55 protein-coding genes and 1 pseudogene (2 of these 56 running past the window's edge) are annotated in these 56,026 nt (G+C 70.9%); 29 read left to right on the forward strand and 27 right to left on the reverse strand.

Annotation, left to right across the window (positions count from 1 at the left end; translation table 11 throughout):
* The 5 genes in view from pcaH to ABZS66_RS05890 are tightly spaced (each overlapping or abutting the next) and all read left to right on the forward strand, a layout consistent with a single transcriptional unit that may run on beyond the window.
* Nucleotides 1–378: the 3' portion of a protocatechuate 3,4-dioxygenase subunit beta gene (gene pcaH, locus ABZS66_RS05870; RefSeq protein ID WP_354755555.1), read on the forward strand. It extends 285 nt beyond the left edge of the window; only the last 378 of its 663 coding nucleotides appear in the window; its start codon lies beyond the left edge, outside the window; the stop codon is at nucleotides 376–378.
* The gene (locus ABZS66_RS05875) at nucleotides 375–845 is read left to right on the forward strand and encodes a protocatechuate 3,4-dioxygenase subunit alpha (RefSeq protein WP_354755556.1); all 471 of its coding nucleotides are present in this window, start codon (nucleotides 375–377) and stop codon (nucleotides 843–845) included. The genes pcaH and ABZS66_RS05875 overlap by 4 nt, the downstream gene beginning before the upstream one ends.
* Entirely contained in the window at nucleotides 838–1,977 is a 1,140-nt protein-coding gene (gene pcaB / locus ABZS66_RS05880; protein WP_354755558.1) for a 3-carboxy-cis,cis-muconate cycloisomerase, read from the forward strand. Before ABZS66_RS05875 ends, pcaB begins: the two co-directional genes overlap by 8 nt.
* Nucleotides 1,974–2,351 (forward strand): carboxymuconolactone decarboxylase family protein, encoded by a 378-nt coding sequence (locus ABZS66_RS05885; protein WP_354755560.1) that lies wholly within the window; start codon nucleotides 1,974–1,976, stop codon nucleotides 2,349–2,351. Before pcaB ends, ABZS66_RS05885 begins: the two co-directional genes overlap by 4 nt.
* Nucleotides 2,348–3,136 carry an IclR family transcriptional regulator gene (locus ABZS66_RS05890; protein ID WP_354755562.1) on the forward strand — a complete coding sequence of 263 codons (789 nt, stop codon included), beginning with the start codon at nucleotides 2,348–2,350 and terminating at the stop codon, nucleotides 3,134–3,136. The genes ABZS66_RS05885 and ABZS66_RS05890 overlap by 4 nt, the downstream gene beginning before the upstream one ends.
* Before the next feature lie 158 nt (nucleotides 3,137–3,294).
* Here the strand turns inward: ABZS66_RS05890 and ABZS66_RS05895 are convergent, their stop codons facing one another.
* From ABZS66_RS05895 to ABZS66_RS05915, 5 genes are all read right to left on the reverse strand, one after another.
* Nucleotides 3,295–3,981: a TIGR03089 family protein gene (locus tag ABZS66_RS05895; protein WP_354755564.1), complete on the reverse strand. Its 687-nt coding sequence runs from the start codon at nucleotides 3,979–3,981 to the stop codon at nucleotides 3,295–3,297.
* Nucleotides 3,982–4,091: 110 nt separating this feature from the next.
* A complete protein-coding gene (locus ABZS66_RS05900; protein ID WP_354755566.1) occupies nucleotides 4,092–4,925 on the reverse strand; it encodes an undecaprenyl-diphosphate phosphatase in 834 nt (277 codons plus the stop codon).
* Complete coding sequence (locus ABZS66_RS05905) at nucleotides 4,922–5,815, reverse strand: hypothetical protein (protein ID WP_354755567.1); 894 nt, start codon at nucleotides 5,813–5,815, stop codon at nucleotides 4,922–4,924. Before ABZS66_RS05905 ends, ABZS66_RS05900 begins: the two co-directional genes overlap by 4 nt.
* An 18-nt stretch (nucleotides 5,816–5,833) precedes the next feature.
* Nucleotides 5,834–6,157: a hypothetical protein gene (locus tag ABZS66_RS05910; RefSeq protein ID WP_354755569.1), complete on the reverse strand. Its 324-nt coding sequence runs from the start codon at nucleotides 6,155–6,157 to the stop codon at nucleotides 5,834–5,836.
* Between the two features lie 255 nt (nucleotides 6,158–6,412).
* Nucleotides 6,413–7,327: a heme o synthase gene (locus ABZS66_RS05915; RefSeq protein ID WP_354755659.1), complete on the reverse strand. Its 915-nt coding sequence runs from the start codon at nucleotides 7,325–7,327 to the stop codon at nucleotides 6,413–6,415.
* A 436-nt stretch (nucleotides 7,328–7,763) separates the two neighbouring features.
* Between ABZS66_RS05915 and tkt the strand changes: the two genes are divergently transcribed.
* The 6 genes from tkt (at nucleotide 7,764) to pgl (ending at nucleotide 15,937) form a co-directional block, all read left to right on the forward strand.
* The gene (gene tkt, locus ABZS66_RS05920; protein WP_354755571.1) at nucleotides 7,764–9,905 is read left to right on the forward strand and encodes a transketolase; all 2,142 of its coding nucleotides are present in this window, start codon (nucleotides 7,764–7,766) and stop codon (nucleotides 9,903–9,905) included.
* Between the two features lie 17 nt (nucleotides 9,906–9,922).
* Nucleotides 9,923–11,035 (forward strand): transaldolase, encoded by a 1,113-nt coding sequence (tal, locus tag ABZS66_RS05925; protein WP_354755572.1) that lies wholly within the window; start codon nucleotides 9,923–9,925, stop codon nucleotides 11,033–11,035.
* Between the two features lie 84 nt (nucleotides 11,036–11,119).
* Nucleotides 11,120–12,607: a glucose-6-phosphate isomerase gene (locus ABZS66_RS05930; RefSeq protein ID WP_354755574.1), complete on the forward strand. Its 1,488-nt coding sequence runs from the start codon at nucleotides 11,120–11,122 to the stop codon at nucleotides 12,605–12,607.
* Between the two features lie 5 nt (nucleotides 12,608–12,612).
* Nucleotides 12,613–14,130: a glucose-6-phosphate dehydrogenase gene (gene zwf, locus ABZS66_RS05935; protein ID WP_354755576.1), complete on the forward strand. Its 1,518-nt coding sequence runs from the start codon at nucleotides 12,613–12,615 to the stop codon at nucleotides 14,128–14,130.
* A 17-nt stretch (nucleotides 14,131–14,147) separates the two neighbouring features.
* On the forward strand, nucleotides 14,148–15,170 hold the full coding sequence (locus tag ABZS66_RS05940; RefSeq protein WP_354755578.1) for a glucose-6-phosphate dehydrogenase assembly protein OpcA: 1,023 nt from the start codon (nucleotides 14,148–14,150) through the stop codon (nucleotides 15,168–15,170).
* Entirely contained in the window at nucleotides 15,167–15,937 is a 771-nt protein-coding gene (pgl, locus tag ABZS66_RS05945; protein ID WP_354755579.1) for a 6-phosphogluconolactonase, read from the forward strand. Before ABZS66_RS05940 ends, pgl begins: the two co-directional genes overlap by 4 nt.
* A 603-nt stretch (nucleotides 15,938–16,540) precedes the next feature.
* On the opposite strand, the gene ABZS66_RS05950 is transcribed toward pgl, so the two are convergent.
* From ABZS66_RS05950 to rsgA, 14 genes and pseudogenes are all read right to left on the reverse strand, one after another.
* The gene (locus ABZS66_RS05950; RefSeq protein WP_354755581.1) at nucleotides 16,541–16,879 is read right to left on the reverse strand and encodes an RNA polymerase-binding protein RbpA; all 339 of its coding nucleotides are present in this window, start codon (nucleotides 16,877–16,879) and stop codon (nucleotides 16,541–16,543) included.
* Nucleotides 16,880–17,002: 123 nt separating this feature from the next.
* Entirely contained in the window at nucleotides 17,003–17,260 is a 258-nt protein-coding gene (gene secG, locus ABZS66_RS05955) for a preprotein translocase subunit SecG (RefSeq protein ID WP_354755582.1), read from the reverse strand.
* A 49-nt stretch (nucleotides 17,261–17,309) separates the two neighbouring features.
* Entirely contained in the window at nucleotides 17,310–18,992 is a 1,683-nt protein-coding gene (locus ABZS66_RS05960) for an ABC transporter substrate-binding protein (protein ID WP_354755584.1), read from the reverse strand.
* A gap of 212 nt (nucleotides 18,993–19,204) precedes the next feature.
* Nucleotides 19,205–19,993, reverse strand: a complete 789-nt coding sequence (gene tpiA, locus ABZS66_RS05965) for a triose-phosphate isomerase (protein ID WP_354755586.1) — start codon at nucleotides 19,991–19,993, stop codon at nucleotides 19,205–19,207.
* 3 nt (nucleotides 19,994–19,996) lie between these two features.
* Complete coding sequence (locus tag ABZS66_RS05970; RefSeq protein ID WP_354755587.1) at nucleotides 19,997–21,184, reverse strand: phosphoglycerate kinase; 1,188 nt, start codon at nucleotides 21,182–21,184, stop codon at nucleotides 19,997–19,999.
* Nucleotides 21,181–22,185: a type I glyceraldehyde-3-phosphate dehydrogenase gene (gene gap / locus ABZS66_RS05975; RefSeq protein ID WP_354755588.1), complete on the reverse strand. Its 1,005-nt coding sequence runs from the start codon at nucleotides 22,183–22,185 to the stop codon at nucleotides 21,181–21,183. Before gap ends, ABZS66_RS05970 begins: the two co-directional genes overlap by 4 nt.
* A gap of 315 nt (nucleotides 22,186–22,500) precedes the next feature.
* Nucleotides 22,501–23,481 (reverse strand): DNA-binding protein WhiA, encoded by a 981-nt coding sequence (gene whiA, locus ABZS66_RS05980; RefSeq protein ID WP_354755589.1) that lies wholly within the window; start codon nucleotides 23,479–23,481, stop codon nucleotides 22,501–22,503.
* Entirely contained in the window at nucleotides 23,472–24,593 is a 1,122-nt protein-coding gene (gene yvcK, locus ABZS66_RS05985) for a uridine diphosphate-N-acetylglucosamine-binding protein YvcK (RefSeq protein WP_354755590.1), read from the reverse strand. Before yvcK ends, whiA begins: the two co-directional genes overlap by 10 nt.
* A gap of 79 nt (nucleotides 24,594–24,672) precedes the next feature.
* The gene (rapZ, locus tag ABZS66_RS05990) at nucleotides 24,673–25,572 is read right to left on the reverse strand and encodes an RNase adapter RapZ (protein ID WP_354755592.1); all 900 of its coding nucleotides are present in this window, start codon (nucleotides 25,570–25,572) and stop codon (nucleotides 24,673–24,675) included.
* A 10-nt stretch (nucleotides 25,573–25,582) separates the two neighbouring features.
* Entirely contained in the window at nucleotides 25,583–27,568 is a 1,986-nt protein-coding gene (gene uvrC, locus ABZS66_RS05995) for an excinuclease ABC subunit UvrC (protein WP_354755594.1), read from the reverse strand.
* A gap of 84 nt (nucleotides 27,569–27,652) precedes the next feature.
* A complete protein-coding gene (locus ABZS66_RS06000) occupies nucleotides 27,653–28,087 on the reverse strand; it encodes a Rieske (2Fe-2S) protein (protein ID WP_354755595.1) in 435 nt (144 codons plus the stop codon).
* A 116-nt stretch (nucleotides 28,088–28,203) separates the two neighbouring features.
* Entirely contained in the window at nucleotides 28,204–28,719 is a 516-nt protein-coding gene (locus tag ABZS66_RS06005; RefSeq protein WP_354755597.1) for a Rieske (2Fe-2S) protein, read from the reverse strand.
* A gap of 346 nt (nucleotides 28,720–29,065) precedes the next feature.
* A pseudogene (gene uvrA / locus ABZS66_RS06010) lies at nucleotides 29,066–32,017 on the reverse strand (excinuclease ABC subunit UvrA); the annotation flags it as partial.
* Between the two features lie 126 nt (nucleotides 32,018–32,143).
* A complete protein-coding gene (gene rsgA / locus ABZS66_RS06015) occupies nucleotides 32,144–33,181 on the reverse strand; it encodes a ribosome small subunit-dependent GTPase A (protein ID WP_354755599.1) in 1,038 nt (345 codons plus the stop codon).
* 90 nt (nucleotides 33,182–33,271) lie between these two features.
* Here rsgA and ABZS66_RS06020 point away from each other — a divergent pair, with 90 nt between their 5' ends.
* The 4 genes from ABZS66_RS06020 (at nucleotide 33,272) to ABZS66_RS06035 (ending at nucleotide 36,332) form a co-directional block, all read left to right on the forward strand.
* Nucleotides 33,272–33,706 (forward strand): hypothetical protein, encoded by a 435-nt coding sequence (locus ABZS66_RS06020; protein ID WP_354755600.1) that lies wholly within the window; start codon nucleotides 33,272–33,274, stop codon nucleotides 33,704–33,706.
* An 11-nt stretch (nucleotides 33,707–33,717) separates the two neighbouring features.
* The gene (locus ABZS66_RS06025) at nucleotides 33,718–34,395 is read left to right on the forward strand and encodes a maleylpyruvate isomerase family mycothiol-dependent enzyme (RefSeq protein WP_354755602.1); all 678 of its coding nucleotides are present in this window, start codon (nucleotides 33,718–33,720) and stop codon (nucleotides 34,393–34,395) included.
* Nucleotides 34,392–34,985, forward strand: a complete 594-nt coding sequence (locus tag ABZS66_RS06030; protein WP_354755604.1) for an MBL fold metallo-hydrolase — start codon at nucleotides 34,392–34,394, stop codon at nucleotides 34,983–34,985. Before ABZS66_RS06025 ends, ABZS66_RS06030 begins: the two co-directional genes overlap by 4 nt.
* 102 nt (nucleotides 34,986–35,087) lie before the next feature.
* Entirely contained in the window at nucleotides 35,088–36,332 is a 1,245-nt protein-coding gene (locus tag ABZS66_RS06035) for an ATP-binding protein (RefSeq protein WP_354755606.1), read from the forward strand.
* Nucleotides 36,333–36,365: 33 nt separating this feature from the next.
* Here the strand turns inward: ABZS66_RS06035 and ABZS66_RS06040 are convergent, their stop codons facing one another.
* Complete coding sequence (locus ABZS66_RS06040) at nucleotides 36,366–36,746, reverse strand: hypothetical protein (RefSeq protein WP_354755607.1); 381 nt, start codon at nucleotides 36,744–36,746, stop codon at nucleotides 36,366–36,368.
* A gap of 95 nt (nucleotides 36,747–36,841) precedes the next feature.
* Here ABZS66_RS06040 and ABZS66_RS06045 point away from each other — a divergent pair, with 95 nt between their 5' ends.
* The 3 genes from ABZS66_RS06045 to ABZS66_RS06055 all read left to right on the forward strand — a co-directional run bounded on the left by ABZS66_RS06045 (nucleotide 36,842) and on the right by ABZS66_RS06055 (nucleotide 39,581).
* Nucleotides 36,842–37,051: a type II toxin-antitoxin system VapB family antitoxin gene (locus ABZS66_RS06045; protein WP_354755608.1), complete on the forward strand. Its 210-nt coding sequence runs from the start codon at nucleotides 36,842–36,844 to the stop codon at nucleotides 37,049–37,051.
* Nucleotides 37,048–37,473, forward strand: a complete 426-nt coding sequence (locus ABZS66_RS06050; protein WP_354755609.1) for a PIN domain nuclease — start codon at nucleotides 37,048–37,050, stop codon at nucleotides 37,471–37,473. The genes ABZS66_RS06045 and ABZS66_RS06050 overlap by 4 nt, the downstream gene beginning before the upstream one ends.
* Nucleotides 37,474–37,715: 242 nt before the next feature.
* Nucleotides 37,716–39,581 (forward strand): hypothetical protein, encoded by a 1,866-nt coding sequence (locus ABZS66_RS06055; RefSeq protein WP_354755613.1) that lies wholly within the window; start codon nucleotides 37,716–37,718, stop codon nucleotides 39,579–39,581.
* Nucleotides 39,582–39,583: 2 nt separating this feature from the next.
* On the opposite strand, the gene ABZS66_RS06060 is transcribed toward ABZS66_RS06055, so the two are convergent.
* Complete coding sequence (locus tag ABZS66_RS06060; protein ID WP_354755616.1) at nucleotides 39,584–40,324, reverse strand: DUF4143 domain-containing protein; 741 nt, start codon at nucleotides 40,322–40,324, stop codon at nucleotides 39,584–39,586.
* A gap of 193 nt (nucleotides 40,325–40,517) precedes the next feature.
* On the opposite strand from ABZS66_RS06060, the gene ABZS66_RS06065 reads away from it, so the two are divergent.
* The 3 genes from ABZS66_RS06065 to ABZS66_RS06075 are packed head-to-tail and all read left to right on the forward strand — an operon-like array spanning nucleotide 40,518 to nucleotide 42,267.
* Entirely contained in the window at nucleotides 40,518–41,159 is a 642-nt protein-coding gene (locus ABZS66_RS06065) for a hypothetical protein (RefSeq protein ID WP_354755618.1), read from the forward strand.
* 20 nt (nucleotides 41,160–41,179) lie between these two features.
* Complete coding sequence (locus tag ABZS66_RS06070; RefSeq protein ID WP_354755620.1) at nucleotides 41,180–41,887, forward strand: uracil-DNA glycosylase; 708 nt, start codon at nucleotides 41,180–41,182, stop codon at nucleotides 41,885–41,887.
* A gap of 59 nt (nucleotides 41,888–41,946) precedes the next feature.
* On the forward strand, nucleotides 41,947–42,267 hold the full coding sequence (locus ABZS66_RS06075; RefSeq protein WP_354755622.1) for a GYD domain-containing protein: 321 nt from the start codon (nucleotides 41,947–41,949) through the stop codon (nucleotides 42,265–42,267).
* A gap of 2 nt (nucleotides 42,268–42,269) precedes the next feature.
* Here the strand turns inward: ABZS66_RS06075 and ABZS66_RS06080 are convergent, their stop codons facing one another.
* Nucleotides 42,270–42,788: a hypothetical protein gene (locus ABZS66_RS06080; protein ID WP_354755623.1), complete on the reverse strand. Its 519-nt coding sequence runs from the start codon at nucleotides 42,786–42,788 to the stop codon at nucleotides 42,270–42,272.
* 206 nt (nucleotides 42,789–42,994) lie between these two features.
* Between ABZS66_RS06080 and ABZS66_RS06085 the strand changes: the two genes are divergently transcribed.
* Complete coding sequence (locus ABZS66_RS06085; protein WP_354755625.1) at nucleotides 42,995–44,782, forward strand: glycosyltransferase; 1,788 nt, start codon at nucleotides 42,995–42,997, stop codon at nucleotides 44,780–44,782.
* Between the two features lie 12 nt (nucleotides 44,783–44,794).
* On the opposite strand, the gene ABZS66_RS06090 is transcribed toward ABZS66_RS06085, so the two are convergent.
* Both ABZS66_RS06090 and ABZS66_RS06095 read right to left on the reverse strand, forming a co-directional pair.
* Nucleotides 44,795–45,217, reverse strand: a complete 423-nt coding sequence (locus tag ABZS66_RS06090) for an NUDIX hydrolase (protein WP_354755627.1) — start codon at nucleotides 45,215–45,217, stop codon at nucleotides 44,795–44,797.
* 309 nt (nucleotides 45,218–45,526) lie between these two features.
* On the reverse strand, nucleotides 45,527–46,132 hold the full coding sequence (locus ABZS66_RS06095; RefSeq protein ID WP_354755629.1) for a DUF5317 family protein: 606 nt from the start codon (nucleotides 46,130–46,132) through the stop codon (nucleotides 45,527–45,529).
* 180 nt (nucleotides 46,133–46,312) lie between these two features.
* Here ABZS66_RS06095 and ABZS66_RS06100 point away from each other — a divergent pair, with 180 nt between their 5' ends.
* Complete coding sequence (locus ABZS66_RS06100) at nucleotides 46,313–46,435, forward strand: hypothetical protein (protein WP_354755630.1); 123 nt, start codon at nucleotides 46,313–46,315, stop codon at nucleotides 46,433–46,435.
* 52 nt (nucleotides 46,436–46,487) lie between these two features.
* On the opposite strand, the gene ABZS66_RS06105 is transcribed toward ABZS66_RS06100, so the two are convergent.
* Nucleotides 46,488–47,339, reverse strand: coding sequence for a hypothetical protein (locus ABZS66_RS06105; RefSeq protein WP_354755632.1), 852 nt, complete (start codon nucleotides 47,337–47,339; stop codon nucleotides 46,488–46,490).
* A 125-nt stretch (nucleotides 47,340–47,464) separates the two neighbouring features.
* Here ABZS66_RS06105 and ABZS66_RS06110 point away from each other — a divergent pair, with 125 nt between their 5' ends.
* Complete coding sequence (locus ABZS66_RS06110) at nucleotides 47,465–48,448, forward strand: NAD-dependent epimerase/dehydratase family protein (RefSeq protein WP_354755634.1); 984 nt, start codon at nucleotides 47,465–47,467, stop codon at nucleotides 48,446–48,448.
* Between the two features lie 4 nt (nucleotides 48,449–48,452).
* Here the strand turns inward: ABZS66_RS06110 and ABZS66_RS06115 are convergent, their stop codons facing one another.
* Entirely contained in the window at nucleotides 48,453–48,773 is a 321-nt protein-coding gene (locus ABZS66_RS06115) for a nuclear transport factor 2 family protein (protein ID WP_354755636.1), read from the reverse strand.
* A 444-nt stretch (nucleotides 48,774–49,217) separates the two neighbouring features.
* Between ABZS66_RS06115 and ABZS66_RS06120 the strand changes: the two genes are divergently transcribed.
* The 3 genes from ABZS66_RS06120 (at nucleotide 49,218) to ABZS66_RS06130 (ending at nucleotide 52,918) form a co-directional block, all read left to right on the forward strand.
* Complete coding sequence (locus ABZS66_RS06120) at nucleotides 49,218–50,972, forward strand: alpha-amylase family glycosyl hydrolase (protein ID WP_354755638.1); 1,755 nt, start codon at nucleotides 49,218–49,220, stop codon at nucleotides 50,970–50,972.
* Between the two features lie 57 nt (nucleotides 50,973–51,029).
* Entirely contained in the window at nucleotides 51,030–51,938 is a 909-nt protein-coding gene (locus tag ABZS66_RS06125; protein ID WP_354755640.1) for a superoxide dismutase, read from the forward strand.
* Between the two features lie 65 nt (nucleotides 51,939–52,003).
* Nucleotides 52,004–52,918 carry a hypothetical protein gene (locus ABZS66_RS06130; protein WP_354755642.1) on the forward strand — a complete coding sequence of 305 codons (915 nt, stop codon included), beginning with the start codon at nucleotides 52,004–52,006 and terminating at the stop codon, nucleotides 52,916–52,918.
* Here the strand turns inward: ABZS66_RS06130 and ABZS66_RS06135 are convergent, their stop codons facing one another.
* Nucleotides 52,919–54,811: a S8 family serine peptidase gene (locus ABZS66_RS06135; protein ID WP_354755644.1), complete on the reverse strand. Its 1,893-nt coding sequence runs from the start codon at nucleotides 54,809–54,811 to the stop codon at nucleotides 52,919–52,921.
* A 169-nt stretch (nucleotides 54,812–54,980) separates the two neighbouring features.
* On the opposite strand from ABZS66_RS06135, the gene ABZS66_RS06140 reads away from it, so the two are divergent.
* Nucleotides 54,981–55,859: an LLM class flavin-dependent oxidoreductase gene (locus ABZS66_RS06140; protein ID WP_354755646.1), complete on the forward strand. Its 879-nt coding sequence runs from the start codon at nucleotides 54,981–54,983 to the stop codon at nucleotides 55,857–55,859.
* Nucleotides 55,860–55,866: 7 nt separating this feature from the next.
* Nucleotides 55,867–56,026, forward strand: partial view of a PASTA domain-containing protein gene (locus ABZS66_RS06145; RefSeq protein ID WP_354755661.1) — the 5' portion only. It continues 119 nt past the right edge of the window; 160 of the gene's 279 nt are visible here — the first part of the coding sequence; it begins with the start codon at nucleotides 55,867–55,869; its stop codon lies beyond the right edge, outside the window.

Genomic DNA, 56,026 nt, shown 5'->3' on the forward strand with positions numbered 1-56,026 from the left:
GTCGACCGGCACCCCGCCCCGCTCGACCCGAACTTCTCCGGCGCCGGGCGCTTCCTCACCGACGCGGACGGCGCGTACCGGTTCGTCACGATCAAGCCGGGCGCCTACCCCTGGCGCAACCACGACAACGCGTGGCGGCCGGCCCACATCCACTTCTCCGTCTTCGGCCGGTCGTTCACCCAGCGCCTGGTGACGCAGATGTACTTCCCGGGCGACCCGCTGTTCGGCCAGGACCCCATCTTCAACGCCGTCCGCGACCCGGCCGCGCGGGCCCGGATGATCGCGGCCTTCGACCTGGAGTCGACCGAGCCGGAGTGGGCCCTGGCGTACCGCTTCGACGTCGTGCTCCAGGCGACCCCCTTCGAGGAGGCACCGTGAACCCGACCCCGAGCCAGACCGTCGGGCCGTACTTCGCGGTGATGCTGCCCTGGGACCGCTCCGAGGAGCTCGGCACCGAGCTGTGGCTGCGCGGCACCCTCTACGACGGCCGCTCCGAGCCGGTCGCCGACGGGGTCCTGGAGGTCTGGGACGCCTCCAGCGGCGGCTTCGGCCGCTGCCGCACCACGGTCGACGGCGAGTACGCGTTCCGCTTCGACCGGCCGGGCCCGATCGGCGCACAGGCCCCGCATCTCGCGGTGTCGGTCTTCGCGCGGGGCCTGCTCGATAGAGTCGTCACCAGGGTGTACTTCCCGGACGAGCCCGGCAACACCACCGATCCGGTCCTGTCCGCGATCCCCGACACGGCAGTCCGGGAGACGCTCGTCGCCCGCGAGGACGACGACGGCTACCGGTTCGACATCCACCTCCAGGGTCCGCATGAAACCGCATTCTTCGAGCTTGTTTGACGGCGTCCTGGCCCGCGGTGAGGTCGCCGCGGCCGTCGCCGACGACGCCTGGCTGCACGCGATGCTCCAGGTCGAGGCCGCGCTCGCCCAGGTGCAGGCGGTCAGCGGCCTGATCGACCAGGCCGCCGCCGACGCCGTCGGGGCCGCCGCGCGGCCCGAGCGGTTCTCCGCGGCCGACCTCGGCGCCCGGGCGGCCGCGAGCGGCAACCCGGTCGTGCCCCTCGTGGAGGCGCTGCGGGCGGCCGTGCCGCCCGCCGCGGCGGCGGCCGTGCACCGGGGCGCCACCAGCCAGGACATCCTCGACACGGCCGGCATGCTGGTCGCGTCCCGGGCGGTGCGGGTGGTGCTGGCCGACCTCGCGGCCTGCGCCGACCGGGCCGCCCGGCTGGCCCGCGAGCACCGCGAGACCCCGATGATCGGCCGCACGCTGCTCCAGCAGGCGGTGCCCACCACGTTCGGCCTGAAGGCGGCCGGCTGGCTCGGCGGGCTCGACGCCGCCCGGCGCCGGCTGGAGCAGGTCCAGCGGGACCGGCTCGCGGTACAGTTCGGCGGCGCGGCCGGCACGCTCGAAGCGTTCGGTGCGGACGCCCCCGACATCCTGGAGGGCCTCGCGACGCTGCTGGGGCTGAACGAGCCGGCGGTACCGTGGCACACCGAGCGCACCCGCATCGCCGAGCTCGCGGGCGCGCTCGGCTCGGTCGCCGGCACCGTCGCGAAGGTCGCGCGGGATCTCACGCTGCTCGCCCAGAACGAGGTCGGCGAGGTCGCCGACGCGTCCCCCGGCGGCTCCTCGGCGATGGCCCACAAGCGCAACCCGGTCGCCGCGATCTGTGCCCTCGGCTGCGCCGGGTCCGCGCCCGGCCTGGTCGCCAACCTGCTGGCCGCGATGGCCCACGAGCACGAGCGGGCGGCGGGCGCCTGGCACGCCGAGTGGCGCCCGATGCGCGAGCTGCTCGTCGCGACCGGCTCCGCGGTGTCGTGGCTGCGCGCGGCGTTCGAACGGCTGCTCGTCCGCCCCGACGTGATGCGGGAGAATCTGGCCCGCAGCGGCCTCACCGGCGACCTGACCGCCGCGGGGCTACTCGTCGACCGGGCACTCCATGCCCACACTGCCTACGCGAAGGGATCATGATGAGCAACGCGGCGGAGCGTGGCGCGGCGGTGCGGCGGGAGGTCCTCGGGCCGGAGCGGGCCGACCGGCCGCCGGAGCCCTTCGCGGTGCCCTTCCGCGAGTGGGTCCTCGACGCGGCCTGGGGGCAGGTCTGGGACCGCCCCGGCCTCGACCGGCGCACCCGCAGCTGCGTCACGCTGGCCGTGCTGACCGCGCTGCGGTGCGACGACGAGCTGGAGATGCACGTCGAGGCGGCGCTGCGCAACGGTGTCACGCCCGACGAGATCGCCGAGGTGCTGCTGCACACGACCGTGTACGCTGGCGCGCCGGCCGGCAACGCGGCGTTCGCCATCGCGTCCCGGGTGTTATCGGCTCAGGAGGGGCGACCGGAATGACCGAGCCGCGCGGTCCCGACTTCGTGCAGTCGTTGGAGCGCGGGCTGGCCGTGATCCGGTGCTTCGACGCCGACCGCCCGGAGCTGACCCTGAGCGAGGTCGCCGCGCTCACCGGCGTCACGCGGGCGGCCGCGCGGCGGTTCCTGCTGACGCTGGCCGAGCTGGGGTACGTCCGCAGCGACGGCCGCCAGTTCTCGCTGACCCCGCGGGTGCTGGAGCTCGGCTACGCCTACCTGTCGGGCCTGTCCCTGCCGGCGGTGGCCGAGCCGCACCTGGAGGCGCTCGTCGCCGAGGTCAACGAGTCGTCGTCGATGTCGGTCCTGGACGGCGACGACGTGGTGTACATCGCCCGCGTCCCCACCTCCCGCATCATGACCGTGATGATCAGCGTGGGCACCCGCTTCCCGGCCTACGCGACGTCGATGGGCCGCGTCCTGCTGGCCGGGCTGCCGGAGGACGAGCTGGAGGCGTACCTCGCGAAGGTCCGCCTCGACCGCCTGACCACCCGCACCGTGCCCACCCCGGCCGCCCTGCTGTCGGAGATCAACCGGGTCCGCGCCCAGGGCTGGGCCCTGGTCGATCAGGAGCTGGAGGAGGGCTTACGGTCGGTGGCCGCCCCGATCCGCGACCGCACGGGCCGCACGGTCGCGGCCCTGAACATCTCGGCCGCCGCCTCCCGCACGTCGATCGACTCGATCCGCCGCACGCTGATCCCGCCCCTGGTCGCCACCGCCGCCCGCATCGAGGCCGACCTCCCCTCGCGGTTGAGCTCCGGTCGCCGCTGATCGACTCGGGTCCGGGCAAGGCACGACCGTCGCTCCCGCCAGACACCGCTCTTCTCGGCGCGACATCCGTCCCGCCGAGAAGACGCTGCCAGCGCCGTCGTCCCAAGAACCCGCGGCCGGGCCCCTTTCCCATGCGGCGGCGCCCGTCCCGGGCGGGGTCAGATGACGCGGGTCACGCCCTCCGCGGCCACGCGGGCGTCCAGGACAGCGCGGTCCAGGTTGGCGCAGACGACGACCGAGGCGCCGGCCTGCAGCGGGGTCAGCAGCCACTTCATCGGGTGCTCGTGCTCGGCGGCATCCACCAGCAGGCGGTCGCCGCGGTGCAGGTCCATCTCCTGGGCCAGGCCCTCGGCCACCCGGCCCCACTCGCCGTAGGTCGTGCCGTCGGTGCTCGCGGCGTCGGTCGGGCGGACCCGGCCCAGGTTGGGCAGCGCGGCCGAGTGGGCGCGCAGCGCCGGCTCCAGCGAGCGATAGCCCTCGGCCGCTCCCAGCACGAACCGGTGCGGAGCGTCCGGGATGTTCTCCAGCCACGACCCGGCGCGGCGCTGCTCCACGAACACCGCGTCGAAGCGGTCCGCGGGCGCCAGGCCGGCCGTGGCGTACAGCTGGAACGACACCTCGGCACCGAGCGACCAGGCGCCCAGCAGGGTCGCGGCGGTGAGCCAGTGCGGCGGGAGCAGGCTGGCCACGCGCGAGCCGGCGCCGATCCCGCACTCGTGCAGCAGCAGGCCGGCGGCGCGGGCCGACCACTCGCCGAGGGCCTGGGCCGACAGCTCGGTGCGTTCGCCGGTGGCGTCGTCGTAGAAGGTCAGCAGCGGCTGGTCGACCGTCGTGGGGAGCGCCATCACAGCATCATGACAGCCCGCAGGGCGGCATCCCGCAGCCGGTCACGCCGGCCGCCCGCGCCGTGCCGATGCGTCTCCGCACATCGGCACGGCGCCGGCGGTTCTGAGCGTCAGGTCGCCTCGATGGTGCCCGTGCCGACGAGGAGCAGGACGACGGTGCCGAGGATCACGCGGTACCAGATGAAGATGGTGTAGTTGTGCTTCGCGATGAACTTCAGCAGCCAGGCGACGGCGAGGTAGCCGACGATGCCGCTCACGACCGTCGCGGTGATGGTCGCGGCCCACCCGACGCCGGTGGAGATGTTGTCGTACTCGCTGGCGACCTGGAGCGCGGTGGCCGCCAGCAGGGCCGGGATGGACAGGAAGAACGACAGCCGGGTCACCGTCACGCGGTCGAAGTCGCGCAGCAGGCCGGCCGACATCGTGGCGCCGGACCGGGACACGCCGGGGATCAGGGCGAGCGCCTGCGCGCAGCCGATGATGAGCGTGTCCTTCCAGGTCACGTCCTCCTCGTGGCGCTGCTGGGTGGCGGCGCGGTCGGCGAACCACATCACGCCGGACCAGCCGATGAGCGCGAACCCGACGAACCACAGGCTGCGCAGCGTGGTCTCGACCTGGTCCTTGAACAGCAGGCCGATGACCGCGATCGGGATCGAGCCGATGATGACCATCCAGCCGAACCGGTAGTCGCGGTCCCGGCGCTGCTTCGAGAACAGGCCGCGCAGGAACGCGGGGACGATCCGGGCGATGTCGCGGCGCAGGTAGAACGTGGTCGCGAGGACGGCGCCGCTCTGGATGATCGCGGTGAACGCGGTCACGTCGGGGTCGTCGATGGAGTACCCGAGCAGCTTCTCCAGGATCGTCAGGTGGCCCGTGCTGGAGATCGGCAGGAACTCGGTGAGCCCCTCGACGGCGCCGAGGAGGATCGCCTCGAAGATGTTCACGCGAGCCGCCGCACGATCGCGTCGGCGAACCGGTCGTGCGCGCCGTCCGCGGTGCCGAGGAACAGCGACGGCTCGGTGAGCTCGACCTCGATGAGCACCGGGCCGTCCGCCGCCGGCAGCAGGTCCACCCGGACGTACAGCAGCTCGCCGGCCGGCACCGGCAGCGCCGCGAGGACCCGCTCGCCGAGCGCGAGCTCGTCCGCCGAGGGGGTCCGCGGCGTGATGTCCTCCTCCACGTACAGCCCGGTGACGCCCTCGTCGGGCCCGGTGAGCAGGGCGCCCTTGCGGATCGCGTGGCTGTACCGCCCGTCGATGTAGAGCAGCGCGGTCTCCCCCGCGGTGTCGACGGCGGCGAGGTAGGGCTGGATCATGACGGTCCGGCCGGCCCGCTGGAGCCGCTCCACGTGGGCCTCGGCCAGGCCGGCCTGGGTCGCCAGGTCGTAGCGGCCGGTGTCGACGCTGCCGGCACTGACGGCCGGCTTGACCACGATCTCGCCCTCGCCGGCGGGCTTCCACTCGTCGCCGGGCTCGACCCAGGTCGTCGGCACGATGGGCACGCCCTGGCCGGCGAGCTCGCGGAGGTACCGCTTGTCGGTGTTCCAGGCGATGACCGCGCCGGGGTTGGCCAGCCGCGGCACGGCGGTGGCCCAGGCGACGAACTCGTCGTGGCGCTTGGCGTAGTCCCACGTGCTGCGCACGACGGCCAGCCCGTAGGCGGACCAGTCGGTGTCGGCGTCCCACGCGACCGGTTCGGCGGTGACGCCGCGGGCGGCGAGGGCCGGGATCAGGGGCTGGTCGTCGGGGTCGAGGTCGGGCAGTTCCCCGCAGGTAACGAAAGCGACCCGGGCGGCGGCCCGGGTCGCAGAGGACTGGGAATGGTCGGCACTCACCGAGCGAGGATACGCACCCTAGCGGGAGAGGGTTCGCCGCCCCATGGAGCGCCAGAGGTCATTGCTCGGCCGCATCTGCTCGAGGAGCTCCCGCTCCCACGCGTTCTCGATCGTGACCCCGGCCTGTGCGCAGGCGGAACGCGCGATGTCCGTGCCCTCGGCGAACTGGTCGCCCCAGACTCCGTCTTCCCCGACGAGCACGATGCGGGCACCGCGCCGGCCGACGTACTCGATGACCGCCTTGGCCCCGCCGTGGTCCTCCGCGAAGGACTTGAGGCCGGAGATCAGGCTGCCCGGCACAGGCCGGTTCAGGGTCATCGTCGTATCGGAACCATCTGCCATGACGGCCACACTAGATGGGCCGAAGACCACCTGTCGGTGAACTGCGGGCAGGTTGTGATCGTGGTTACTGCGAGGTTTAGCCCGGCCCCTCGGCAATTTGCCCGGTCATGTACCGCCAAATCGGGATATTCAGGGCGGCGATTCTTCAGCGGAAACGAGATGTGCATCACGCCGCGACAACCGGAACGAATGTGCCAAAAAATTCGGGCGTTTCTAGCTTAAGTTTCGCTTAGGCGCGCATTTCTGCGGCCCTTACTACTGGATCAGCGCGTCGATCGCGATGCCGACGAACAGCAGCGTGAGGTACGTGACGGACCAGTGGAACAACCGCATCGGCTTGAGCGGCTCGCCCCGCCGGGCGCGGTTGTCGAGCTTGTGGGCCTCGATCAGCAGCAGCGCGCCGGTGACGACGGCCACGACACCGTAGAGCGGGGTCATCCCGAACGGCCAGAGCGCGACCGAGGCGAGCACGGTGAGCCAGCTGTAGACGACCGTCTCCAGGCCCACGCGGCGCATGCTCGCCACGACGGGCAGCATCGGGATGCCGGCCCGGGCGTAGTCGTCCTTGAACTTGATGGCGAGCGCGTAGAAGTGCGGCGGCTGCCAGAGGAACACGACCGCGAACAGCACCCAGGCCTGCCACGACAGGCCGCCGGTGACCGCGGCCCAGCCGATGAGCACCGGCGCGGCGCCGCAGGCACCGCCCCACACCGTGTTGGACGGCGTGGTCCGCTTGAGCCACAGCGTGTAGACGAGGTCGTAGTAGGCGATCGCGCCGACCGTCAGCAGCGTGGCGAGCGGGTTGGTGAAGACCGCCATGAGCACGGTCGACAGCGCGGCGAGCGTGAGCCCGAACACCAGGGCCGCCCGCGGCGACACGGTGTGCGTGGCCAGCGGGCGCCGCGACGTGCGCTTCATCACCTGGTCGATGTCGCGGTCGATGTAGCAGTTCAGCGCGTTGGCCGCGCCGGCCGCGAGCGTGCCGCCGACCAGGACGACCAGGACCAGCCACAGCGACGGCAGGCCGTGGTCGGCCAGGAACATCGCCGGGACGGTCGTGACGAGCAGCAGCTCGATGATGCGGGGCTTGGTCAGCGAGACGTAGGCCTTGACGACCGCGCCGAAACTCGCGCGCCGGACGGCCGCCTGCGCCTGCTGGGCCCTGGCCAGGGCACCGGCCGACGTGGGACGGACCGCCTCGGACGCGCTCTGGGGAACCGCTGCACGGTCGACGAGCTGCGTCACGCTGGATAGCCACCTTCCGGCGTCGGACCACGGAGTCTCCTGGCGAATCCGGGTCGAGATCGCCAGGCCCTCGCATCCTAGAACAGCAACTGCGCAGGCCAGACGCGGACCCCGGGTTCCGGGTGCACCACCGACCTCGGTGCGATTTCGCGCACAGCAGAACGGATCGACGTTTGGTCCGTCCCGAGCCGTCCGGCCACTCCGGCGACGTGTGGCCATCGACTACCGTTGCCGCAGGCAGTGTCGCCGATGTCCGAAACATGGTCGACTGCGCGTGCCGCCACCCGATCGTGGGTAGGGTCGACCTGATAGCCCTCCGAGGAAATACGCAACCTCGCCGTTCGACAGGAGCAGCACCGCCGTGAGCGTTGAAGAGGTCAAGGGTCCCGAGCTTTCCTGGTCCGAGGTCGACCGGCGGGCGGTCGACACGGTCCGGGTGCTCGCGATGGACGCCGTCGAGAAGTCGGGCAACGGCCACCCGGGCACAGCGATGAGCCTCGCCCCCGCCGCGTACCTGTTGTTCCAGAAGGTCATGCAGCACGACCCGACCGACCCCAACTGGATCGGCCGGGACCGGTTCGTCCTCTCCTGCGGACACTCCAGCCTGACGCTCTACATCCAGCTGTATCTCGCGGGCTACGGCCTGAGCCTCGACGACCTCAGGTCGCTGCGGCAGTGGGGCTCGCTCACGCCGGGCCACCCGGAGCACGGGCACACGGCCGGCGTCGAGACCACCACCGGCCCGCTCGGCCAGGGCATCGGCAACGCGGTCGGCATGGCGATGGCGGCCCGCCGCGAGCGCGGCCTGTTCGACCCGGAGCCGGCGGTCGGTGAGAGCATCTTCGACCACCACGTCTTCGTGCTGTGCTCCGACGGCGACATCGAAGAGGGCATCAGCCACGAGGTGAGCGCGCTCGCCGGCCACCAGCGGCTCGGCAACCTGGTCGTCATCTACGACGACAACGAGATCTCGATCGAGGACGACACCAAGGTCGCCAAGAGCGAGGACGTCGCCGCCCGCTACGCGGCCTACGGCTTCCACGTGCAGACCGTCGACTGGCGCAAGGGCCACGACGCCGGCGACGGCGTCTACGCCGAGGACGTCGAGGCGCTGCACGAGGCGATCCGCGCGGCGAAGGCGGAGACCTCCCGCCCGTCGTTCATCGCGCTGCGCACGATCATCGGCTGGCCGGCCCCCAAGAAGCAGAACACGGGCAAGATCCACGGCTCGGCGCTCGGCGCCGACGAGGTCGCCGCGACCAAGCAGGTGCTGGGCTTCGACCCGGCACTGTCGTTCGAGGTGACCGACGAGGTCCTGGCCCACACCCGCGGCGTCATCGAGCGCGGCCGCAGCCACCACGCCCAGTGGGACAAGCGGTTCGCCGAGTGGCGCGAGGCCAACGGCGAGCGGGCCGCCCTGCTCGACCGGCTCTACTCCGGCGCGCTGCCCGACGGCTGGGAGAAGGCGCTGCCCGAGTTCGAGGCCAGCGCGAAGGGCGTCGCGACCCGCAAGGCGTCCGGCGACACCCTGGGCGCGCTCGCGCCGGTGCTGCCCGAGCTGTGGGGCGGCTCGGCCGACCTGGCCGAGAGCAACAACACGACGATGGAGGGCGAGCCCTCGTTCCTGCCGTCGGAGTTCGCGACGAAGGTGTTCCCCGGCCATGAGTACGGTCGGACGCTGCACTTCGGCATCCGCGAGCACGGCATGGGCGCCATCCTCAACGGCATCAAACTGCACGGCCCGACCCGCCCCTACGGCGGCACGTTCCTGGTCTTCTCCGACTACATGCGCCCGGCGGTGCGGCTCGCCGCGCTGATGAAGCTGCCGGTCATCTACGTCTGGACGCACGACTCGATCGGCCTCGGCGAGGACGGCCCGACCCACCAGCCGATCGAGCACCTATCGGCGCTGCGCGCGATCCCCGGCCTCGCCGTGGTCCGCCCGGGCGACGCCAACGAGACCGCGCAGGCCTGGAAGGCCGCGCTGGAGCGCCGCGACCAGCCGGTCGCGCTGGCCCTCACCCGGCAGAACCTGCCGGTCCTCGACCGCACCGAGTACGCGCCGGCCGACAACGTCGCCAAGGGCGGCTACGTGCTGAAGGACGCGTCCAACGGCCAGCCGCAGGTCATCATCGTGGCCACCGGCTCCGAGGTGCAGCTCGCCGTCGAGGCGCAGAAGCGGCTGGAGGAGGCGGGCACCCCGACGCGGGTGGTCTCGATGCCGTGCCAGGAGTGGTTCCAGGAGCAGGACCTGGCGTACCGGCAGCAGGTCTTCCCCACCGGCGTGAAGGCGCGCGTCAGCGTCGAGGCCGGAATCGCGATGTCGTGGCAGGGCCTGCTCGGCGACTGCGGCGTGGCGGTCAGCATCGAGCACTACGGCGCCAGCGCGCCGTACACGGTGCTGTTCGAGCAGTTCGGGTTCACGGTCGACAAGGTGGTCGCGGCGGCGCACGCTTCGCTCGCCAAGGTCGGCGAGATCACCGGCAGCACCACCGGCAACTAGTACTCAAGGAGACAGCGATGACTTCCGATCGGCTGGCCGAGCTCGCCGCCGCGGGCGTGGCGATCTGGCTCGACGACCTGTCCCGCCAGCGGCTGACCAGTGGCGGCCTCGACAAGCTGCGCCGTGAGCAGCACGTCGTGGGCGTCACCAGCAACCCGACCATCTTCGCCAAGGCCCTGTCGCAGGCCGAGGACTACGCGGACGCCGTCAAGGACCTCGCGCTGCGCAAGTGCGCGGTGAGTGAGGCGTCCCGCGCGCTCATGACCGCCGACGTCCGCTGGGCCTGCGACGTCATGCGCCCGGCCTACGACGCCAGCAACGCGCAGGACGGCCGGGTCTCCATCGAGGTCGACCCGACCCTCGCCAACGACACCGAGCGCACCATCGCCGAGGCGAAGGCGCTGTGGTGGCTGGTCGACCGCGAGAACCTGTTCATCAAGATCCCGGCGACCAAGGAGGGCCTGCCGGCGATCACCGCCACGCTCGCCGAGGGCATCAGCGTCAACGTCACGCTGATCTTCTCGCTGGAGCGGTACGAGGCGGTCATCAACGCCTTCTTCGCGGGCCTGGAGCAGGCCAGGGCCAACGGCCACGACCTGTCGAAGATGGCCTCGGTGGCGTCGTTCTTCGTGTCGCGCGTCGACACCGAGTACGACAAGCGCCTCGAGAAGCTCGGCAGCGACGAGGCGAAGGCCCTGCTGGGCAAGGCCGCCGTCGCCAACGCCCGCCTGGCGTACAAGCTCTACGAGGGCCTGTTCGGAAGCGAGCGCTGGCAGGCGCTGGCCGACGCGGGCGCCCGCCCGCAGCGGCCGCTGTGGGCGTCGACCTCGACCAAGAACCCGGAGTACCGCGACGTCATCTACGTCGAGGAGCTCGTGGCGCCCGGCACGGTCAACACCATGCCGGAGTCGGTCGTCCACGCCTTCGCCGACCACGGCGAGGTGCGCCTGGACGCGATCACCGCGAACTACGACGACGCCCAGCGGGTCATGGACGGGCTCGCGGCGCTCGGCATCAGCTACGACGACGTCGTCGAGGTGCTGGAGCGCGAGGGCGTCGAGAAGTTCACGGCCAGCGGTAGCGAGATGATCGAGACGGTCCGGGTGGCCCTCGAAGCGGCTGCGAAGTGACCCTGCACCGCTGACAATGAAGCTGACTTCGGTCGGGGCCTGTCGGCTTCGGACCCGGTCCAGCTGGTAACCAAAGGGGAACGGGTGTCTGATCTACTCGACGACGTGGTCGCCGCGGCCGGGCTGACGGTCTTCGGCACCGCGTCCGTCCCGGGCTCGATCGACGCCCGTTCCCTTGCGGAGCCGCCTCCCGCGGGCCCGCCGGTGCCGGCGGACCTCCTGCCGCGCATCGCCGAGCTGCGGACCGAGCTGCGCTCGCGCGGCCTCGACCACGTGGTGCTGTGCGGCACGGGCCCCGCGGTGCTGGCCGCCGCGGCGATCGCCCGCACGCTCGGCGTCGACCTCACGGTCCTCGACGCCACCGATCCACATCAGGTCCGGGCGGCGCTCGGCGACCGCCTCGGGCGGACCGTGGTCGTCCTGGCCTCACCGGAGACCGACAGCCACCGCCGGGCCTATCAGCAGGCCTTCGAAGACGCCGGTCACGAGGATGTGGGCCGGCGTTTCGTCATCGTGACCTCCCCCGGCTCGCCGCCGGCCACGCTGGCCGCGGAGACCGGTGCGCACCTCTTCCTGGCCGAGCCCACGTCCTCGGCCTTCTCCGCCTACGGGCTGGTCCCCGCCGGTCTGGCCGGCGCCGACGTGGCGGCCCTGCTCGACGAGGCCGCTCCCCGGCCGGTCGCGCACGTGGCCGCGGGCTTCGCGCTGACGCCCCCGCCGCCGTCCGCCGGTCTCGAGGCCGCCGAGGACCCCGGCGTCGCGCTGGGGGCTGCGATCGCCGCCGGCGCCCGCGCCGGGCGCGACAAGCTCGCCCTCGCCTCCGACGGCACCGGCCTCGACGGGCTCGCTGACTGGATCGCGCACCTCGCCGCCGCCCGGACGACCGTCGTGCCGGTCGTGCTGGAAAACCCGTCCGCCTGGGGCCACGAGGGCCCCGACGTGCTCAGCGTGACGCTCGGCGGTGCCGTCGGCACGGGCCTGATGCCCGGCGGCGGCATCGTCCCCGACCTCGCCGTCAACGGCCCGCTCGGCGCCCAGTTCGCGGTGTGGGAGCGCGCGGTGGCGGTCGCCGCCGGCTTCCTCGGCACCGGCCGGCCGCTGCCGGTGGAGGACGTCGTTCCCGGCACCGACCGGCCCGCGTTCGTCGACGGCGCCGTCGAGGTCTACGGCGACGTCTCCGCGACGACCCTCATCGGGGCCGTCGACGAGTTCGCCCGCGGCATCGGCCCGGGCGGCCACCTGGCCGTGACGGCCTTCCTCGACCGGACCGGCGACGCGGCCGCCGCCGGTGTCCGCGACGCGCTCGGCGCCCGCGTGCCCCGGGTGGTGACGTTCGCCTGGGGCCGGCTGCCGCAGGCGAATCCGGCCGCCGGCTCGTTCCTCCAGCTCACCGGCGCGGTGACCGACGACCTGCCGGTCCCCGGCCGCGAGCAGACCTTCGGCGAGCTCCAGGCCGCGCAGGCCGCGGGCGAGCGCCGGGCGCTGCTCGGCCTCGGCCGCCCGGTGCTGCGCCTGCATCTGACCGACCGGGCAACCGGTGTCGAACAACTGTTGGCCGCCCTCGGAGGGTGAGACTGATGACGAATCCGCTGCGGGACCCCCAGGACCGGCGGCTGCCTCGGATTCCCGAGCCGTGCGCGCTGGTCATCTTCGGTGTGACCGGCGACCTGGCGCGCAAGAAGCTCATCCCGGCCGTCTACGACCTCGCCAACCGCGGTCTGCTGCCACCGAGCTTCGCCGTGCTGGGCTTCGCCCGCCGCGACTGGGGCGACGGCGACTTCGAGGAGCTCGCCCGCAAGGCGGCGATGGCCGGCGCCCGCACCACGTGGCGCGAGGAGGTCTGGTCGCGCCTCGCCGGCAACATCCACTTCGTGCAGGGCTCGTTCGAGGACGACACGGCCTTCGACCACCTGGCCCAGACCCTCGACGACCTCCGTGACCAGGCCGGCATCCCCGGCAACGCCGCGTTCTACCTCTCGATCCCGCCGTCGGCCTTCCCGATCGTGCTCAAGCAGCTCGAGCGCACCGGCATGTCGGACAACGCGAAGTCCGGCGGCTGGCGCCGGGTGGTGGTGGAGAAGCCGTTCGGCTACGACCTGGCCTCCGCCCGCCAGCTCAACGACCTGGTCGACGACGCGTTCACCGCGCAGGACGTGTTCCGCATCGACCACTACCTCGGCAAGGAGACGGTCCAGAACATCCTGGCCCTGCGGTTCGCCAACAACCTCTTCGAGCCGGTCTGGAACTCCAACTACGTCGACTCGGTGCAGATCACGATGGCCGAGGACGTCGGCATCGGCACCCGCGCCGGGTTCTACGACACCGTGGGCACGGCCCGCGACGTCCTCCAGAACCACCTGCTGCAGCTGCTGGCCCTCGTCGCGATGGAGGAGCCGACGGCGTTCGACGCCAACGCGATCCGCATCGAGAAGCTGAAGGTCCTCAACGCCATCGCGGCGCCGACGGACGTCTTCACGCACACGGTCCGGGGTCAGTACCTCACCGGCTGGGTAGCCGGCGAGCGCGTCCCCGGCTACCTGGAGGAGAAGGACGTCCCGCAGGACTCGAAGACCGAGACCTACGTCGCGGTCCGGCTGGGCATCCAGAACCGGCGCTGGGCCGGCGTCCCCTTCTACATCCGGGCCGGCAAGCGGCTCCCCCGGCGGGTCACCGAGCTCGCCGTGTCGTTCAAGAAGGCGCCGCACCTGCCGTTCCAGCCGGCCGACGTGGAGATGCTCGGCCACAACCAGCTGGTCATCCGGGTCCAGCCGGACGAGGGCGTGATGCTCAAGTTCGGCTCCAAGGTGCCCGGCACGACGATGGAGGTCCGCGACATCGCGATGGACTTCCAGTACGGCGAGGCGTTCACCGACGCCAGCCCCGAGGCCTACGAGCGGCTCATCCTCGACGTGCTCGTGGGCGACAAGACGCTGTTCCCGGACTCGGCCGAGGTCGAGGCAAGCTGGAACGTGGTCGACCCGCTGGAGGCGGCCTGGGCGGGTTCGACGCCCGAGCCGTATCGCGCGGGCGAGTGGGGTCCGCGGGCCGCGGACGAGATGCTGGCCCGCGAGGGCCGCGCCTGGCGCCGGGCATAAGAGGGGTTGCGAGACTCATGATCGGACTTTGGGACACCACCGGTATCGAGGTCGTCAAGGCGCTGGCCAACGAGCGGCGCAGCGCCGGCGGGCTGACCAGCGGCCTCGCGCTGACGCTGATCGCGGTCGTCGACGAGCGCCAGGTGCGCGAGGCCGAGGCCGCGGCGACCATCGCCGCCGCCCAGCACCCGTGCCGGCTGCTCATCATCGTGCGGGCCGACGTCACCCAGCAGCGCTCCCGGCTCGACGCCGAGATCGTCGTCGGCGGCCGCCTCGGCCCGTGCGAGGCGGTCGTGATGCGCATGCAGGGCCGGCTGGCGCTGCACGCCGAGTCGGTCGTCATGCCGCTGCTCGCCCCGGACGTGCCGGTGGTGACCTGGTGGCAGTGCACGCCCCCGGAGCGGATCGCCTACGACCCGCTCGGCGTGGTCGCCGACCGGCGCATCACCGACAGCGCGCAGGCCGCCGACCCGGTCGAGGCGCTGCGCATCCGCGCCGACGACTACGTGCCCGGCGACACCGACCTGGCCTGGTCGCGGATCACCCCGTGGCGCACCCTCCTGGCCGGCGCGTTCGACGCCAACCGGGTAGGGGTGCGGGCGGTGAACATCGTCGCGCCCGACAAGGACCCCACGGCCCCGCTGCTCGGCGGCTGGCTGGAGGCCCGCCTCGGCGTGCACCCGACCCGGTCCAGGGGCACCGGCAAGATCATGGAGGCGGTCGAGCTCCAGCTGGAGGACGACACCACCATGCGCCTCGTCCGCGACCTCAACGCGGGCGTCGCCACGCTCCAGCACACCGGCCAGCCCGACCGCATCCTGCCGCTGAGCCGCCGGCCGCTCGGCGAGGAGCTCGCCGAGGAGCTGCGCCGCCTCGACCCCGACCAGCCCTACGCGGCCGCCCTCGCCGCCGCGACCGGCAAGCGCCGCCTCGACGAGCGGCTCGCGCCCCGCGTGCACATCTGGAAGGACCCGGCGCTCGCCGAGCGCCCGGAGGCCGCACCGCCCGCACCCAGCCTGCAGGAGACGCTGTCTTCATGACCCAGTCGAAGGTCGTCGTCCACACCGAGCCGAAGCTCCTCGCCGAGGCGGCCGCCGCGCGCCTGATCGTGCGGCTGACCGACGCGCAGGCCGAGCGCGGCGAGGCCACGGTGGTCCTCACGGGCGGCCGCATCGCCGCCCAGATCTACGAGGCGATCCGCGAGTCCCCGGCCCGCGACGCGGTGGACTGGTCGCGGGTGAACCTCTGGTGGGGCGACGAGCGGTTCCTGCCCGCCGGCGACCCGGAGCGCAACGAGACCCAGGCCCGCGCGGCCTTCCTCGACGCCCTCCCGCTGACCCCGTCGCGCATCCACCCGCTCCCGCCCTCCGACGGCCCGGACGCCGACGACGCCGAGGCCGCCGCGGCCCGCGCCGCCGCCGAGCTGGCCGCCGCGGCCCGCCCCGGCCACGCGGAGCTCCCCCACTTCGACGTGGTACTGCTGGGCGTCGGCGAGGACGGCCACGTAGCCTCGGTGTTCCCGGAGCACCCGGTGACGTTCGAAACCCGCCCGGTGTCGGCGGTCCGAGGCAGCCCCAAGCCCCCGCCGGTGCGCATCACGCTGACCCTGCCGGCCATCAACACCGCCGACGAGGTATGGCTGATCGCCTCAGGCACAGGCAAGGCCCGCGCGGTAGGCCTGGCGCTGGCGGAGGCGGGCCCACGCCAGATCCCAGCCGCGGGCGTCCACGGCCGCGAGCTGACGCTGTGGCTACTGGACTCGGCGGCCGCCCACGACCTGCCCCCAAAGTTCCGCAGCCTGGTCTGACCCCGGAGCGCCACTGAAGGCCGGCCGCCCCACCGCAGCCGGCCTACCCTTGCGCATTCACCACACCCACCGCAGCCCGCCCACCGCAGCCCGCCCGCCACAGTCCGCCCGCTGCCAGCCCGCAACTCCGGCCGCGGCGCCCGCCCACGCCGTTTCGGGCGGTCGACCGACCGAGCTTTCGCCGCAGGTTCGGTCAGTCGACCGACCGAACCCTCCAAACGCCCAGCTCGGTCGGTCGACTGACCGAGTTCTCGCCGCAGGTTCGGTCGATCGACCGACCGAACTCTCGCCCTAAGTTTGGTCGGTCGACCGACCGACGCAGCGGGCGAAAGCGGAGCCGACAGGGCGGAAAGCGAGCGGGTCGCGGTCGATCGAGCGGGACCCCGCGGCGACCATGATCAAGGGAAACTTCCGGTCGCTATGACAGCCAGATTCTTCCCTTGATCATGGACGATCGAGCCGTGATCGCCGATTCCGCGCGGACGATTGAAGACGCGCCTCGCCCAGTTGGCCACTGTCGTGACAAAACGGGTAAAACGCCACGACCGAAGGGTGCAAAACACCGCAGCGCGACCCGAAAGCGGTCCGTCGCGGAGTCAGGTGTCAGGAGCGGCGTTGGCGGAGGCGGGCCAAGGCCTCCTGGAGGATGGCCTCGCCGTCGGCGTCGGTGCGCCGCTCCTTCACGTACGCCAAATGGGTCTTGTACGGCTCGGCCCGCGGCCGCTCCGGCGGCGCCTGCTCGTCCTGCCCCGCCGGGAGCCCACAGCGCGGGCAGTCCCAGGTCGTGGGGGGCGTGATCTCGGCGGCGAAGGCCGGCTCGGTCATGTGGCCGTTGGCGCACCAATAGGTGACGCTGCGGCGAGGGGCCTGCTCGCCGCGCTCGGCCCAGCGCATAGGGCCGGAGCCGACTCGGGTTCCGCGGATGGCGTTGCCAGCTGCCACGGCTGCTCGCTCCTGTTCGTCGGGGGGTGCGACGTCGTGCGGAGTGCAGGAGTGTGGGCGAAAAACACCTGCGCGCGGCTCCGGAACGGAACCGCGCGCATGAGTGTAAATCGTCGGCGCTGCTCAGGCACCACCGTTCTCGACAATTTTCAGCCAAAGCCCAAGTCCAACAATGCACGCGAACCAGACGATGCCGACGAGGATCGTGTAACGGTCCAGGTTCTTCTCGGCGACCGAGGAGCCGGCGAGGCTCGACGAGACGCCGCCGCCGAACATGCTCGACAGGCCGCCGCCCTTGCCGCGGTGCAGGAGCACGAGCATGGTGAGCAGTCCACTCGTGATGATCAGCAGCACGATGAGGGTGTAGGCGAACGCCGTCATGGCGCGGTCGTCCTCTCGGTGGGCGGATGGGTCAGGCTGGGCAAGCTTACTAGGCGAGGCCGAGCGCGCACAGATCGGGCTGCCCGAACTGCGGGTGGATGAACCCGCCCCGGATGTTGCTGCCCGCCATGCGAAGAGCCTTCATGTAAATGATCGGGATGGACACCGCCTGCTGCTGGATCTTCTCGTCCAGCTCGCCCCACAGCCGGTACTGCCGCTCCGGTACCGACTCCTCCAAGGCCGCGGTGATCGCGTCATTGATGGCGGGGTCGTTCAGGAGCGCGTAGTTCTGGTTGTTCGTGGCGTTCGACTTGGTCGGGATCAAGCGGCCGTCGAACAGCGGCGGGATGACCGCGGAGCCGTTCGCCCAGTCGGGGATCCAGCCGGCCCAGAGCAGGTCGTTCTGGTTGGCCGGGTTGCCGATGACGTCGAAGTACGTCTCCGGGTCGATCCCGTTGATCTTCAGCTGGATGCCGATCTGCTGGTACGTCTCCACCATCGTCGCGGCGAGGCGGCGGATGTCCTTCTGCTCCGGGATCGACAACGTCAGCGTGGTCGCGCACGGCTTGCCGGCGTTGCGCTGGTCCTCCATGAGCTTGATGGCCACGTCCGGCTTGCCCTCGACGTTGTTGGTGCTGTCGTAGAGGTCGAAGTCCTTGTGGGCCTTGAGCTGCGGCGCGATGATCGTGTTCGCGTAGTCGCCGAACACCGACCCGCCGGCAGCCGCGCGGAACTTGCGCTTGTTGAAGGCGTAGACGAGGGCCCGGCGGCAGTCGAGGTTGGGGATCCGCTTCGAGTTGATCGCGAGGTACCGGATGCCGCCGTAGCTGCCCTGGACCGCCCGCGCCGACAGCGCCGGGTCGTTGACCACCTGCTGCACGAAGTTGGGCGCGACGTTCTTGTCCAGGTCGATCGTGTCGGCGAAGTCGCCCTCACTCTGGATCAGGTTCGAGGTGACGGTCGGCAGGTCGCCGTTGGCGTCGATCACGATCTTGTCCGGGTACGCCTTGCGGACGCTGTCCGTCTTGCGGTCCCAGTAGGAGTTGCGGACGTACACGAGCTGCTGGTCGGTGACCTCCTGCAGCTTGTACGGCCCGTTGGAATAGGGCTTCTTGTCGTACTGGTCCTTGGTGTCCTGCTTGGCCGGGACCGGCGCGAAAACCGACATGGCGACGGTGTAGCCGAAGTCCCCGACCGGCTGCGCCAGCGTGAACTTGATGTTCCGCTGGTCGACGCACTGGACCGAGGTGAGCCCCTTGCCGCCGTTGTTGCCGCCGACGAACGGGCCGGTGTAGGTCTCGGTGCCGGCGAGGTACGTCTTCGCGTAGGGCTGGGCGACCGAGAAGAGGCTGGAGAAGCTGCGCTCCACGCCGTACTTGACGTCGGCGCAGGTGACGGGCGTGCCGTCCTCCCAGCGGACGTCGTCCTTGAGCTGGAAGTCCCAGACGCGGTTGCCCTCGCTGGGCCGGCCGGCGTCGGTGGCCAGGTCGCCGACGATCTCGCTGGAGGCCGCACCCGGCTCCGACCTGAAGGTCGTAAGGGTCCGCGTGGTGAGTCGGCTGACGTTGGCCTCGGTCGCCGTCGCGATGCGCTGCGGGTCGAGGTGCGCCGGTTTGGCGCTGACGATGACGTGTAGGGTCCCGCCCGTCCGGGGCGGCTGGGGCTGGTTCTTCGCATCCGCGTCGCTGCACCCGGCGGTCGCCAGCAGCGTCAGACCGATCGAACCCGCCACGATGGCACGACGGCGCGTTCCGAACAACATGCTTGTCCTTACGTCACCCGCTCGTGGCGGGACCAGGCCACTTTAGGCGGCATTCAGCCGCCGCGGAACCTGGGGTGGCCCGAACGACAAACGTCGCGCGGCCCGTGAGGACCGCGCGACGTTGGGTGACGCGAGTGCTAGCTGGACCGGGTTCAGAGCCGATAGGCCCCAACCAGAATCAGCTACTTGCCGAGGCGACAGATGCGGACGAAACCCTCCGCGTCGATGCTGGCGCCACCGACGAGCGCGCCGTCGATGTCAGGCTGCTCGATGATCGAAGCGACGTTGTCGTGCTTCACCGAGCCGCCGTAGAGGATGCGGATCCGGTCGGCGGTGCCGCCGGAGTACTTCTCGGCCAGCCGGGTGCGGATCGCGCCGATGACCTCCTGCGCGTCCTGCGGCGTCGCCACCTTGCCGGTGCCGATCGCCCAGACCGGCTCGTAGGCGATGACGATCTTCTCGACCTCGTCGGCCTTGACCTTCTCCAGGCCGGCGTCGAGCTGCGCGAGCGTGTAGCCCACGTGCTCGCCGGCCTCCCGCACCTCGAGCCCCTCACCGATGCACAGGATCGGCGCGAGACCGTTGGCCAGGGCGGTCTTGACCTTCGCGTTGACGAGCGCGTCGTCCTCGTTGTGGTACTGCCGGCGCTCCGAGTGCCCGACCACCACGTACTGGCAGCCGAGCTTGGCCAGCATCGCACCCGAGATCTCGCCCGTGTAGGCGCCGGCCTTGTTGTGCTGCGACAGGTCCTGCGCACCGTAGCCGATGAGCAGCTTGTCGCCGTCGACCAGCGTCTGGACGCTGCGGATGTCGACGAACGGCGGCAGCACGACCACCTCGACGTCGTTGAGCTGCTTCTCCGTGAGGCTGAAGGCCAGCTTCTGGACCAGCGCGATGGCCTCGAGGTGGTTGAGGTTCATCTTCCAGTTGCCGGCCATGAGCGGCCGGCGGCCCGTCTGGGGGGTGGTCATCGCTCAGGCCTCCAGCGCCGTGATGCCCGGGAGCTGCTTGCCTTCGAGGTACTCCAAGGAGGCACCACCACCGGTCGAGATGTGGCTGAACCCGTCCTCGGGAATGCCGAGGGCGCGCACGGCCGCGGCCGAGTCGCCGCCGCCGACGACGGTGAAGCCGTCGACCTTGGTGATCGCCTCGGCGACGCCCCGGGTGCCGGCCGCGAACGGCGCGAGCTCGAAGACGCCCATCGGGCCGTTCCAGAACACCGTCTTCGCCGGCTCGAGGGCGGCCGCGAACGCGGACACCGAATCGGGGCCGATGTCGAGGCCGAGGTCCTCGGCGCCGATCTCGGCGGCGGAGACCGTCTTGACCGTCGCGTCGGCGGCGAACTTGTCGCCGGTGACGACGTCGGACGGCAGGACGATCTTGTCGCCGCCCCGCTGGAGCAGGTCCCTGCAGGTGTCGACCATCTCCTCCTGAAGGAGGCTCTTGCCGACCTCGTGGCCCTGCGCCTTGAGGAACGTGAAGCACATGCCGCCGCCGATGAGCAGCTTGTCGACCTTCGGCAGCAGCGCCTCGATGACGGCCAGCTTGTCCGACACCTTCGACCCGCCGAGCACGACCACGTAGGGCCGCTCGGCCGCGCCGGTCAGCTTCGACAGCACGTCGAGCTCGCGCTCGACGAGCCCGCCGGCGTAGTGCGGCAGCAGCCCGGCCACGTCGTAGACGCTCGCGTGCTTGCGGTGCACCGCGCCGAACGCGTCGTCGACGTAGACGTCGGCGAATGCGGCCAGCTGGGCCGCGAACGCGCCCCGCTCGGCCTCGTCCTTGCTGGTCTCGCCCTTGTTGAAGCGCAGGTTCTCCAGCAGCGCCACGTCGCCGTCGCCGAGGCCGGCGACCGCCGCCTGCGCGGACTCCCCGACGGTGTCGGCCGCGAAGGCGACGGAGGTGCCGAGCAGCTCTTCGAGCCGCTTCGCCACGGGACTCAAGGTGTACTTCGGGTCAGGCTCGCCCTTGGGCCGACCCAGGTGCGACACGACCGTGACCCGGGCCCCGCCCGCACGCAGCTCGTTCAGCGTCGGGAGCACCGCGCGGATGCGCCCGTCGTCGGTGATCTTCTCCCCGTCGAGCGGGACGTTCAGGTCGGCGCGCAGCAGCACGCGCCGACCCGCGACGCCCTCGCTCAAGAGGTCGTCGAGCGTCTTCACAGGCCGGTGCCGACCAGGGTGACGAGGTCGACGAGGCGGTTCGAGTAGCCCCACTCGTTGTCGTACCAGCCGACGACCTTGGCCTGCTTGCCGATGACCTTGGTGAGGCCGGCGTCGAAGATGCAGGAGGCCGGGTCGGTCACGATGTCGGTCGAGACGATCGGGTCCTCGGTGTAGGTGAGGATGCCCTTGAGTGGGCCCTCGGCGGCGGCCTTGACGGCGGCGTTGATCTCGTCGACCGACGCCTCGCGGGCCAGGTTGACCGTGAGGTCGGTGGCCGAGCCGGTCGGGATCGGCACGCGCATCGCGAAGCCGTCGAGCTTGCCCTTGAGCTCCGGCAGCACCAGGCCGATCGCCTTGGCGGCACCGGTCGAGGTCGGGACCACGTTCAGGGCCGCGGCGCGGGCGCGACGCAGGTCCTTGTGCGGGCCATCCTGCAGGTTCTGGTCCTGCGTGTACGCGTGGATGGTGGTCATCAGGCCCTGCTCGATGCCGAACGTGTCGTTGATGACCTTCGCCATCGGCGCGAGGCAGTTGGTGGTGCACGAAGCGTTCGAGATGATCGTGTGCTTCGCCGCGTCGTACTTGTCCTCGTTGACGCCCAGGACGATGGTGATGTCCTCGTTCTTGGCGGGCGCCGAGATGATGACCTTCTTCGCGCCCGACTCCACGTGGACCTTGGCCTTCTCGGCGTCGGTGAAGATGCCGGTCGACTCGATCACGACGTCGGCACCCAGGTCGCCCCACGGCAGCTTCGACGGGTCACGCTCGGCCAGCGCCTTGAAGGTCTTGCCGTTGACCGTGATCTCGTCGGAGGTCGCCTTCACCTCGTAGGGCAGGCGGCCCAGGATGCTGTCGTACTTCAGCAGGTGCGCCAGCGTCGCGTTGTCGGTGAGGTCGTTCACGCCGACAACCTCGATGTCGGCGCCCTTGGCCAGCGCCGCACGGAAGAAGTTGCGGCCGATCCGGCCGAAGCCGTTGATGCCAACCCGGATGGTCACTTCGACACATCTCCTCGCCTTGTCGCGCCCGGTTTCCTTGCCGATGCCGGGCGCCAGATGAGTGTTAATGGCTCGCCCACCCTGGTCCCGCCGGTCCGGGCCCGCAGTGACACAGGAGCCCGGCCGCGTGTCGCGGCGGCGATCGAACAGCGAGGAGCGACCCGAGTCGGCCTCATCGCCGAACACGGAAAACCCTATCGTCTCGAACCGGTCACGATCCCACGGGGGTGTCCGAGGCCACGTTCCCGATTCGTTTCACCCTGCAAATCACCCCGGGAACCACCCGGGAAGTAGCGCCACGGATCACCCCGCGGATCACCCCACCAGCATCTCCGGGGTGACCGCGGACTCGGTGTCCGGAATGCCCAGATCGCGGGCCCGCTTGTCGGCCAGCGCCAGCAGCCGCCGGATCCGGCCGGCGATGGCGTCCTTGGTCAGCGGCGGGTCGGCCAGCGCGCCCAGCTCCTCCAGCGAGGCCTGCCGGTGCTCCAGCCGCAGCGTGCCCGCGCTGAACAGGTGCTCGGGAGCCGTGTCGGCCAGGATCTCCATCGCGCGGGCGACCCGCGCGGCGGCCGCGACCGCGGCCCGGGCCGAGCGGCGCAGGTTGGCGTCGTCGAAGTTGGCCAGTCGGTTGGCGGTGGCCCGGACCTCGCGCCGCACCCGGCGCTCCTCCCAGGTCAGCACGCTCTGGTGGGCCCCGATGCGGGTCAGCAGCGCCGCGATCGCGTCGCCGTCCTTGACCACGACCCGGTCGACGCCGCGCACCTCACGGGCCTTGGCGGTGACGCCGATCCGCCGGGCCGCGCCGACCAGCGCCAGCGCCGCCTCGGGCCCGGGGCAGGTGATCTCCAGCGCGCAGCTGCGGCCGGGCTCGGTGAGCGAGCCGTGGGCGAGGAACGCGCCCCGCCAGGCGGCGACGGCGCAGCACATGTTGGCCGAGACCACGTGCGGCGGGAGCCCGCGCACCGGACGCCCCCGGACGTCGAGCAGGCCGGTCTGCCGGGCGAGCGCCTCGCCGTCCTTGACCACCCGCACGATGAAGTGGCTGGCCTTGCGGAGGCCGCCGGAGGCGAGGACATGGATCTCGCTCTGGTACCCGTACACCTCCGACACCTCGCGCCGCAGCCGGCGGGCGGCGGCGTTGGTGTCCAGCTCGGCCTCGACGACCACGCGGCCGGAGACGATGTGCAGTCCGCCGGCGAAGCGCAGCAGCGCGGCCATCTCGGCCCGCCGGCAGCAGGGTTTCGCCACGTCAACTCGGCTCAGCTCGTCCTTGACCGCAGCGGTCATCGCCATTCTGTCGTCACCTCGCGGATTTCGAGTTCCCTACGGATCAGCGGCTCCAGAGCTGCCGCGAGTGCCAGCGGATCGTGCCGAGGGGACCCGTCGACGACGGCCACCGGCGCCAGCACCAGACGTGCACCAAGCGATTCTGCCGCACGATGGACCGGTTCGGGGTCGCCTACGGCTTTCCCGTCAGCAAGAACTACATCGACCTGTAACCCAGGTAGGTAACGATCCAGTGCGGCCAGGTGTTCCGGCAGCGTCAATCCCGCAGTTTCGCTGTCCGCGGCGAGGTTCAATGTGACCAGCCGTTTCGCGGCACTGGTCCGGATCGCGTCGGCGAGCCCGGGCACCAGCAGATGCGGGATCACGCTGGTGAACCAGGACCCCGGCCCGAACAGCAGCCAGTCCGCGCGCTCCGTCGCAAGGACCGCCTCCGCGCACGCCGCCGGCGCGGCGGGCGTCAACCGCACCCGGTCGATGGTCTTCGCGGTGACGGCCACCTCGTGCTGACCCCGGACGGTGACGACCTCGCCACCGTCGGACAGGTCGGCCTCGATGTGCAGCGGCTGCCGGGACATCGGCAGTACCCGCCCGCCGCACCGCAGCATCGCGGCCGCCTGGTCGAGCGCCGCGACCGGGTCGCCGGCCAGCTCCATGAGCGCGCACAGGACGAGGTTGCCGACCGGGTGCCCGGCGATGTCGTCGGCGCCGTCGAACCGGTGCTGGAACAGCTCGGCCATCGCGGTCTCGTCGGCGAGCGCGGCCAGGGCCTGGCGAAGGTCACCGGGCGGCAGGATGTCGCGCGTCTGCCGCAGCCGCCCGCTGGACCCGCCGTCGTCGGCGACGGTCACGACGGCGGTGATGTCGAGCGGCACGTCGGCCTGGAGGCGGCGCAGCGCCCGCAGGGTCGCGGACAGCCCGTGCCCGCCCCCGAACGCCACCACCCGCACGGGTTGCCGCCCGTCCCCGGCCACGATTGCCGCCGCCTCTGCCAACAACCCCTCCACACCACGCTCGACGCTCGACTCGACGTCGGGCAGTCCACCGACGTCGTGGAAAGACAACGGGTCGAGCGGCGTCGCCGGCCGCGCTGCCGGCGATACCGGGACCGGATCGGTCATGCGGCCTCCGCTTCGCTCCGGCCGCACGACGTCACACTGTGCTCCCGATGTCCGGCCCCTCCGCTGCGCTCCGGACCGGTCATTCGCGCCCCAGGTCGCGGTGCTGCGGCGACGCCGCGAGCCGCATCTCGCGCAGCCGGCGGGCCAGCTCCTCGGCGATGGCCACGCTGCGGTGCTTGCCGCCGGTGCAGCCGACGGCGATCGTGAGATACCGCTTGCCCTCGCGCTCGAAGCCCGGCGCCGTCGCGTTGATCAGCCGCGCGTAGGTCTCGACGAAGGTCACCGCCCCGCGCTGCCCCAGCACGTACCGGCTGACGTCCGTCTCCCGGCCGGTGTGCTCACGCAGCTCGGGCACCCAGTACGGGTTCGGCAGGAACCGCGCGTCGAGCACGAAGTCGGCGTCCGGCGGCAGCCCGTACTTGAACCCGAAGGACAGCACCGTCACCCGGATCTGGGTCGTGTCCTCCTCGCCGAACATCTCCTCGATGCGGCCGCGGAGCTGGTTGACGTTGAGATGACTCGTGTCGATGAGGACGTCGGCCTGCTCCCGGGCCTCCTGGAGCAGCTTGCGCTCGGCCGCGATCCCGTCGGACAGCCGCCCCGCGCCCTGCAGCGGGTGTGATCGGCGCACGCTCTCGAACCGCCGGATGAGCACCTCGTCGTCCGCGTCGACGAACACCATGCGCGGGTTGAACCCCCGCTCGCGCAGCGCCTTGACCGCACCCGGAAGGTCGGTCGAGAACGCGTGACTGCGCACGTCGAGCACCATTGCCGTACGCCGGGCGGCCCCCCGCGCCTGGTACGCCAGCTCGGCCATGTCGAGCAACAACGCCTGCGGCAGGTTGTCGACGACGTAATACCCCACGTTCTCCAGAGCCCGGGCGACCGTGCTGCGCCCACCGCCGGACACGCCCGTGACGATGACCAGGTCGGTCGTCGTCCGGTCAGGCGCGACCGGCTCCCCCTCTTCGCTCACCACGCGGTCGAGTCTATGTCGTGACGCCTTCCGCCCCCGCCGCTCGGTCGGTTTGCCCCTCTTGCGCGGGTGCCGGGCCGTCACCGTTCAGCGCTGTCAGGATCGCCTCGGCCGTGCGGCGGCCGATGCCGTGGACCTCGGCGATCTCCTCGATGCTCGCCGCCTTCAGCCGTTTGAGTGAACCGAAGTGCCGCAGCAGGGCCTTGCGGCGGATCTCGCCGAGGCCCGGAACACCGTCCAACGTGGACGTGGTCATGCGCTTCGAGCGCTTCTGCCGGTGATACGTGATGGCGAACCGGTGGGCCTCGTCACGGACGCGCTGGAGGAGATACAGGCCCTCGGAGGCGCGCGGCAGGATCACCGGGAACTCGTCGTCGGGCAGCCAGACCTCCTCCAGCCGCTTCGCGAGGCCGCAGATCGCGATGTCGTCGATGCCCAGGTCGAGCAGCACCTGCGCGGCCGCGTTGACCTGGGGCTGACCGCCGTCGACGACCACCAGCTGCGGCGGATAGGCGAACTTGCGCGGCCGGCCCGTCGTCGGGTCGATGCCCGGCCGCGACGGGTCCTCCTCGCCGCCGGTCAGCTCGTCGAGCTCGACCTTCGCGTCGAGATAGCGCGCGAACCGCCGCCGGAGCACCTCCGAGATCGCCGACACGTCGTCGCTGGCTCCGTTGATGGCGAACCGCCGATATTCACTCTTGCGGGACAGCCCGTCCTCGAACACGACCATGCTGGCGACCACGTCGGTGCCCTGGATCTGGGACACGTCATAGCACTCGATGCGCAGCGGCGCCGTCTGCATGCCGAGCGCCTCGGCGATCTCCTCCAGCGCCTTGCTGCGCGTGCTCAGGTCGCCGGCCCGGCGCAGCTTGTGCTGCTGGAGCGCCTGCTCGGCGTTGCGGGCGACGGTCTCCGCGAGGGTCTTCTTGTCGCCGCGCTGCGGGACGCGGATCGCCACCCGGCTGCCGCGCAGCTTCGACAGCCAGTCGGCGAGCGCGTCGACGTCGGCCGGCAGCTCCGGGACCAGCAGCTCCTTGGGCAGGTCGGCGGAGTCGGCGCCGGCCTCCGTGCCGTAGATCTGGCTGCAGAAGTGGTGGACCAGGTCGCCGGCGGTCAGGTCCTCGGTCTTCTCCACGACCCAGCCGCGCTGGCCGCGGACCCGCCCGCCGCGCACGTGGAACACCTGGACGGCGGCCTCCAGGGGGTCGTCGGCGAACGCCACGACGTCGGCGTCGACGCCGTCGCCGAGCACGACCGCCTGCTTCTCGATGGCGCGCCGCAGCGCCCCCAGGTCGTCGCGCAGCCGGGCGGCCCGCTCGAAGTCGAGCTCGTCGCTGGCCGCATACATCTCGCGCTCCAGCTTGCGGACCATCGTGTCGGTCTTGCCGGCCATGAAGTCGCAGAAGTCCTCGACGATCTGCCGGTGCTCGGCCTCGCTCACCCGGTCGACGCAGGGGGCGGAGCACTTCCCGATATACCCCAGCAGGCACGGCCGGCCGATCTGCCCCGCCCGCTTGAAGACGCCCGAGGAGCAGGTGCGCGCCGGGAACACCCGCAGCAGCAGGTCGAGCGTCTCGCGGATCGCCCAGGCGTGCGCATAGGGCCCGAAATAGCGCACGCCCTTGCGCTTCGCGCCGCGCATCACCTGGAGCCGCGGATAGGCCTCGTCGAGCGTGACGGCGAGATAGGGATAGCTCTTGTCGTCGCGATAGCGGACGTTGAACCGCGGGTCATAGGCCTTGATCCAGTTGAACTCCAGCTGGAGCGCCTCGACCTCGGTGCCGACGACGACCCAGTCGACCCGCGACGCGGTGGTGACCATCTGCTGGGTGCGCGAGTGCAGCGTCCACACGTCGGCGAAGTAGGAGCTGAGCCGCTGCCGCAGCGACTTGGCCTTGCCCACGTAGATGACCCGGCCCGACGGGTCATAGAACCGGTAGACCCCGGGCGAGTCCGGAATGGTGCCGGAGGCGGGACGATACGTGGACGGGTCAGGCACGGTTCCGAGACTAGTCGGGAGGTACGACAAAACCCGGAGGGGCAGGGCCGGCCGCCCCCTCTCGGCCGACCCCGCGACGTTCCCTTACGCCAGCGAGATGTTGTCGCCCTCGACCTTGAGCTGCTTCTCCTCCAGCGCCTTGGTCGCCGGGCCGGTCTTCACCGACCCGTCGGCCGCCGAGAACGCGCTGCCGTGGCACTTGCAGTGGATCGAACCGTCCGACACCTCGGACACCACGCACTGCTGGTGCGTGCAGATCGAGCTGAAGGCCTTGAACTGGCCCGACGCCGGTTGGGTGACGACCACTCCACCACCGTCGGTGAAGATCTTCCCTCCACCGACCGGGATGTCGGCCTTGGTCGCCAGGACGCCGCCGGCCGCCGCACCACCGGTGCTGCCGCCGTTGTCGCTCCCCGACGATCCGCTGTCGCTGTCATCGTCTCCACACGCAGCTAGCACCGTCACGGCCGTAACGCCGGCCGCTCCGGCAAGCACCGCACGGCGGGTCGTGTCACTCATAGGCTCTCCTCTAATGATCGTGGCCCGCTGGCTACGCCGAGAACTACCCCCATATTGGTTCGCTCGGTTCAATGCTCAACAAAACCTCAGAAATCCGTTATCTCGGCGTGATGTAGCTACACCTCGACGACGTAGCCGTCCTGCACCTTCACGGGCACGCCGTTGAGCCCGCGGGACGCCGGACCTCGCACCAGGCTGCCGTCGGCCACCTTGAACTGCGAGTTGTGCCCGGGGCAGTTGATGACGGAGTCGCCCGTGGTTGGCGGGTCGACCATGATCCCCTGGTGCGGGCAGGCCGCCTTGAACGCCTTGAACGTGCCCTGCTTCGGCTGCACGACGAGCACGGTGTCCTTCGCGATCACGCCGCCGCCGACGGGGACCTCCTTCGTCGCCACGAGCGCGCCGGTTGGTGGCGCGGCCTCGCCGGGTTGGGTCGGTGCGCCGGTGTTGTCGAAAGGATTGGTGGCTCCACTGGTACTGCCGGCAGCCGCCGGGCTGGTCGCTCCACCGTTCGCGGCCGGCTCCGCGGGGTCGCCGCCGCACCCGGCGACGACGGTGACGCCCAACGCGCCGGCCCCGAGCAGCAGCGCCCGCCGCGCGGCGCAGGGATTGAATCGGTCCTGAACTGGCACCCAGTCCTCCTGTGATCAGGCCTCGCCAAGCGGCGAGGGTAGCAGCGCCACCTTCGAGCCGCCTGGCTATGGCCTTCGAGCGCGCACCCCGGCCGCCGGTTCCCGGGAACGACGAAACCGGCCCACCCCGTTCGGCTCGGGTGGGCCGGTCAGCGCGCCGGGCAGGCGCGGGTCAGCTCTTCGTGGTCGCCTTCCGCGCCGGCGCCTTGCGCGCCGCGGTCGTCTTGGCGGCCGCGGTCGTCTTGGCCGCCGCGGTCGACTTCGCCGCGGTCGTGGACTTCGCCGCGCGGCCGGTCGACTTGGTCGCGCGGGCCTTCTCCGCGGGCGGGTCGACCGGGTCGGGGGCCGCCTTGCGGGCGGACACCGACTTCTTCGGGGCCGCCTCGGTGCCCCGGGCCGCGTTGGCCTTCGCCGCCCGGTCGCGGGCCGAGGTGTCGGCGTTGGTCGCAGGGCCCTCCAGGCCCAGGACGTGGCGCAGGAACTGGCCGGTGTAGCTCTCCTCGAGGTCGGCGACCTCCTCGGGCGTGCCCGCGGCGACGACCATGCCGCCCTTGTGGCCACCCTCGGGGCCCATGTCGATCAGCCAGTCGGCCGCCTTGATCACGTCGAGGTTGTGCTCGATGACGATGACCGTGTTGCCCTTGTCGACCAGGCTCTGGAGCACCAGCAGGAGCTTGCGGATGTCCTCGAAGTGCAGGCCGGTGGTCGGCTCGTCCAGCACGTACACCGTCTTGCCGGTCGACCGCTTCTGCAGCTCCGACGCGAGCTTCACGCGCTGCGCCTCGCCGCCGGACAGGGTCGGGGCCGGCTGGCCGAGCCGCACGTAGCCGAGGCCGACGTCGTTGAGCGTCTTCAGGTGCCGGTGGATCGCCGGGATCGCCTCGAAGAAGCCCGCGGCCTCCTCGATCGGCATGTCGAGGATCTCCGCGATCGTGCGGCCCTTGTAGTGCACCTCGAGGGTCTCGCGGTTGTACCGCGCGCCCTTGCACACCTCGCACGGCACGTAGACGTCGGGCAGGAAGTTCATCTCGATCTTGATCGTGCCGTCGCCGGCGCACGCCTCGCAGCGGCCGCCCTTGACGTTGAACGAGAACCGGCCGGGGCCGTAGCCGCGGACCTTCGCCTCGGTCGTCTCGGCGAACAGCTTGCGGATGTTGTCGAACACGCCCGTGTAGGTCGCCGGGTTGGACCGCGGGGTGCGGCCGATGGGCGACTGGTCGACGCCGACGACCTTGTCCACCTGGTCGAGCCCGGTGATCCGGGTGTGCCGGCCGGGCACCATGCGCGCGCCGTTGACCGTGTTCGCCAGCACCGCGTGCAGGATGTCGTTGACCAGCGTCGACTTGCCGGACCCGGACACGCCGGTCACCGCGACGAACTGGCCCAGCGGGAACGGCACGGTCAGGTTGCGCAGGTTGTGCTCGCGCGCGCCGACGACGACCAGCTCACGGCCCGGGGTGCGGGGCCGGCGGATCTCCGGCGTCGGGATGCTCCTGCGGCCCGCCAGGTAGGCGCCGGTCACCGACTCCTCGGCCGTGACCAGGTCCCGGTAGGGCCCGCTGTGCACGACCCGGCCGCCGTGCTCGCCCGCGCCCGGCCCGATGTCGACGATCCAGTCGGCGGTGCGGATGGTGTCCTCGTCGTGCTCGACGACGATCAGCGTGTTGCCCAGGTTCTTCAGCCGGACCAGCGTCTCGATGAGCCGGTGGTTGTCCCGCTGGTGCAGGCCGATGCTCGGCTCGTCGAGCACGTAGAGCACGCCGACCAGGCCGGAGCCGATCTGGGTGGCGAGCCGGATGCGCTGTGCCTCGCCGCCGGACAGCGTGCCCGACGCCCGGTCGAGGGACAGGTAGTCGAGGCCGACGTCGACCAGGAACCGCAGCCGCGCGTTGATCTCCTTGAGCACCCGCTCGGCGATCATCTTCTGCCGGTCGTTGAGCTCCATCGCGCCGAGCAGGTCGGCGCACTCGCCCACGGACAGGTTGCAGACGTCGGCGATGCTGTGCCCGGCGATGGTCACCGCCAGGATCTCGGGCTTGAGCCGCGTGCCGCCGCAGGTCGGGCAGGGCACGTCGCGCATATACCCCTCGTACTTGTCGCGCGACCAGTCGCTCTCGGTGTCGGAGTGCCGCCGCTCGATCCACTGCACCACGCCCTCGAAGCCGGTGTAGTAGGAGCGCTCACGGCCGTACTTGTTGCGATACCGGACGTGGACCTGATCCTCGGAGCCGTGCAGGATCGCCTTCTGCCCGCGGGAGGAGATCGCCCGCCACGGCGTGTCGAGGTTGAAGCCCTCCTCGTCGCCGAGCGCCTCCAGCAGGCGCAGGAAGTAGTCGAGGGTGTGGCCCGTCGCCCACGGAGCGACCGCGCCCTCCCGCAGCGTGCGCTCCGGGTCGGGGATGATCAGCTCTGGGTCGACCTCCTTCTTGGTGCCGATGCCGGTGCAGTCGGGGCAGGCGCCGTAGGGCGCGTTGAAGGAGAACGACCGGGGCTCCAGGTCCTCGATCGACAGCGGGTGCTCGTTGGGGCACGCGAGGTGCTCGGAGAACAGCCGCTCGCGGTGCTCGTCGTCCTCGGGCAGGTCGACGAACTCCAGGATGACGATGCCGGCGGCGAGCTTGAGCGCGGTCTCGACCGAGTCGGTGAGCCGCTGCTTCGCGCTGGCCTTCACCGCGAGCCGGTCGACGACCACCTCGATGGTGTGCTTCTCCTGCTTCTTCAGCTTCGGCGGCTCGGTGAGCGGGTGCACGACGCCGTCGATCCGGGCCCGCGCATACCCCTTCGACTGCAGCTCGCTGAACAGGTCGACATACTCCCCCTTGCGCCCGCGCACGACCGGCGCGAGCACCTGGAAGCGGGTGCCCTCGTCCATGGCGAGGACCCGGTCGACGATCTGCTGCGGGGTCTGCTTGGTGATCGCCTCGCCGCAGACCGGGCAGTGCGGCTCGCCGACGCGCGCGAACAGCAGCCGCAGGTAGTCGTAGACCTCGGTGATGGTGCCGACCGTTGAGCGCGGGTTGCGCGAGGTCGACTTCTGGTCGATGGACACCGCCGGGGACAGGCCCTCGATGAAGTCGACGTCGGGCTTGTCCATCTGGCCGAGGAACTGTCGCGCGTAGGAGGAGAGCGACTCGACGTAGCGCCGCTGGCCCTCCGCGAAGATCGTGTCGAACGCCAGGCTCGACTTGCCTGAGCCGGACAGCCCGGTGAACACGATCATCGCGTCGCGCGGCAGGTCGAGACTGACGTCGCGGAGGTTGTGCTCGCGTGCGCCACGGATGATCAAGCGGTCCGACATGCTACCCCTTGGCAGTGATTTGTCCGGTTCGAACACCGTCCCGGTGCCAGCCGACAACTCTAGCCAGGGGGTATGACACTTTTCCGCCGCCGACGAACCCGAACGGGGGACACGAGGACCTCCCGGCTATGGACGCGCCAGCCGTTTCGCCTTGCTGCGGCTCTCGCGCCTCATCCGCCGTACCGATGCAAGCATCTGCTCTTTCTGCAGCTTCTGCCAATGGGCGAAGCGTCGCGCGTTCAGCACGCCGTCCTCCACCGCCGCCCGGACCGCGCAGTCCGGCTCCTCGGCGTGCCGGCAGTCCTGGAACCGGCAGTGGGCCGCGAGCTCGGTCACGTCGGCGAACGCCCGATCGAGGCCGGCCGCGGTGTCGAACATGCCGACGAGGCGGACGCCGGGGGTGTCGAGCACCGCACCGCCGCCCGGCATGGGCACCAGCGCCCGATATGTGGTCGTATGCCGGCCACGCCCGTCGGTCCGCAGTGTCTGGGTCTGCATGACCGGCGCCCCGGCGAGCGCGTTGACCAGGCTCGACTTGCCTGCACCGGACTGGCCCAGCAGGCCGAGCGTGCGGCCGTGGGCGACGAACGGTCGCAGCGCGTCGAGCCCCAGGCCCGTCCGCGTGCTCACCGCGTGCACCACCACCCCGGACTCCCGGCCCGGCATCTGCGCGGCGAGCGCGAGCGGGTCGGCGGCCAGATCGGCCTTGGTCAGCACCAGCAGCGGCTTCGCCCCCGACTCCCAGGCGAGCGCCAGCAGGCGTTCGATACGCCCGATGTCGGGTGACGGGTCGACCGGCTCCACGACCGCGACCGCGTCGACGTTGGCGGCGAGCAGCTGGCCGAAGGACTCCTCGCCGGCCACGGCCCGGACGATGGCGGTGCGTCTCGGCAGTACCGCCTCCGCCGTCACCCGCTGGTCGGGCCACGTGCGCACGACCAGCCAGTCGCCCGCGCACGGCAGAGCCGCCGGATCCTGTGCGCCGCGCGCCAGCAGCGATCCCGCCAGACTGGCCCGGACCGGGCCGTCGGCGGCCAGCGCGGTACAAATGCCGCGGTCAACCCGGCTGACCCGCGCGGGCCGCTGGCCCGGCAGGTCGTGGCGGCGCGCATAGGCCGCGGCGAAGTCGTCGTCCCAACCGAGGGCCGACAGGTCGATTGTCATCCACTCTTCCTGACGTACTGGTGTTCGGAAATCCACGGTAGGTAGCGCGTCCTTGCCGCGAAACCGAATATCGCGGCTATGGTCGGGTGCGTGCTCCCCTCGCATGTGCTGGCCAGTGCCGTCGGACTCCGCCTCGAGCGGGCGGATGTCCAGTGGCACGTCTCACCCGGCCAGGAGGACTCGCTGATGCGGTTCTGGCTCACCTTCGGTGGGCGGTCGTACGGGTTCCACGTGGGCGCCGAGGACGAGATCCTGGACGTGATCGTCGAGGATCGCGGCACGGACGCCGAGATGGGCATCTACGGCCGGCTCGAGGTGCGCCCGGCCGCCGACGACGACCCCGCGGCCGTCGCGGTCGGCCAGCGCCTGGTCGTCGTCCACGATCTCTACGCGGGGTACCTCGGCAAGCCCATCGGCGCCCGGCTGAGCTTCGAGACCGTCGACCTCAGCGTCGCCGACTGGGAGGACGAACTGCACTGGGCGATCGGCGACCTGCCGCCTGCGGTCGGGGTGCGGCACCGGTAGCGTTGTACCGCGTGACGGCTGATCCGCTGGTTCTCGACGCCGAGCTCGACCGCGCCACCGAACGCCTGCTCGCCACCGTCCGCACCCTCGACGGCAACGGCCTGACCGCCCCGTCGCTCTGCCCCGGCTGGACCCGCGGCCACGTGGTGACCCACCTGGCCCGCAACGCCGATGCCTACGTCAACCTGCTCACCTGGGCCCGCACCGGCGTGCGCACGCCGGCGTACGAGTCGCCCGCGGTACGAAATGGTGAGATCGAGTCCGGATCGAGCCGGCCCCCGCAGGATCAGCACGACGACCTGGTCGCCGCCGTGGCCCGGCTGCGCTCGGCGATCGACGACCTCCCCGCCTCGTCGTGGACGGCGACGGTCGAGCTCCCGTCCGGCACCCCGATCCCCGCGGCCCGCGTGGTCTGGTCGCGCATCTGCGAGGTGGAGCTCCACCACGTGGACCTGGACGCGGGCTACGGCCCGGCGGACTGGCCGGAGTCGTTCCCGCAGCGCCTGCTGCACGACCCGGCGACCCCGCGCCCGGCGACGCTGCTCGACCCGACCGGCCACTGCCTGCTGTCGGTCGCCGACACCCCCACGGTGACCGGCCCGGTCCACCTCCTCGCCGCCTGGCTGACCGGCCGCAGCGACGGCACCGGCCTGACCGGCGACCTGCCCTCCCTGGAGAAGTGGAAATGAGCCTCTCGATCACGAAGCTGTCCGTCGGCCCGATGGACAACAATGCGTACCTCCTGCGCTGCACCACGACCGGCGAGGGCGTCCTGGTGGACGCCGCCAACGAGCCGTCGCGCCTGCTGTCCCTCATCGGCCCGGACGGCATATCGTCGGTCGTCACGACACACCGCCACGCCGACCACTGGCAGGCGCTCGCGGAGGTGATCTCGGCGACCGGCGCGGCGTCGCTGGCCCACCCGGCGGACGCCCCGGAGATCCCGCTGGTGACCGACACGCTGACCGACGGCGCCACCCTGCACCTGGGCGACCTGACCCTCTCGGTGATCCACCTGGTGGGCCACACACCGGGCTCGATCGCGCTGTACTACGAGGGCGAGGGAGGCCACCTCTTCACGGGCGACTCGCTGTTCCCGGGCGGGGTGGGCAACACATTCGGCTCGAAGGAGAACTTCGACTCCCTGTACCACGACGTGACCACGAAGCTGTTCGACCGCTTGGAGGACGGCGTCACGTTCTACCCCGGCCACGGCAAGAACTCCACGATCGGCGCCGAGCGCCCCTCACTCGCGGCGTGGCGTGAGCGCGGCTGGTGACCGGAACGGAGGCGGCCAGGTGACCACCAATGCTGCGGCTGGATGACCGGAGATGTGGCGGCCAGATGACCATTGATCATGCGTTTCCGGCATACTGGCGCCGTGGTGGACCTGATTCCCCGGCACGCGCAGGCGCTCGTCTCCGAGGCGCTGGCCGACACGCGGGTCGTGCTGGTCAACGGCGCTCGTCAGGCGGGGAAGAGCACGCTCACCCGGTTGGCGACGGCCGACGTGCCCGGCACGGTGATCCGCCTGCTCGACGACCCGGCGACACTCCGCGCGGCACAGGACGATCCGACCAGCTTTGTCGACCACGACGGGCTCATGGTGATCGACGAGATCCAACTGACTCCCGAGTTGTTGCGACCGATCAAGGTGACCGTGGACCTGGATCCGACACCTGGCCGGTTCCTCCTCACCGGCTCGTCGAGGATCCTCGCCCGGCGGACGCTTCCTGACGCCTTGCCCGGCCGGATGGAGATCATCGAACTCTGGCCCTTCTCCCAGGGCGAGATGAGCGGAGAGCCAGACCTCTTCATCGACGCGGCGTTCCGCCACGGACCCCGCATCAACCACTCATCCGACTGGCGGCGGAAGGATTACCTCGAACGCGTGGTCGTGGGTGGCTTTCCCGAGGCGGTTCGTCGGACAGCAAGACGCCGGGCAGCCTTCTTCGATTCGTACCTCACCACGCTGATCGAGCGTGACGTGCTCGAGATCGCCAACATCGAGCGCCGTAGCGAGCTGCTGAAACTGCTCGGCCTGCTGGCCGGCCGAGCCGGCCAGCTGCTCGTTCCGGGCACCTTGGCGGGACAATCCGGCATTCCTCGCACAACGCTTGTCCGCTACCTCGAACTACTGACGTCGGTGTTCCTCGTCAAGACCGTGCCGGCATGGGCGTCGAACCTGACCCAGCGCGCCGTCGGCACTCCGAAGCTGGCATTCGTCGACACGGGAGTTGCGTGCCACCTGATCGGCCAGGATTCCGCGAGGCTCGGCGAGCCGGGCGGCGCGGCCGGCCCGATGATGGAGAACTTCGTCGTCATGGAGCTCGCTCGCCAGCTCACCTGGTCCACGGAGCGCGGATCGCTCCACCATTACCGGACCAAGGACGGCGTCGAGGTCGACGCGGTCATTGAGACACCGGACGGTCGGGTGATCGGTGTCGAGGTCAAGGCCGGCGCCACGGTGCGGACCGAGGATCTGAGCGGCCTGCGAAGCCTGGCCAACGTGCTCGGCGACCGTTTCGTGGCCGGATTCGTGCTGTACACCGGCCAGCAGACCCTCCCGTTCGGCGACAAGATCCGAGCGGTACCACTGGACGCGCTCTGGCGCCTCGCACCGTAGGTCGCCGACGTGTTGACCGCCGAGCCCATATGCTCAGGACTCGTACAGCCGCTCGTAGAGCGACCGGCCGAACCGCTCGAAGTACACCGCGTACGCGGGCGCGCCCGGCGTCCACGGGTCGCCCCCGTCACGGGCGGTGTAGCGGTTGACCGCGCCGCCGAAGTCCGCACGGGCCGCCGTCCAGAATTCTCGGCCCTGCGCGACGATCCACATGCACAGGTCCTCGGTGTCGTCCTCGGAGTACCGCACCCCGTCCACGACCGGACCGTCCCAGTAGTCGGTCAGCGCCTCCGCCGCCAGCTCGTACGTCAGCTGGAACGCCACGATCTCGTCCTCCGGCGCCTCGCGCAGCCAGGCGAGGATGCTCGCCTGGCTCCGGGCGTGCGTCTCGAGCACCGACCAGAACGCATCCATCACCGTATTGATACCCCGCCTCCGCAAGGTGACCCGCTGAGAGCGCGGCAGCCGTATATACTGAATGGCGAGTCTGTATATACAGAGGTGGGGCTGTGACCAAGGTACTCATCGACATCGATGACGAAGCACTGGCCGAGGCGGCTGAGCTCCTCGGTACCAAGACCAAGAAGGACACCGTCAACACCGCGCTGCGCACGACCGCGCAGCAACTGCGCCGGGCCAGGGCGCTCGCACGCCTCGCCGAACTCGGAGAAACCGGCGCCTTCGACGAGCTCCTGGACAAGTCGACCTACCGCGCATGACCCCGGCGCGGTTCCTCGTCGACACCAGTGCGGTTGTCCGCCTGCTGCGCGACCGCGACGTCCGGGCCCGATGGCAGCCGCAGATCACCGCCGGTGTCATCGGCATCTGCCCGATCACCGAGCTGGAACTGCTGTACAGCGCCAGGTCGAAGGCCGATCGCGAGGAGTGGCTGGAACTGCTCAACGCCACGTTCAGCTGGGTCGCGATACCGGACCGGACCTTCGGCCGCGCAGCCGAGATCCAGGCGGCCATGACGGCCCGCGGCACCCATCGCTCAGCCGGCGCGGTGGACCTGATCCTCGCCGCGACGGCCGAACTGGGCAGCCTGACCCTGGTGCATTACGACCACGACTTCGACGAGATCGTCAAGGTGACGGGCCAGCCGGCCGCGTGGATCGCCACCCCGGGCTCAATCACCTGACTGTTCCCGTCGCGCACGTGTTCCCGGCTGCCGACGCGGCCGAGACGCGCCGGGACCGGGTAGTCGGCCGCCCAGCTCAGGTCCGGGCCGCCATGACGGCGCGGGTGGGGCGCATAGGGCACCATGGTTTCGTGCCGGTCTCCCCTGGGCCTCTCGGGCCGCCCCGTGCACCCGCCTGGCACGACTGCCGGGAGGCGGCCCGGTCCGTGCGTTCGGCCCCGTTCTGGGGACAGGTCCGAGACGTGGTCCGTCCGCCCGGCACCTCGATCCATCGATCTCGACCGCCGCTGGGCCTGCTGCTGTTCGCCGCCGCGCGTGACGGGCGGCTGGTCTGGCGGTCGGCCGGCGAGTTCGCCGTGATCGAGCCGCCGATCGCCCGCATGCGCGACTGGGCCGGTGGTGACCCCGGACGTACCTGGCTCGCCCGGCTGGATCGGTGGTGGGATCACCTGGTGTTCGCCGCACCGGCGTTCACGGCGCTGGCGCTCAGCGTGCCGGTCGCGTTCGTGCCGGTGGCCGGCCTGACCGCGGCCGTACTGCTGGTCCTGTTCGCGCTGGTCTACGTCACGGTGCAGATGGGCTTCGGACTGATCCGTCGCTCACGGCGCTTCCGCGACTCACCGGCGGACAGCGCTCGCGGGCTGCATTGGACCGTCACGCTGTGCCACGTCGGCGACGCGGCGCACGTCGATCGGCTGCTGCGGGCCGCCCTCGAGCGGTCGAGGAAGCTGGCCGCCGCGAGCATGCCGCCGGACCCGGCCGACGGCACACACGTCCTGATGTGTCTCGAGGCAGGCGTCACGAGCGCGGAGGCCCGCCGGGCGCTCACCACCGCGCCGTCCGTGATGAGTGCCGACCCCACCCATTCGGGCGTCTTCGTCGTGCGCGACGGCCGCCGCTTCCGGCCACCGAACCCCGATGCGCAGCGACCGATGCGCGGCATCGCACTGCTGCTGGCCGCCACGGCGCTCGCCATCGCGGCCAACGCCTTGTTCGTCGCCGGCAGCGAAAGGGCCGTCTGTGCCGACCGCCGCGCCTGCGCCGACCGGCCGGCGACGTGGCTCGATGCGGTGCACTGGCTGGTCAGCAACATGTTCTTCCAGGACAGCGGACTGGTCGCCGCCACCGGGCACGCCCGATTGCTCGGCTGGCTCATGCCGCCGCTGGGCCTGGTGGTCCTCGCCTGTGTGGGCGGCGCCGTCTGGCGACAGGCCCGCTACCATCGCGAACGGCGAGCGCTGAGGTACCAGCACATCGGCTCGACGATCGAGGGTTCGATGCGCATTCTCATCACCGTGGTCCTGGACGCCGAGCGAGACGCGATCATCGACGCCGTCGCGGAGGCGGGCGGCACCCCCGCCGAACCTGACACGGCGGGCGGCCATCCGATCTTCCGCCTGGGCCGGCTCGGGCCGGCGGAGATCTTCCTCGCGCAGACGGCGCAGGGCACCGCCACCCCGGCCTCGATGACGCTCACGGCGAGCGGCCTGATCGCGCAGCTCGGCATCGACCACGTCATACTCGCCGGCATCTGCTTCGGCCTGTGGTCGCGTCGGCTGGACGGCGGCGACCAGGAGCTCGGCGACGTGGTCGTCTCCGAGTTCGTGCAGGGCGTCGATCATCGGCGGGTCACGGACCGCGGGGGCGTGGAGCGGACCCTCTGGCGCGGTGAGCGGGTGCAGGCAACCGCGACGCTGCTGTTGGCGTTCCACGCGGCGACGCATCGGTGGCCGGGCCCGCGGGTCCACTTCGGCACAGTGCTGTCGTCGAACACGCTCGTCGACAGCTCGGCCTTCCGAGCCGAGCTGCGCGCCGCGTTTCCGGAGGCGTCGGCCGGCGAGATGGAGCTGACCGGACTGTACGCCGCCGCGGCCCGCAACGGATGCGGCTGGATCATGGTGAAGGGCATCTCGGACTGGGGCGCGGGCGGCCTCACCGACAGCACCCGGCACAGCGCGTCTCGGTCAGCCGCGGCGTTCGTCGTCCGCGCGATCACCCACGGCACGCTGCCCACACCGCGGCGCGATGCACAGGGCGGCCACAGCGCGAACTCCACGATCGGTGCCGAGCGCCCATCCCCGGACGAGTGGCGCGAGCGGGGCCGGTGACGCTATTTCCACAGCGTGTCGAGCGGCACGACCTGCGTACCGTCGTCGTGGGTGTAGGACAGGGCGCCCGTGTACAGCACGATCGCTGCGATCAGGCGGTCGCCGAGCCGGGCGCGCAGCGCCCGAATCCCGCGCAGGTCGTCGCCGTGGACCCGCGTCCCCGACTTGATCTCGAAGGCGATGACGTCTCCGTCGTCGCGCTCCAGCACCAGGTCCACCTCATCGGCCGCCGGCGTGCGGAAGTGGCCGACGGCGACTGGCGCATCCCACCAACTGACCTGCTTCAGGATCTCGCCGACCGCGAACGTCTCGATCAGATGGCCGTACTCGGTGAGCACCGCCGGATCGGACTTCTCGATCTTCTCCGGTGTCAGTCCGAGCAGCCACGCCATGACACCGGCGTCGACGATGTGGACCTTGGGCTGGCGGGCGACCCGTGAGCCCAGGGTCGTCCCCCAGGCGGGGAGCCGCTGGATCAGGAACACGGCCTCCAGGAGCCGCAGATAGTTCTCCGCGCTGCTCTTTTCCATGCCCACCGCCTGCGCGGTTGCCGCAATGTTGAGCACCTGGCCCGACCGCGCGGCGAGTTGGTTCAGTAGGCGGGGCAGCATCTCGCGCTGGCGGACACGACTGAGCTCGATCACGTCGCGCTCGATGACGAGCTCGAGATAGTTGCTGAACCAGCGCGAGCGCGACCGCCCTGGTGGACGCCGCAGCGCGACAGGCATGCCGCCCGAGGTCACCCTCCGGGCGTAGTCGTCCCGGCTGGTCGGTGACGGCTCCGACTTTTTCCGCATCTGAGCAAATCTTATTCCGCGTTTGTAACCAGAAAGTTCCGCAACTGTCCGGCCTCTTCGACCGCACGCCGGCGCGGCTGCGGCTGTCCGGTGGCCGCTCCGTCACCTGAGCGTGACGGCCGCCCCCTACGTTGAGTTCATGCGGCGGTTACCGTGGTGGTTCCTGATTCCGCTCCTCACCTTCGGGGCCGGCAGCGGCCCGATGGTCGTCTACGGCGGTGCCCGGCTGCGCAGTCGCGCGCACATCGCGGCCGGAGCCGTCTACGGCGCGCTCTTCCTCGTGTTCTTCGTGGGCGTGCAGTTCACCGACGAGGGCCGGGCCGGCCCCGTCGACGCGGTCGCCGCGACCTCCTGGCTGGTCAGCTGGCTGGGCGGCACGGTCCACGCCGCGATCCTCCAGCGAGCCGTGCGCGCCGAGCGCCGGCGGCGTTCCCAGCCGGCCGATCCGGTCCTGGCCGCGGCGCAGGAGCGGCTCGCCAGGCGGGCTGAGGCCCGCGCGCTCCTGGCGTCCGATCCGGCGCTCGCCGGTGAGCTGCTGATCGGCCGGCCTGATCTGTACCGCCAGTACGACGACGGCGGTCTCATCGACGTCAACAACGTGCCGAGCGCGGTCCTCGCCCGTGAGCTACGGCTGCCGGCCGAGGCGGCCGAGCAGATCGTGGACGCCCGCGAGCGCCTCGGTGGCTTCAGCTCCCCGGACGAGCTGGTCGTGTACTGCGCCGGCATCACCCCGGCCCAGCTCGGCAACATCCGCGACCGGCTGGTGTTCCTGCCTCACTGACGGGCGATAGATTGCCGGCCATGACCGTATCGGCGAAGCCCGTCTATCTCCTGGACTTCCTGCCCGACGACTGGCGCGAGGCGGTCACCCCGCACGTCGACCCCGCCGTCGTGGCGGCGCTGTCGTCGTTCGTGGTCGAGGAGTACCGGTCCGGCACGGTGTACCCGCGGAAGCAGGACATCTACGCCGCGTACAAGCTGTCGCCGCTCGCGACGACCCGGATCCTCATCCTCGGCCAGGACCCGTACATCCGGCCGGGACAGGCCCACGGGCTGAGCTTCAGCGTGCCGCCGGGCGTCCCGGTCCCGCCGTCCCTGCGCAACGTGTACCAGGAGATGCGCGAGGACCTGGGGGTGGACCCGCCGCCGTCGGGCGACCTGACCGCGTGGTGCCGGCAGGGGGTGATGCTGCTCAACGCGGTGCTGACCGTCCGCGCCGGTAGCCCGAACTCGCACAAGGGGCGCGGTTGGGAGAACATCACCGACGCCACGATCCGGGCGCTGAACGCCAAGGCAGAGCGCGTCGTGTTCGTGCTGTGGGGCGCCGCGGCGAAGGCCAAGGCGCCGCTGGTGACGAACGACCGGCATGTCGTACTGCGGGCCGGCCACCCCAGCCCGATGAACCCGGCCGGCTTCCTCGGCAGTCGGCCGTTCAGCCGGATCAACGCGGCGCTCGTGGCGGCCGGGACGCCGCCGGTGCGCTGGTCGCCGTCGATGCCGCGGCAGTGACGGGTCGTTGGCCCGGTGCACTTCCCGCGGTTACCCTCGGTACTGAGGAGGTGATCTCCATGCCCAGATTCCTCATCCAGGGAACCTTCACGCCTGACGGGCTTCGCGGGCTGATCAAGGAAGGGGGCAGCGGGCGAGTCGACGCGGTCCGGAAGATGGCCGAAAGCGTAGGCGGACACATGGAGTCGTTCGACTTCTGCTTCGGCGACAACGACACGTACGTGATCTGCGACCTGCCGGACAACCAGGCCGCCACGGCCGTCGCCCTGGCGGTCGGCGCGTCCGGCGGAGCCACCACCAAGACCGTGGCCCTGCTGAGCCCGGCCGAGGTCGACCGGGCGGTCCGGCAGACCGTGGACTACCGCGCGCCGGGCGCCTGACCTCACTGGGTCAGGCCGTCGGGGACGGGCCAGTGGAGGGCGTCGAGCAGGGCGGCCAGCTTGTGGTCGAGCTCGATGCCGACCGGAGTGACGTCCGGGTTCCCCAGCGACGCGAACTGCAGCCTGGGCTGCTCGATCACGAAGCGGGTCGGGCCGCCCGGGGACTGTGAGATGACCGTGCGGAGCGGGGCGTAGAGCATCGCGGCTGGGTCGTGGCGGGCCATCCGCTCGGCGATCGTGTGGTTGCCCATGAGATACGCGGCCCAGCGCGTGGTGTCGCCGGCGAGGCCGAAGAGGGAGTCGCCGGAGAACCGCCAGTAGATCAGGAAGCCGTGCCGGGCGATCTCGTCGGTCACGGCGACCACGGTGCGCCAGTCGGCCTTGTCGGCCACGAGTTGTTCGAAGCGCGCCGCCGGGTACTGGGGCACCAGGGCCTCGTACCGGGCGACGGCGTCGTCGAGCGAGCCGTCGACCTCGATGGCCAGACGGCGGGCCGGCCAGTCGGCCGCGCTGATCGTCATGCCCGCGACTACCCCGCCGGCGCGGGATCAAGCGCGATCCGCGGGAAGATTGACCGGTCGATACGTGTTGGATAGCGTGCTGATCAATCGTTTGGGCCAGGGATGTCCGCATGCATTGTTCGTCCGCTATCGCCGCACCGCCCTGATCCGCCGCCTCCGGCCAGGTTTATCAGTCGAGCGGAGCCCGGAGAAGCGGCGGGGGGCAAATGATCATCACGCTGGTCAGCGACACGTTCAATGTCGGGAACAACGGCACGACGATATCGGCGATGCGCTTCGCCGCGACCCTCATCTCGCGCGGGCACACCGTGCGCGTGGTCGCGTGCGGCGAACCGGGCGGCGTCACCGGGCCGGAAATGTACTGGGTTCCGGAGCTCGTGGTGCCGATCGCGAGCCGCCTCGCGCACCGCCAGAACACGGTGTTCGGCAAACCCGTCCGGCAGGTGCTGACCGACGCCATTCAGGGCGCCGACGTCGTGCACATCTACCAGCCCTGGCCGCTCGGCCGGGCCGCGGAACGCATCGCGCGGCAGCTCGGGGTGCCGGCCGTGGCCGGGTTCCACATTCAGCCCGAGAACATCACGTACAACGTCGGCCTGGGCTGGTTCCGCCCGGCCGCGCATCTCGTCTACATCCTGCTGCGGCTCATGTTCTACCGCCGGTTCACCGACATCCACTGCCCGTCGACGTTCATCGCGGCACAGCTGCGCCAGCACGGGTACCGGGCCCGGCTCCACGTCATTTCCAACGGCGTCGGCGGCGCTTTCCGGCCGGGTCCGGCGCGCATCCGGGGTGCCGACGAACCCTTCCGGATCCTGATGGTCGGCCGGTTCTCGCCCGAGAAGCGGCAGGACGTCCTGATCCGGGCCGTGCGGCGTTCGCGGCATTCGGCGAGGATTCAGCTGTACCTCGCGGGGCACGGCCCGAGCGAGAAACGTCTGCGGCGGATGGGCGCCAGACTGCCGAATCCCGCGCGGTTCGGCTACTACTCGCAGGACGAGCTCGTCGACCTCATCCGCGACTGCGATCTGTACGTCCACGCCTCCGACGTCGAAATCGAGGGCCTGTCGTGCATGGAGGCGTTCTCCTGCGGCCTCGTCCCGGTCATCTCCGACAGCCGCCGCAGCGCCACGGGCCAGTTCGCGCTCGGCCCCGAAAACCTGTTCCGCGCGGGCGACCCGGCGTCACTCGCGGAGCGCATCGACGCCTGGATCGACGACCCGGCCGCCCGGGAATCCGCGTCGAAAACGTACGCCCGCTACGCCGAGCTCTATTCGGTCGACCGGAGCGTCAAGGCGATCGAACGGGTCTACGCCCGGGCCGGCCGTGCCCCCGAGGCACCGGCCGGGTACGCCGGCCGCCTGTTCCGCCTGTTCTCGACCGCCTTCTACTATGCGGTGGCGATTCCGCTGCTGTTCCTCTGGACGCGCGTCATTCTGGGCGTCCGCACCGAGGGCGAGAAGCGCCTCCCCCGCGCCGGCGGCGCGCTGACGGTCTGCAACCACGTGCACCTGCTCGACAGCGCACTCGTCGGCCTGGCCCTGTTCCCCCGCCGCCCGGTCTTCACGTCGGCGCCCATCAATCTGGAGAACCGCTGGTACGGCGCGCTGGTGCGATTGCTGGGCGGCGTGGCGGTACCGCAGACGCCCGCCGGCCTGCCCATGTTCTTCGCGGAGATGGAGCTCTTCCTCGCCCAGGGAAGAATCGTGCACTTCTTTCCCGAGGGCGAGCTGAAGCCGTACGACACGAGCCTGCGCGACTTCAAACGCGGCGCGTTCCACCTGGCCGCCCAGGCCCGCGTCCCGGTGGTCCCGCTGTCGATCCGCTTCACCCCGCCGACGGGCGTGAGCCGCCTGTTCCGCCGCAAGCCGACGATGGTCATCGTCATCGGCGAGCCCATCGTCCCGACGACGACCGACCCCCACCACGACGGCCGCATCCGCATGGAACTCACGCGGCGCCGAATGCACGACCTCATCACCCGCGCGGCGTAGCCGCCGCCGATCTCAGCCGGCCACTCGACGGCGAATGTCCTCGATGAAAGGCGATTGCAGCAGGTGTACCCAAGGCAGGAACAGCGGCTGCGGGAGGTCGTCGAAGGTGAACCATCCCTGGCGCGTGAACTTGTCGGGTTCCAGGACCTCGGGCTCGCCCTCCGGGCAGTCGCCAAGCATCCAGACGGTGACGTAGTGCCGGTCCTCGTCGGTGAAGACGTCGTTCGTGACGCCGCCGAAGTGGAGATTGACGACCGTCAAACCGGTTTCCTCGGCCACCTCGCGCGCCGCCACCTGCTCGAAGGACTCGCCGAACTCGAGGTGCCCGCCCGGCACCGACCACGATCCCGCACCGTGTGAGCCGCGCCGCTGTCCCATGAGAAACCGTCCGTCGCGGATGACGAACACGCCGATGCCGACCCTGACGTTCTGCACAACCGCGCACGATACGGCGTCGCCGCGTCCGGAGGCCACGCGGTATTCGACCTCCGGACGCGGCGAGGAATGTCAGCCGCCGTGCTCGTGCGGGGCGCCGATCGTGTACAGCAGGGTCGCCAGCGACGCGAGCGTGAAGGTCGCCAGGACGATGCGGCGCCAGGAAATGGTCGCGGTCATCGTGTGCTCCTCCGGGGGTTGGTGGTCAGCCGCCGTGCGTGTGCGGAGCGCCGATCGTGTACAGCAGGGTCGCCAGCGAGGCGAGCGTGAAAACTGCGAGAACCACGCGGCGCCAGGAAATCGTTGCGGTCATAGGTCACCTCCTACCGGAATCGGGGTACGCGTTTCTTGGGCCGTTCCTGACTCCCGCCGGTGCCGGCGCATCGCGAGCGCCACGACCGCGCAGGAGCCACCGCTGATCAGCAGGTCGCCGAGGCTGACGACCTTTTTCAGCGGAGCGATGGGAATGATGTCGCCGAGGTACGAAAGCCGCGTGCCGTCGCCGGCCGGCACATTCTTCGGCGTGGTGATTCCGGCCCTGAGCCCGGCCGCGTCGGCCGCCGCCGGCGAGTACGGCATCCGCCCGTTCAACCCGATCGCGACCGCATTCAGTGCGGCCCCGAGCACGATCGCGGCACCGGCGATCCGCAGCCCGGCGGGCCAGTGCCGCAGGTTGACCCCGAGCCACAGCAACACGGGCGCGAACACGACGGCCAACATGGCGCGGTCGCTGACGAACTCGCGCACCAGCGGCACGTAGTAATGCGCGACCTGGAGCCCGGCGGCGAGCCACAGCAGCCAGAGCCCACGGATTCGAATGGCCCAGAACCCGGCCAGCCGCCCGCCGGCCAGATACCCGATCCCGACGCCAACCAATGGCGGAATGACGACCAGCACCAGCATGCGAATGGACACGCCGCATCTCCCCGTTTCGCCGCGCGGTTACCATGCCATTCGTAACAGAGACAAACCCGAATCAAATGGGTCAAACGTCCAGCGCCGGCCGTCAATACGCTACAAAAGTCGACATGCACGGCCAATGTTGTGGCGATATGCGTAGCGCCTTCGGCTTCCCGCACAAGCCGGGGCATCGAGGTGTCGGACGCGGTCCGCGAGCAGGTCACCGCGTGCACCGACCACGACCAGCTGGACCGGTGGCTCGAGCTGGCCGCCACCGCGGAGTCGATCAAGGACATCGACGAGCGCTTCGCTGAGTGAAGCCGTGCGTCGCCGCCGCTCGCCAAGAACGAACGGCGAGCCGCGGCGGCGCTCAGGTGCCTGGGCGCTTGGTGTAGACGTGGCGGGGGTTGATCGACTCGTCGCTGGTGTAGTTCGTCAGCAGCAGCGACGGCGACTGGCCGTACAGCGGCATCGGGCGGCTGCCGAAGTGCAGTGGGCCGCCGGCCACGTTCTTGAACTGTAGGTGCAGCATGCTCCACGGGCCCGTCGGGTCCCACGCCGCGTGTTCGATCGTCCACGTGCCGTCGCCCGGGGCCGGGCTGGGGAATGCGAACGGTGGAGCGCGGAAGAGGAACGACACGTCATCGGCGTGGAACGATCCATCTGAATCGACAATTATCGATCTTCCGGTTGCCTGGTCCAGCCACTCGCCTATCACCTGGTCGCGGGTCACGTCTGCCGGCGGGCCGGGCTGCGCACGGTGGATCGATGTGCCTTCCACCCGGTGGTATCGCACCGCGTGGTCCAGGTCGGGGTCGCCGACATAGATGACCAGCTGTACCTCGTCCTGGACGCGTTGCACTTCCAGGTTGTTGCCGGACGCCGCCGGTACGCCGCGGTCGACGTCGAAGTACAGCGATACCGAGGCGTCCGGGCCGTCCAGGTGGCCGGCGAGCTTGCGGATCGACCACGAGCCGGAACCCGCGCCGGGGGACGGGCTTGCGCCGTCGCGGTTCAGCAGGTGCGTGAGGTTGTCGGCGTAGAAGTCCCCGTCGGAGAGGAACTCGATCCCGTCGCCGGTGCGGGTGTCCCGCCAGGTACCGACCAGCGCCTCGGGGGTCATGTCGACCCACTCGAACGACGAGTCCCCGCCACCGCCGCTCGGCGCGGCGAAGCACGCTCCCGTCAGCAGCAGCACGACGAACAGCAGACCGGTTCGCACGCCGTGATCGTAGGTCTTCGATGTGGCGAATACACGCCGGCGTTGTGAAGGGATCGTGCGGACACCCCGGCCGGGACCAGCCGGTGTCCGCGTGATGGGATCCAGCCGGAAGCGGGGGTGAACCGATGCGGATGCTCGTTGTCGGAGGGACGCGGTTCGTCGGGCGGCACATCGTCGAGCAGGCGATCGGGCGGGGCCACGAGCTCACGCTGCTGCACCGCGGGCGCAGCGGGGGCGGGCTCTTTCCACAGGCCCGGCACATCCTTGCCGATCGGAACGGCGACCTTGCGGCGCTGGCCGGCGGCGAGTGGGACGTCACCGTCGACGTCAGTGGATATCTGCCGCGCCAGATCCGGGACCTCGCCGACGCGCTGGACGAGCGTGGCGGGCGATATGTCTACATTTCGAGCGTCTCCGCGTACGCCGACCCGCCGCCTGGCTTCACCGAGGACGCGGCCCTGCGGGAACTGGAAGACCCGACGGTCGAGGAGATCACCGACGAGACGTACGGCGGGCTGAAGGCGGCCTGCGAGCGCGTCGCGCTGGACCGGTTCGGCAGCGGGACGCTCATCGTGCGGCCCACGTACGTCGTCGGGCCCTACGACCACCTGTGCCGGTTCACCTGGTGGATCGAGCGCGTCGCGCGCGGCGGCGAGATCCTGGCGCCCGGGCCGCCCGACGCCGCGATCCAGGTCATCGACGCCCGCGACCTGGCCGCCTGGACGCTCGACATGATCGAGCGGGGCGACGGCGGGGTGTTCCACGCGGCGTACCCCAAGCCGCCGTTCGCGTTCCGCGCGCTGCTGGAAGCGATGGTCGTCGAAGTGGGGCCGCCCGGCACGACGCTGACGTGGGTCGATCCCGACTTCCTCGACGAGCGGGGCGTCGACGCCGAGAGCCTGCCGCTGTGGTCCGCGTTCGATCCCGACGCGGGCGGCAACCTGGCCGACCCGTCGGCGGCGCTGGCGGCCGGACTGTCACCGCGCCCGCTGTCCGAGACGATCCGGGAGACGCACGCTTACGCAGTACAACATCCGCTGGAAGCGCTGCCCGAGCGCCTGACGCCCGAGCGTGAGGCGGCGCTGCTGGCCGAGTGGCACCAGCGCTGATGCCTCAGTCGAAGGCGACCCGGAAGTCGGCGATCAGCCCGTCGGCCCACCGGACCGTCAGCGTGCCGGCGCCGCCCTTGTCCCAGGCGATGCGCGCGATATCGACGTCCGCGGAAGTCTCGACCGTCTGCACGGTGATCGTGTCGTCGGGCGGGTCGGCCGAGTAGGCCGCGATGATGGCGTCGAGGCCGACGTACGGGCTGCCGGGGTCGCCCACGATGTCGAGCGTCGCGGTCTCGGCGAAGGCCGCCAGGTAGGCCTCCCACTCCCCCGTCCGCACCCCGTCGTTGAACCGCCGGCACTGCTCCAGCACGCGCTCCGCCATGGCACCTGTGTACCACCGAAATCGACGCCGGTCGACGTGGGGATGAAGGAACGACACAAGGGATGAAAGGGAAGCGGGCCAGGCGCAGAAGGGTTGGCGCGCACGTGACCGCCGGGGAGTCACGGGGCAAATGTGCGGACGCACTAGAGCGACAAAAGGGCCGGGGAAGAACAGAGCGGAAGGATTGGAGCGACGAAGCGGCCAGAGAAGCACGGGCGCGGAGGGCAGGAGGGCTGGCGCACGGGAGGGGTCGAGCGCGACACGGCTCAAGCGCGACACAGCTCTAGGGCGACACGGATCGATGGCTGGAGCGACGAGGCGGCCGGGCAGGAACAGAGCGGGGCGCTGCGGCCTCGACGCAAGGCCAACAAGACGCGGAACCCACCGGCCCGTGGAAGGATCGGGACGCCGAAGTCCCGAAGCAGGACCGGACGGAGATGGCCGATGGAGTTGCGGCGAGTGGCCGACATCGATCTCAGCGCGCTCACCCAGCGCGAGTTCCATCCGTCGCCCGCCGCGTGGGAGGACGAGGTCCTCTACTTCCTGCTCGTCGACCGGTTTGACGACGGCCTGGAGCGGCCGTTGATCACTGCCGAAGATCGTGGGAACGCCGTCGGTAGCGTGGAGGACGCCGAGCGGTGGCGGGATGCCGGAGCGACCTGGTGCGGCGGCAACCTCAACGGGATCCGGCGGCGGCTCGGGTACCTCGCGCGGCTCGGCGTCACCGCCGTCTGGATCAGTCCCGTCCTCAAGCAGGTGCCGGGCCAGGACACCTACCACGGCTACGCGACACAGAACTTCCTCGATGTCGACCCGCACTTCGGCACCGCGCAGCAGCTCAAGGAGCTCGTCGCCGCCGCGCACGACAACGGTATCCGGGTCGTGCTCGACGTCGTGCTCAACCATGCCGGGGACGTGTTCGGCTACGAGCCTGACAACCGGCCCGTGTGGATGGGGTCCGCGTACGACGTCAAAGGCTTCCGGGACGCCGACGGAAAGCCCACCTTGCCGTTCGCGAGCGTCCCCGAGGCCTGGCCGGACGGGGCCGTCTGGCCGGCCGAGCTGCAGCGGCCCGGCACATTCTCGGCCAAGGGACGCATCGTCGACTGGGATCGATATCCGGAGTACCTCGAAGGAGACTTCGCCGGACTCAAGGACATCAATCTCGGCCGCGGCCCCATCGACCAGTACCAGCCCTCCCCCGCCCTCCAGGCGCTGACCCGCGCCTACCAGTACTGGATCGCCTTCGCCGACCTCGACGGGCTCCGCGTCGACACCGTGAAGCACATGGACCCCGGCGCCGCCCGGTACTTCGCCTCGGCCATCCACGAGTTCGCGCAGTCCATCGGCAAGGAGCGCTTCTACCTCATCGCCGAGATCACCGGGGACCGCACGTTCGCGTACCGCACGCTGGAAGAGATCGGCATGGATGCCGCCCTCGGGCTCGCCGACGTGCAGGAGCGGCTCGAGCGGGTCGCCAAGGGCGCGGCCGATCCGCGGGAGTACTTCGACCTCTTCCGCAACTCGCTCCAGGTCGGCCGCGAGTCGCACACCTGGTTCCGGGACAAGGTCGTCACCGGCTACGACGACCACGACCAGGTCCGCAAGGGCCCGTGGAAGGCGCGGTTCGCCGCCGACAACCCGGAGATGGCCCGGGTGGCACTCGCCCTCAACGCCACCACCCTCGGCATCCCCTGCATCTACTACGGCAGCGAACAGCTCTTCGACGGCGCGGGCGGCGACGACCGGTACCTCCGCGAAGCGATGTTCGGCGGCGAGTTCGGCCCGTTCCGCAGCCGCGGCGCGCACGCGTTCGACGAGTCGCATCCCGTCTATGCGGAGCTGTCGAGAATCCTCGATCTCCGCAAACGCACGCAGGCGCTGCGGAGGGGTCGGCAGTACCTCAGGCCGCTCTCCACCGGCGGCGTCCGCTTCGAGCCGCCGGCGCAGCGCGGCCTGATCCCGTGGTCGCGCATCTTCGCCGATCACGAGGTATTGGTCGCTGTCAACACCGACCCGCGGACAGCACGCACCGCATGGGTCACCGTCGATGACGGGCTCCACGCCGCCGGCGACGCGCTGATCTGCCGGTACAGCACCGACCACAGCCTGGAGGGAAGTTTCACGCGCGTCGAGCGCCGCAACGGGAAATCGGTCCAGATCACCGTCCCGCCCGCCGGCGCGGTTATATACGAATAGGCAAATGACGATAGACTTCCCCGGTCCGCAAAGAGATCTTGATCGGGGAGGACCTCAATGCACAGACGTACCCTGCTGGCCACCGCCGCCGCCGGTGTCGCCGCCGGCCTCGCCATCCCGGGAACAGCCGCGGCAAGGACGACGTTCCCGGAGCTCATCGACCTGCCGCCCGGATTCCAGCCGGAGGGCATCACGGCCGGCCCGGGCACCACGTTCTACGTCGGCTCGCTCGCCACCGGCACGATCTACCGCGGCGACATCACCACCGGCAAGGGATCAACGTTCGTCGAACACAGCGACAGCGCCGCCCTGGGCCTGGAGTTCGACCGCCAGGGACGCCTCTGGGCCGCCGGCGCGGGCACCGGCGGCGCGACCGTGTACGGCGCCACCGGACGCAAGCTCGCGCAGTACAACTTCAATGGCACATTCGTCAATGACGTCGTCGTGACCGACGACGCCGCCTACTTCACCGACTCCTACCAGCCGGTGCTCTACAAGGTGCCGCTCCACCACCACCGGCTGCCCGGCCAGGACGCCGTCCGGACCATCCGGCTGCCGGGCGAGCTCGGCGACGCGGCCGGGTTCAACAACGGGATCGAGGCGACGCCCGACGGCCGGCTGATCATCGTGCAGATGCTCGCCGACCGCCTGCTCTCCTACGACCCGAAGCGCGGCACCGCCGCCCGGATCGACCTCGGCGGCGCCAGCGTCCTGCAGGGCGACGGCCTGCTCCGCCGCGGCCAGTATCTCTACGTCGTGCGGAACTTCTTCAACGTCATCGCCAAGTTCCGCCTGCACCCGAGCCTGCGGAAGGCCGAGCTGGCCGAGGAGATCACCCACCCGAAGTTCGACATCCCGGCGACGGTCGCCGGCTTCGGCCCGTATCTCTACGCCGTCAACGCCCGCTTCAACATCGCGGCCCCCACGCCGGAGACCACGTACAACGTCGTGCGGGTACGCGGATAGGAACCTGTGCCGGCGGTGGCGCCACCGCCGGCGTAGGGCAATACTCAGCTGGCATGGAGCCATCGATGGGCCGCGACCTCGCGCACGCGTTGCGCACCGGCCCGTTCTCCGCCGCGCTGCACCTCGCCATCGAGGACCGCGGGATCCGGCTGGAGGACATCCAGGACCGGCTCTCGACCGAAGGCGTGCACGTCAGCCTCACCACGCTGTCGTACTGGCGGCGCGGCCGCAGCCGGCCGGAGCGCCCCGACTCGATCAGGGCGGTCCGGCTGCTGGAGAAGATCCTGTCCCTGCCGGAGGAGTCGCTGATCGTCCAGCTCGGCCCGCGCCGCCCGCGCGGCCGCTGGCTCAGCCGCCCGCCGGGGACGATCGAGATCGACCGGTTGTTCGCCGACCACACCGGCGTCGCGAAGATGCTCGGCGACCTCGACCGCTGGCGATATCACGAGCTGACCCGCCTCAGCCTCCATGACCTGTACCACGTGGGCCCGCAGCGGCAGGAGAAGGGCCTGACGGTCCGCCAGGTCCTGCGCGCGAACGTCGACCGGGTGTCGCGGACGGTGGCGATCTTCGAGACCGACGACCTCGACGCGACCGTGACGGTGAACCCGGTGCGCAACTGCCGGCTCGGGCGGGTCCGCTCGGTGCCGACCGCCGGCCTGGTCGCCGCCGAGATCATCTTCGACCGGATCCTGACCCAGGGCGAGACGGTCGTGGTCGAGTACGAGTACCTCAGCGAGTCGAGCCTCCCGGCCAACCGCTACTACCGCGGCTTCGCGGTGCCGGTGACCGAGTACGTCATGCAGGTGCAGTTCGACGCGGACGCGGTGCCGGCCCGCTGCCACCGCTTCGAGCGGCGCGCGCTCAACGCGCCCGAGCAGGGCGTGGGCGAGGCCTGGATCGGATCCACCAACGGGGCACACCTGATCGGGTCAGATGTGCCCCCTGGCATCGTGGGAATGCGCTGGGAGTGGGAGTGACTAGTTCCCCGTCAGGGAAACGTCGTCGATCACGAAGCTGGTCTGCAGCGACCAGTCCTCGACGCCGGTGAACTTCACCGTGGCGGTCTGCCCGGCGAAGCCGCTGACGTCGACGGTCTTCTCGACGTAGCCGGTGGTCTTGTCGAGGTTCGTCCAGGTGCCCACGGTCGTGCCGCCCACGGTGAGGGTCAGCCGGTCGTAGACGACGTTCTCGTACTCCGCGGTGGTGATGCGGATCCAGAACCGCAGGGTGACGCCGGCGCAGCCGGCCGGGACGGCGACGGCCTGCGACAGCGTGTCGGTCTGCACCTGGCCGCCGCCGTTGAGCCACGCGTTGCGGGTGCCGCTGCGCGCGGGGTACTGCGTCCACGCCCCGATGACGTTCGCGGTCGCGGTCCACGGGGACGTGCCGTTCTCGAAGCCGGGGTTACCGACCGGTTGGGTGGGCGAGCAGCCGCCGCCCGTGGTGACCGTCCAGGTGAAGGTGGCCTGGCCGGTCCGGCCGGCGGCGTCGGTGACCGTCACGGTGACGTTCGACGTGCCCGCCGTCGTGGGCGTGCCGGTGATCCGGCCGGTGGAGGCGCCGACGGCCAGGCCGGTGGGCAGGCCGGCGGCGCTCCAGGTGTACGGGCCGGTGCCGCCGGACGCCTGCAGCTGCAGGTCGACGGCCTGGCCCACCGGCGTGGTGCGGTTGCCGGGGTTGGTCACCGCCGGGTCGCCGGGGTTGCCGCCGCCGATGAAGCCGGTGTACAGCAGGACGTTCGGGGAGCCGCTGCCCGGGCTGGCGATCTTGCCGGTCGTGCCGTTGGTCACCAGCGCGTTGCGGACCTGAGCGGGGGTGGCGCCCGGGTTCGCGCCGAGGTACAGCGCCGCCGCCCCGGCGACGTGCGGCGACGCCATCGAGGTGCCGGTCATCGTGGCGCTGCCCGTGTTGCTCGAGTAGGAGGCGGACACGATGCTGGTACCGGGCGCGAACAGGTCCAGGCAGGAGCCGTAGTTGCTGGTCGAGTTGCGCGCGTCGGAGCTGTTCGAGTTGCCGACCGTGATCGCCGCGGAGACGGCCTGCGGGCTGTAGTAGCAGGCGTCGTCGCCACTGTTGCCGGCCGCCTGGACGAACTGCACGCCCGAGCTGATGAGGCTGGTGACCGCGCTGTCCATGGCCTGGCTGGTGCAGCGGCTGCCGCAGCCGATGCTGTAGTTGGCCACGGCCGGCTTCTGGGCGTTGGTGCGCACCCAGTTGATGCCGGCGATCAGGTCGTCGTTCGTCCCGGTGCCCTGGCAGTCCAGGACCCGGACCGACACCACGCTCGCCTGCTTGGCGACGCCGTACGTGGTGCCGACCGCGGTGCCGGCGACGTGCGTGCCGTGGCCGTGGCAGTCCGCCGGGTTCGAGTCGCCGTCGACGATGTCGGTGCCCGGCCTGACCCGGCCGCTGAAGTCCACGTGACTCGCGTTGAGCCCGGTGTCGAGCACGTAGACGGTGACACCTTTGCCGGGGTCGGCCGGATAGGTGTACCGCTGGTTCAGCGGCAGGCTCGCCTGGTCGATGCGGTCGTCGCCCCAGTTCGGCGGGTTGTTCTGGGTGTCCTGCACGGTGATGCGCTGGACCTGCTCGACGCTCGCGACGGCCGGGTCGGCGGCCAGCCGGCGGGCCTGCCCGGCGCTCATGGCGCCGGAGAACCCGTTGTCGAACAGGTGCCGCGGCTGGCCGTACCGCCTGGACAGCTCGGTGCGCTTGCCGCCGTCCTTGAGGGTCACGATGTACCGGCCGGGCACGGCGTCGGGGCTGTCGGCGTAGAGGATGGCGCCTTCCGCCTGAGCCTGCGCCGCCGTGGTGGTGCCGATCGCCGCGACCAGCGCGGCGAGCACGGCGATGGGGAGCTTTCGCAACACGGTGGAGACCTCCTTGGGGGTGGCCGGCTCCGGAGCCGGGCCGGTCGGCGCCGACCCCGGAGGGCTGTGACGACGCTAGGAGGCCGCGCATCGAACGGGGAACGTCGATGAACAGACGTCCGCGTTCGTTGCCGTCAAAACTGTTTATGAACCGTGCAAGACTGGCCGGATGACGACTCTCGGCGCCGTGTTCCTGCCCCAGCTGCCGCCCGAACGCCTCCGGTCCGTCGTGCAGGCCGCCGACCAGGCCGGGCTGGAGGAGCTGTGGCTGTGGGAGGACTGCTTCCTGGAGAGCGGCATCGCCACCGCGTCCGCCGCGCTCGCCTGGAGCACCTCCCTGCGGGTCGGCGTCGGCCTGCTGCCCGTGCCCCTGCGCAACGTGGCGCTCACCGGCATGGAGGTCGCCACGCTGTCCCGGCTGTTCCCCGGCCGCGCGTTCGTCGGCGTCGGCCACGGCGTGCAGGACTGGATGGGCCAGGTCGGCGCGCGGGTCGAGTCGCCGGTGACCCTGCTGCGCGAGTACACCGCCGCCCTGCGCGCACTGCTGGCCGGCGAGCGCGTCACGACCGCCGGCCGCTACGTCCGCCTGGATGGCGTCGCGCTCGACTGGCCCCCGACGGGGCCCACGCCGATCCTCGTCGGCGCGGTCGGCCCCCGCACCCTGCGGCTGTCCGGGGAGGTCTCCGACGGGACGATTCTCACCGGAGGGACGGATCCGGCAGGTGTACTGCGGGCGCGTGCGCTCGTCGACGAGGGCCGCGCGGCGGCCGGCCGCTCCGCGGCCCACCCGATCGTCGTCTACCTGCACGCCGCGACCGGCGAGGGCGCTGCCGAGCGGATGGCCGCCGAGCGGGAGCGCTGGGGGTACCAGGGAAGGAACCCCTCCGACGTGACGGTGGTGGGTGACGAGCACGCGATCGCCGAGGCGGTGAACCGCTGGGCCGCGGCCGGCGCCGACAGCGTCATCCTCCAGCCGACCCCGGACGACCCGGACCCGGAGGGCTTCATGCGTTTCGTGGCCGAGCGCGTCCGCCCGCTGGTGGGCTGACGTGGCCATGGAGCGGGCCGTGGTGCCCGACCTCGTCGGCCTCACCGCGCGGGAGGCACACCACCGCGCCTACTACGCCGGCGTGCTCGCGTCCGGCGTCGACCCGGACGGCCCGCCGCTGGTGGTGCTCAGCCCGCCCACGGCGTGGGTCGTGACGGCCCAGCATC

This window comes from Dactylosporangium sp. NPDC005572 (genome assembly GCF_040605515.1).
In the GTDB taxonomy this organism is placed as follows: domain Bacteria; phylum Actinomycetota; class Actinomycetes; order Mycobacteriales; family Micromonosporaceae; genus Dactylosporangium.

Excerpts from the sequence above, each read along its gene's own strand:
- ABZS66_RS05885 (WP_354755560.1), top strand. The coding sequence starts at position 1,974 with ATGATGAGCAACGCGGCGGAGCGTGGCGCGGCGGTGCGGCGGGAGGTC.
- ABZS66_RS05890 (WP_354755562.1), top strand. The coding sequence starts at position 2,348 with ATGACCGAGCCGCGCGGTCCCGACTTCGTGCAGTCGTTGGAGCGCGGG.
- ABZS66_RS05895 (WP_354755564.1), bottom strand. The coding sequence starts at position 3,981 with ATGGCGCTCCCCACGACGGTCGACCAGCCGCTGCTGACCTTCTACGAC.
- ABZS66_RS05910 (WP_354755569.1), bottom strand. The coding sequence starts at position 6,157 with ATGGCAGATGGTTCCGATACGACGATGACCCTGAACCGGCCTGTGCCG.
- tal (WP_354755572.1), top strand. The coding sequence starts at position 9,923 with ATGACTTCCGATCGGCTGGCCGAGCTCGCCGCCGCGGGCGTGGCGATC.
- zwf (WP_354755576.1), top strand. The coding sequence starts at position 12,613 with ATGACGAATCCGCTGCGGGACCCCCAGGACCGGCGGCTGCCTCGGATT.
- ABZS66_RS05940 (WP_354755578.1), top strand. The coding sequence starts at position 14,148 with ATGATCGGACTTTGGGACACCACCGGTATCGAGGTCGTCAAGGCGCTG.
- pgl (WP_354755579.1), top strand. The coding sequence starts at position 15,167 with ATGACCCAGTCGAAGGTCGTCGTCCACACCGAGCCGAAGCTCCTCGCC.
- secG (WP_354755582.1), bottom strand. The coding sequence starts at position 17,260 with ATGACGGCGTTCGCCTACACCCTCATCGTGCTGCTGATCATCACGAGT.
- tpiA (WP_354755586.1), bottom strand. The coding sequence starts at position 19,993 with ATGACCACCCCCCAGACGGGCCGCCGGCCGCTCATGGCCGGCAACTGG.
- whiA (WP_354755589.1), bottom strand. The coding sequence starts at position 23,481 with ATGGCGATGACCGCTGCGGTCAAGGACGAGCTGAGCCGAGTTGACGTG.
- yvcK (WP_354755590.1), bottom strand. The coding sequence starts at position 24,593 with ATGACCGATCCGGTCCCGGTATCGCCGGCAGCGCGGCCGGCGACGCCG.
- ABZS66_RS06000 (WP_354755595.1), bottom strand. The coding sequence starts at position 28,087 with ATGAGTGACACGACCCGCCGTGCGGTGCTTGCCGGAGCGGCCGGCGTT.
- rsgA (WP_354755599.1), bottom strand. The coding sequence starts at position 33,181 with ATGACAATCGACCTGTCGGCCCTCGGTTGGGACGACGACTTCGCCGCG.
- ABZS66_RS06030 (WP_354755604.1), top strand. The coding sequence starts at position 34,392 with ATGAGCCTCTCGATCACGAAGCTGTCCGTCGGCCCGATGGACAACAAT.
- ABZS66_RS06040 (WP_354755607.1), bottom strand. The coding sequence starts at position 36,746 with ATGGATGCGTTCTGGTCGGTGCTCGAGACGCACGCCCGGAGCCAGGCG.
- ABZS66_RS06050 (WP_354755609.1), top strand. The coding sequence starts at position 37,048 with ATGACCCCGGCGCGGTTCCTCGTCGACACCAGTGCGGTTGTCCGCCTG.
- ABZS66_RS06065 (WP_354755618.1), top strand. The coding sequence starts at position 40,518 with ATGCGGCGGTTACCGTGGTGGTTCCTGATTCCGCTCCTCACCTTCGGG.
- ABZS66_RS06070 (WP_354755620.1), top strand. The coding sequence starts at position 41,180 with ATGACCGTATCGGCGAAGCCCGTCTATCTCCTGGACTTCCTGCCCGAC.
- ABZS66_RS06075 (WP_354755622.1), top strand. The coding sequence starts at position 41,947 with ATGCCCAGATTCCTCATCCAGGGAACCTTCACGCCTGACGGGCTTCGC.
- ABZS66_RS06080 (WP_354755623.1), bottom strand. The coding sequence starts at position 42,788 with ATGACGATCAGCGCGGCCGACTGGCCGGCCCGCCGTCTGGCCATCGAG.
- ABZS66_RS06085 (WP_354755625.1), top strand. The coding sequence starts at position 42,995 with ATGATCATCACGCTGGTCAGCGACACGTTCAATGTCGGGAACAACGGC.
- ABZS66_RS06110 (WP_354755634.1), top strand. The coding sequence starts at position 47,465 with ATGCGGATGCTCGTTGTCGGAGGGACGCGGTTCGTCGGGCGGCACATC.
- ABZS66_RS06115 (WP_354755636.1), bottom strand. The coding sequence starts at position 48,773 with ATGGCGGAGCGCGTGCTGGAGCAGTGCCGGCGGTTCAACGACGGGGTG.
- ABZS66_RS06120 (WP_354755638.1), top strand. The coding sequence starts at position 49,218 with ATGGAGTTGCGGCGAGTGGCCGACATCGATCTCAGCGCGCTCACCCAG.
- ABZS66_RS06125 (WP_354755640.1), top strand. The coding sequence starts at position 51,030 with ATGCACAGACGTACCCTGCTGGCCACCGCCGCCGCCGGTGTCGCCGCC.
- ABZS66_RS06130 (WP_354755642.1), top strand. The coding sequence starts at position 52,004 with ATGGGCCGCGACCTCGCGCACGCGTTGCGCACCGGCCCGTTCTCCGCC.
- ABZS66_RS06140 (WP_354755646.1), top strand. The coding sequence starts at position 54,981 with ATGACGACTCTCGGCGCCGTGTTCCTGCCCCAGCTGCCGCCCGAACGC.